This is a genomic window from Rhodoflexus caldus (assembly GCF_021206925.1).
GTDB classification, from domain to species: domain Bacteria; phylum Bacteroidota; class Bacteroidia; order Cytophagales; family Thermoflexibacteraceae; genus Rhodoflexus; species Rhodoflexus caldus.
On sequence record NZ_JAJPRF010000005.1, the window covers coordinates 115343 to 173013 of the forward strand.

General features: G+C 47.8%; 54 protein-coding genes (2 of these 54 running past the window's edge). 20 read left to right on the forward strand and 34 right to left on the reverse strand.

All coding sequences use genetic code 11. From position 1 onward, the window contains the following. From NDK19_RS08060 to NDK19_RS08085, 7 genes are all read right to left on the reverse strand, one after another. Positions 1 to 1139 carry the 5' portion of a saccharopine dehydrogenase C-terminal domain-containing protein gene (locus NDK19_RS08060; protein WP_250631360.1) on the reverse strand. Its footprint begins 211 nt before the window's first position, so 1139 of the gene's 1350 nt are visible here — the first part of the coding sequence; its start codon is at positions 1137 to 1139; its stop codon lies beyond the left edge, outside the window. 71 nt (positions 1140 to 1210) lie between these two features. Continuing rightward, entirely contained in the window at positions 1211 to 2461 is a 1251-nt protein-coding gene (locus NDK19_RS08065; RefSeq protein ID WP_250631361.1) for an ABC transporter permease, read from the reverse strand. Positions 2462 to 2696: 235 nt separating this feature from the next. Continuing rightward, on the reverse strand, positions 2697 to 3146 hold the full coding sequence (locus tag NDK19_RS08070; protein WP_250631362.1) for a VOC family protein: 450 nt from the start codon (positions 3144 to 3146) through the stop codon (positions 2697 to 2699). 98 nt (positions 3147 to 3244) lie between these two features. Beyond that, complete coding sequence (locus NDK19_RS08075; protein WP_250631363.1) at positions 3245 to 4492, reverse strand: ABC transporter permease; 1248 nt, start codon at positions 4490 to 4492, stop codon at positions 3245 to 3247. Positions 4493 to 4516: 24 nt separating this feature from the next. Then, on the reverse strand, positions 4517 to 4648 hold the full coding sequence (locus tag NDK19_RS17010; protein WP_394801678.1) for a DUF3368 domain-containing protein: 132 nt from the start codon (positions 4646 to 4648) through the stop codon (positions 4517 to 4519). Positions 4649 to 4663: 15 nt separating this feature from the next. Continuing rightward, complete coding sequence (locus NDK19_RS08080; RefSeq protein ID WP_250631364.1) at positions 4664 to 4891, reverse strand: UPF0175 family protein; 228 nt, start codon at positions 4889 to 4891, stop codon at positions 4664 to 4666. A 61-nt stretch (positions 4892 to 4952) separates the two neighbouring features. Then, on the reverse strand, positions 4953 to 5672 hold the full coding sequence (locus NDK19_RS08085; protein WP_250631365.1) for an ABC transporter ATP-binding protein: 720 nt from the start codon (positions 5670 to 5672) through the stop codon (positions 4953 to 4955). A gap of 295 nt (positions 5673 to 5967) precedes the next feature. Between NDK19_RS08085 and NDK19_RS08090 the strand changes: the two genes are divergently transcribed. Further along, positions 5968 to 6495, forward strand: coding sequence for a hypothetical protein (locus tag NDK19_RS08090; protein ID WP_250631366.1), 528 nt, complete (start codon positions 5968 to 5970; stop codon positions 6493 to 6495). A 189-nt stretch (positions 6496 to 6684) separates the two neighbouring features. Here NDK19_RS08090 and NDK19_RS08095 read toward each other — a convergent pair whose 3' ends face one another. From NDK19_RS08095 to NDK19_RS08110, 4 genes are all read right to left on the reverse strand, one after another. After that, positions 6685 to 7929, reverse strand: coding sequence for a pyridoxal phosphate-dependent aminotransferase (locus tag NDK19_RS08095; protein WP_250631367.1), 1245 nt, complete (start codon positions 7927 to 7929; stop codon positions 6685 to 6687). 121 nt (positions 7930 to 8050) lie between these two features. Further along, complete coding sequence (locus tag NDK19_RS08100) at positions 8051 to 9418, reverse strand: lactate utilization protein B (RefSeq protein WP_250631368.1); 1368 nt, start codon at positions 9416 to 9418, stop codon at positions 8051 to 8053. Between the two features lie 133 nt (positions 9419 to 9551). Then, on the reverse strand, positions 9552 to 10010 hold the full coding sequence (locus NDK19_RS08105; protein ID WP_250631369.1) for a hypothetical protein: 459 nt from the start codon (positions 10008 to 10010) through the stop codon (positions 9552 to 9554). Between the two features lie 67 nt (positions 10011 to 10077). Further along, on the reverse strand, positions 10078 to 10815 hold the full coding sequence (locus NDK19_RS08110; protein ID WP_250631370.1) for a shikimate dehydrogenase family protein: 738 nt from the start codon (positions 10813 to 10815) through the stop codon (positions 10078 to 10080). A gap of 156 nt (positions 10816 to 10971) precedes the next feature. Between NDK19_RS08110 and NDK19_RS08115 the strand changes: the two genes are divergently transcribed. Beyond that, a complete protein-coding gene (locus tag NDK19_RS08115; protein ID WP_250631371.1) occupies positions 10972 to 12066 on the forward strand; it encodes a DUF4837 family protein in 1095 nt (364 codons plus the stop codon). Between the two features lie 159 nt (positions 12067 to 12225). On the opposite strand, the gene NDK19_RS08120 is transcribed toward NDK19_RS08115, so the two are convergent. Together NDK19_RS08120 and NDK19_RS08125 are read right to left on the reverse strand one after the other, a co-directional pair. Continuing rightward, on the reverse strand, positions 12226 to 15102 hold the full coding sequence (locus NDK19_RS08120; RefSeq protein WP_250631372.1) for a TonB-dependent receptor: 2877 nt from the start codon (positions 15100 to 15102) through the stop codon (positions 12226 to 12228). Between the two features lie 103 nt (positions 15103 to 15205). Beyond that, positions 15206 to 15883: a TetR/AcrR family transcriptional regulator gene (locus tag NDK19_RS08125; protein WP_250631373.1), complete on the reverse strand. Its 678-nt coding sequence runs from the start codon at positions 15881 to 15883 to the stop codon at positions 15206 to 15208. A 160-nt stretch (positions 15884 to 16043) separates the two neighbouring features. Here NDK19_RS08125 and NDK19_RS08130 point away from each other — a divergent pair, with 160 nt between their 5' ends. The 4 genes from NDK19_RS08130 (at position 16044) to NDK19_RS08145 (ending at position 20088) form a co-directional block, all read left to right on the forward strand. Further along, the gene (locus NDK19_RS08130; RefSeq protein ID WP_250631374.1) at positions 16044 to 16925 is read left to right on the forward strand and encodes a nuclear transport factor 2 family protein; all 882 of its coding nucleotides are present in this window, start codon (positions 16044 to 16046) and stop codon (positions 16923 to 16925) included. A 7-nt stretch (positions 16926 to 16932) separates the two neighbouring features. Beyond that, positions 16933 to 17730, forward strand: a complete 798-nt coding sequence (locus NDK19_RS08135; protein ID WP_250631375.1) for a hypothetical protein — start codon at positions 16933 to 16935, stop codon at positions 17728 to 17730. Positions 17731 to 17801: 71 nt separating this feature from the next. Next, on the forward strand, positions 17802 to 19427 hold the full coding sequence (locus NDK19_RS08140; protein WP_250631376.1) for a sensor histidine kinase: 1626 nt from the start codon (positions 17802 to 17804) through the stop codon (positions 19425 to 19427). Beyond that, positions 19399 to 20088 (forward strand): response regulator transcription factor, encoded by a 690-nt coding sequence (locus NDK19_RS08145; RefSeq protein ID WP_250631377.1) that lies wholly within the window; start codon positions 19399 to 19401, stop codon positions 20086 to 20088. The genes NDK19_RS08140 and NDK19_RS08145 overlap by 29 nt, the downstream gene beginning before the upstream one ends. 3 nt (positions 20089 to 20091) lie before the next feature. On the opposite strand, the gene NDK19_RS08150 is transcribed toward NDK19_RS08145, so the two are convergent. Next, positions 20092 to 21048, reverse strand: a complete 957-nt coding sequence (locus tag NDK19_RS08150) for a VOC family protein (RefSeq protein ID WP_250631378.1) — start codon at positions 21046 to 21048, stop codon at positions 20092 to 20094. Positions 21049 to 21233: 185 nt separating this feature from the next. Here NDK19_RS08150 and NDK19_RS08155 point away from each other — a divergent pair, with 185 nt between their 5' ends. The 3 genes from NDK19_RS08155 to NDK19_RS08165 all read left to right on the forward strand — a co-directional run bounded on the left by NDK19_RS08155 (position 21234) and on the right by NDK19_RS08165 (position 23733). Next, a complete protein-coding gene (locus NDK19_RS08155) occupies positions 21234 to 21617 on the forward strand; it encodes a TraR/DksA family transcriptional regulator (RefSeq protein ID WP_250631379.1) in 384 nt (127 codons plus the stop codon). A gap of 68 nt (positions 21618 to 21685) precedes the next feature. Beyond that, the gene (scpB, locus tag NDK19_RS08160; RefSeq protein WP_250631380.1) at positions 21686 to 22264 is read left to right on the forward strand and encodes an SMC-Scp complex subunit ScpB; all 579 of its coding nucleotides are present in this window, start codon (positions 21686 to 21688) and stop codon (positions 22262 to 22264) included. Between the two features lie 122 nt (positions 22265 to 22386). After that, positions 22387 to 23733, forward strand: coding sequence for a pseudouridine synthase (locus tag NDK19_RS08165; RefSeq protein ID WP_250631381.1), 1347 nt, complete (start codon positions 22387 to 22389; stop codon positions 23731 to 23733). Positions 23734 to 23779: 46 nt separating this feature from the next. Here the strand turns inward: NDK19_RS08165 and NDK19_RS08170 are convergent, their stop codons facing one another. After that, positions 23780 to 25258, reverse strand: coding sequence for a PP2C family protein-serine/threonine phosphatase (locus NDK19_RS08170; RefSeq protein WP_250631382.1), 1479 nt, complete (start codon positions 25256 to 25258; stop codon positions 23780 to 23782). Positions 25259 to 25284: 26 nt separating this feature from the next. Continuing rightward, positions 25285 to 25905, reverse strand: coding sequence for a DUF6436 domain-containing protein (locus tag NDK19_RS08175; RefSeq protein ID WP_250631383.1), 621 nt, complete (start codon positions 25903 to 25905; stop codon positions 25285 to 25287). Between the two features lie 266 nt (positions 25906 to 26171). On the opposite strand from NDK19_RS08175, the gene NDK19_RS08180 reads away from it, so the two are divergent. After that, a complete protein-coding gene (locus NDK19_RS08180; protein WP_250631384.1) occupies positions 26172 to 26387 on the forward strand; it encodes a hypothetical protein in 216 nt (71 codons plus the stop codon). A 151-nt stretch (positions 26388 to 26538) separates the two neighbouring features. After that, positions 26539 to 26841: a hypothetical protein gene (locus tag NDK19_RS08185; RefSeq protein ID WP_250631385.1), complete on the forward strand. Its 303-nt coding sequence runs from the start codon at positions 26539 to 26541 to the stop codon at positions 26839 to 26841. A gap of 112 nt (positions 26842 to 26953) precedes the next feature. Here NDK19_RS08185 and NDK19_RS08190 read toward each other — a convergent pair whose 3' ends face one another. The 5 genes from NDK19_RS08190 to NDK19_RS08210 all read right to left on the reverse strand — a co-directional run bounded on the left by NDK19_RS08190 (position 26954) and on the right by NDK19_RS08210 (position 34249). Beyond that, positions 26954 to 28231 carry a porin family protein gene (locus NDK19_RS08190; protein WP_250631386.1) on the reverse strand — a complete coding sequence of 426 codons (1278 nt, stop codon included), beginning with the start codon at positions 28229 to 28231 and terminating at the stop codon, positions 26954 to 26956. Further along, positions 28221 to 28805 carry an RNA polymerase sigma factor gene (locus tag NDK19_RS08195; RefSeq protein ID WP_250631387.1) on the reverse strand — a complete coding sequence of 195 codons (585 nt, stop codon included), beginning with the start codon at positions 28803 to 28805 and terminating at the stop codon, positions 28221 to 28223. Before NDK19_RS08195 ends, NDK19_RS08190 begins: the two co-directional genes overlap by 11 nt. 204 nt (positions 28806 to 29009) lie before the next feature. Next, positions 29010 to 29660: a hypothetical protein gene (locus NDK19_RS08200; protein ID WP_250631388.1), complete on the reverse strand. Its 651-nt coding sequence runs from the start codon at positions 29658 to 29660 to the stop codon at positions 29010 to 29012. A gap of 138 nt (positions 29661 to 29798) precedes the next feature. Next, entirely contained in the window at positions 29799 to 33266 is a 3468-nt protein-coding gene (locus tag NDK19_RS08205; protein WP_250631389.1) for a T9SS type A sorting domain-containing protein, read from the reverse strand. Between the two features lie 443 nt (positions 33267 to 33709). Next, positions 33710 to 34249: a DUF4199 domain-containing protein gene (locus NDK19_RS08210; RefSeq protein ID WP_250631390.1), complete on the reverse strand. Its 540-nt coding sequence runs from the start codon at positions 34247 to 34249 to the stop codon at positions 33710 to 33712. Between the two features lie 49 nt (positions 34250 to 34298). Here NDK19_RS08210 and lgt point away from each other — a divergent pair, with 49 nt between their 5' ends. The 4 genes from lgt to NDK19_RS08230 are packed head-to-tail and all read left to right on the forward strand — an operon-like array spanning position 34299 to position 37506. After that, a complete protein-coding gene (gene lgt / locus NDK19_RS08215) occupies positions 34299 to 35108 on the forward strand; it encodes a prolipoprotein diacylglyceryl transferase (protein ID WP_250631391.1) in 810 nt (269 codons plus the stop codon). Positions 35109 to 35161: 53 nt separating this feature from the next. Next, positions 35162 to 35746: a hypothetical protein gene (locus NDK19_RS08220; protein WP_250631392.1), complete on the forward strand. Its 585-nt coding sequence runs from the start codon at positions 35162 to 35164 to the stop codon at positions 35744 to 35746. Beyond that, the gene (locus NDK19_RS08225) at positions 35746 to 36585 is read left to right on the forward strand and encodes a hypothetical protein (protein ID WP_250631393.1); all 840 of its coding nucleotides are present in this window, start codon (positions 35746 to 35748) and stop codon (positions 36583 to 36585) included. Before NDK19_RS08220 ends, NDK19_RS08225 begins: the two co-directional genes overlap by 1 nt. A gap of 9 nt (positions 36586 to 36594) precedes the next feature. Then, entirely contained in the window at positions 36595 to 37506 is a 912-nt protein-coding gene (locus tag NDK19_RS08230; RefSeq protein ID WP_250631394.1) for a 1,4-dihydroxy-2-naphthoate polyprenyltransferase, read from the forward strand. A 12-nt stretch (positions 37507 to 37518) separates the two neighbouring features. On the opposite strand, the gene NDK19_RS08235 is transcribed toward NDK19_RS08230, so the two are convergent. Further along, on the reverse strand, positions 37519 to 38751 hold the full coding sequence (locus NDK19_RS08235; protein WP_250631395.1) for a C69 family dipeptidase: 1233 nt from the start codon (positions 38749 to 38751) through the stop codon (positions 37519 to 37521). Between the two features lie 299 nt (positions 38752 to 39050). Here NDK19_RS08235 and NDK19_RS08240 point away from each other — a divergent pair, with 299 nt between their 5' ends. Then, positions 39051 to 39698: a YggS family pyridoxal phosphate-dependent enzyme gene (locus tag NDK19_RS08240; RefSeq protein ID WP_250631396.1), complete on the forward strand. Its 648-nt coding sequence runs from the start codon at positions 39051 to 39053 to the stop codon at positions 39696 to 39698. Between the two features lie 207 nt (positions 39699 to 39905). Here NDK19_RS08240 and NDK19_RS08245 read toward each other — a convergent pair whose 3' ends face one another. The 5 genes from NDK19_RS08245 to NDK19_RS08265 form a co-directional block, all read right to left on the reverse strand. Continuing rightward, positions 39906 to 40322: an organic hydroperoxide resistance protein gene (locus NDK19_RS08245; protein WP_250631397.1), complete on the reverse strand. Its 417-nt coding sequence runs from the start codon at positions 40320 to 40322 to the stop codon at positions 39906 to 39908. A gap of 51 nt (positions 40323 to 40373) precedes the next feature. Then, positions 40374 to 41180 carry a lysophospholipid acyltransferase family protein gene (locus NDK19_RS08250; protein WP_250631398.1) on the reverse strand — a complete coding sequence of 269 codons (807 nt, stop codon included), beginning with the start codon at positions 41178 to 41180 and terminating at the stop codon, positions 40374 to 40376. A gap of 100 nt (positions 41181 to 41280) precedes the next feature. Next, the gene (locus NDK19_RS08255; protein WP_250631399.1) at positions 41281 to 41937 is read right to left on the reverse strand and encodes an alpha/beta hydrolase; all 657 of its coding nucleotides are present in this window, start codon (positions 41935 to 41937) and stop codon (positions 41281 to 41283) included. A 4-nt stretch (positions 41938 to 41941) separates the two neighbouring features. After that, entirely contained in the window at positions 41942 to 43291 is a 1350-nt protein-coding gene (locus NDK19_RS08260) for a glucose-6-phosphate isomerase (RefSeq protein WP_250631400.1), read from the reverse strand. Positions 43292 to 43353: 62 nt separating this feature from the next. Next, positions 43354 to 44094 carry a DUF1707 SHOCT-like domain-containing protein gene (locus NDK19_RS08265; protein WP_250631401.1) on the reverse strand — a complete coding sequence of 247 codons (741 nt, stop codon included), beginning with the start codon at positions 44092 to 44094 and terminating at the stop codon, positions 43354 to 43356. A 393-nt stretch (positions 44095 to 44487) separates the two neighbouring features. On the opposite strand from NDK19_RS08265, the gene NDK19_RS08270 reads away from it, so the two are divergent. The 4 genes from NDK19_RS08270 (at position 44488) to NDK19_RS08285 (ending at position 49677) form a co-directional block, all read left to right on the forward strand. Beyond that, positions 44488 to 45606 carry a phospholipase D-like domain-containing protein gene (locus NDK19_RS08270; protein ID WP_250631402.1) on the forward strand — a complete coding sequence of 373 codons (1119 nt, stop codon included), beginning with the start codon at positions 44488 to 44490 and terminating at the stop codon, positions 45604 to 45606. Between the two features lie 35 nt (positions 45607 to 45641). Further along, positions 45642 to 46799 carry a DUF4407 domain-containing protein gene (locus tag NDK19_RS08275; protein WP_250631403.1) on the forward strand — a complete coding sequence of 386 codons (1158 nt, stop codon included), beginning with the start codon at positions 45642 to 45644 and terminating at the stop codon, positions 46797 to 46799. A gap of 136 nt (positions 46800 to 46935) precedes the next feature. Continuing rightward, a complete protein-coding gene (locus tag NDK19_RS08280) occupies positions 46936 to 47445 on the forward strand; it encodes a hypothetical protein (RefSeq protein ID WP_250631404.1) in 510 nt (169 codons plus the stop codon). Positions 47446 to 47466: 21 nt separating this feature from the next. Further along, the gene (locus NDK19_RS08285) at positions 47467 to 49677 is read left to right on the forward strand and encodes a caspase family protein (protein WP_250631405.1); all 2211 of its coding nucleotides are present in this window, start codon (positions 47467 to 47469) and stop codon (positions 49675 to 49677) included. 60 nt (positions 49678 to 49737) lie between these two features. On the opposite strand, the gene NDK19_RS08290 is transcribed toward NDK19_RS08285, so the two are convergent. From NDK19_RS08290 to ftsA, 7 genes are all read right to left on the reverse strand, one after another. Then, positions 49738 to 49962, reverse strand: coding sequence for a hypothetical protein (locus NDK19_RS08290; protein ID WP_250631406.1), 225 nt, complete (start codon positions 49960 to 49962; stop codon positions 49738 to 49740). Between the two features lie 598 nt (positions 49963 to 50560). Then, positions 50561 to 52684 (reverse strand): ComEC/Rec2 family competence protein, encoded by a 2124-nt coding sequence (locus tag NDK19_RS08295; RefSeq protein ID WP_250631407.1) that lies wholly within the window; start codon positions 52682 to 52684, stop codon positions 50561 to 50563. Between the two features lie 48 nt (positions 52685 to 52732). After that, the gene (locus NDK19_RS08300) at positions 52733 to 53422 is read right to left on the reverse strand and encodes a DUF6882 domain-containing protein (RefSeq protein WP_250631408.1); all 690 of its coding nucleotides are present in this window, start codon (positions 53420 to 53422) and stop codon (positions 52733 to 52735) included. A 168-nt stretch (positions 53423 to 53590) separates the two neighbouring features. Beyond that, positions 53591 to 54295 (reverse strand): DUF4276 family protein, encoded by a 705-nt coding sequence (locus NDK19_RS08305; RefSeq protein WP_250631478.1) that lies wholly within the window; start codon positions 54293 to 54295, stop codon positions 53591 to 53593. After that, entirely contained in the window at positions 54295 to 55437 is a 1143-nt protein-coding gene (locus tag NDK19_RS08310; protein WP_250631409.1) for an AAA family ATPase, read from the reverse strand. The genes NDK19_RS08305 and NDK19_RS08310 overlap by 1 nt, the downstream gene beginning before the upstream one ends. 117 nt (positions 55438 to 55554) lie before the next feature. Further along, on the reverse strand, positions 55555 to 57027 hold the full coding sequence (gene ftsZ, locus NDK19_RS08315) for a cell division protein FtsZ (RefSeq protein WP_250631410.1): 1473 nt from the start codon (positions 57025 to 57027) through the stop codon (positions 55555 to 55557). Positions 57028 to 57059: 32 nt separating this feature from the next. Then, on the reverse strand, positions 57060 to 57671 hold the end of the coding sequence (gene ftsA / locus NDK19_RS08320) for a cell division protein FtsA (protein WP_262910300.1). Its footprint extends 702 nt past the window's final position; 612 of the gene's 1314 nt are visible here — the last part of the coding sequence; the start codon falls outside the window, past its right edge — the gene reads right to left on this strand; the stop codon is at positions 57060 to 57062.

A 57671-nucleotide genomic window follows, 5' to 3' on the forward strand; every position in this document is an offset into this window, starting at 1 on the left:
TCGGACACTATTTCAAATTTGCCTTCCGCTTTGTGGTACTCGAAGCGATGTTGCAAAATGACCATGTCGCGGTCGCCTTCTTCCAATTTCCACTTTTTTTCCAACAGGTTTTGCAGAATTTGCGCAGGTGTTGCTCTCTCCAATCCGATTTTGTCATGGCTGAACAAGCCCAACCATTTGATTTTTTCAATCAAATCCGACTTGGGCGTTACGTTCATCATTTTGGCAAGTTTTTCTTCTACCAGATACATGCGGCTGTACTGCAAAAACATATTGACAAACTCTCGATAGGTCATATCGGCAGAGTTTTCAATAATGATTTCGTCATCGGTAAGCCCTAATTGAACGAACGTATCCCATGCGGCACAGTATCCTTTCCGACGCAGCGTGCCACGCAGAATGGTTGGTATTTGCCGCAAACCGTACAGTTCCCTGTAAATGATGGAGTCGCGGTTGGGATAGCCTTCGTAGTCTCCCAAGCCTTCTATAAAAACGTCTTCGGTATGGCTGAACAAACGATGGTAAGGTACATATTTTGCCTGTCCGTTAATCATGTATTTGGCCGTGCCTTTGCCTGCCAGCACCACGTTGCGCGGATTCCATGTAAACTTGTAGTGCCATGGGTTGTTATCGTATTCGGGTGCGACCAAGCCACCAGCATAGGAGCGAAAAGCCGTAATGACGGCATCTTCTCGGTGCAGCCTGTCTATGATTTGCATAGCAGACATGTGGTCTATACCCGGGTCAAAGCCCAATTCATTGAGTAGCAGTACGCCCTTTTCCTCCGCCTCTTTGTGCAGTGCACGCATTTCAGGCGATACGTAGGAGGCGGTCAGCAGGGGTTTGCCAAATTCCACGCAGGCTTTGGCAACAGTCAGATGGGCAGCCGGGGGCAGCAGCGAAATCACCACATCGGCATCTTGCACAATATTGCGACATTGCTCGCGATTGTTGCCATCCAACATAACAGCTTTTGCCGACGCATGATTTCCGCCATTGGCAGCTATTTTGGCCTGTGCGGTCTCCTGAACGGCATCAGCCACCGTAAGGCGGTGCCCTTCTTTCCGACAAAGTTCCAATAAATAATGAATCAAAACATCAGAAGAACGGCCTGCGCCCAGCAAAAGAATGTGTTTCATAATGGATAAAAAAGGGAAAATCTATCTTCGGGCAAAGATAGATTTTCCCGATGAGAGTTTTTTCGGTTTTCTTATTCGTCCTTCAAAGCAACCACCGGATTGACGGCAGCGGCTTTGGCGGCAGGAATAATACCGGCAAGAGCCCCCGAAATAATCAGCATAACCAATGCAGAAAAGGCAACCGTCATATTCACTTCCGGATTGGCAAAAAATTCACCTTCGGCATTGAATTTTTTTAACAGGTAGTTAATCAGTTCAATTAAACCGATGCCGCACATCAGTCCGATATAGCCTGCTACGGCAGTAATTACGATAGATTCCTGCACAATCAGGCTGATGATACTCCACGGAGTTGCGCCCAGTGCCTTGCGAATGCCTATTTCTTTGGTGCGCTCCCGCACAACGATGAGCATAATGTTGCTGACACCGATAATGCCCGCGATGATAGTTCCCAAACTCACCAACCAGCTAAAACCCGCGATGCCGATAAACAGACCATTGATGCGCTGAAATTCTTCTTCTACATTGGCAGAACCGAATGCTTTGAGGTCGTTGGGGGCTACTTTGTGGCGTTGTGCCAGCAACTTTTTGGCTTCCTGTTCAATCTCGGCGGCAGGTACGCCCGGCTTGGGCAGCATCGCCAGCCAGAAAACGCGATTGCCTTGATTAAATGCCTGTTGCATAGCGGTTTGCGGCAAGTAAATCGTATTGCGGTCTTCGCGCATGTCCTCACCGCGTGTGCCCAGCCCGCGCTGAATGCCTACAACTTTGAAGAAAATGCCTTTGATGTCAATATATTGACCAATCGGGTCTTCGTCTTGCGCAAAAAGTACATTTACAACCTCTTCTCCAATGACGCAGACTTTGCGGCGTTCGTCAATATCGGTCTGATTAATGAACCTGCCTTTGACCATTTCCATTTTTTTCAGGTAGAAAAAGTCGGGATAATCGCCAAAAATGCGAAAAGCAGTAGAGTTTTTCAGCCCGCGAGTTACGATTCCATCTAAACTGTTGCGCGGGGCAAGTACCTCTATGCCTTTCACCTGTTCGCGCAGGGCTTGCATATCCTCTGTGTTGAGTTGGATGAATCTGCCCGGTTTCAGCCCCATATAAGGCTCGCTGGTGCGCTGTGTCCACATAAATACCGAGCGCGGCGAAATATCAATGCTCTGCATGATGCCGTTTTCAAAGCCTTTGCCCGAACCCAGCAGTACAATCAGCATAAAAATGCCCCAGAAAACGCCAAAGGCGGTCAGTGCCGTCCGCAGCTTGTGTTTGCTTACGGTGGCATATATTTCTTTCCATTTGTCTATGTCAAACATGGCGGTAAGGTTTTAAGTGTTGGTTGAGCAAGTCTTTGACTGCTTCCTCATCTGAAAACAAGTGCAGCTTAATCTGTCGTTGTGTCCGGGCACAATACCGTAAGCCGAACAAATCAGATACCACGCAGCCGCCAATCGCTCGCGATAAGTTTTAGATAACCAATACTCTCGCTGATGCGACGCTTGTTCAAAACTTTGAATTTTAAATGCTGTTCTATCTAACTTTTCCATGCACTTACTTTCGTTGGTTGAGTTCAATCAAATACCCGTCGGGGTCTGCCAGATATATCTGACGCACGCCGTCAAATCGCGTCTGCGCATGATAGGGTATTTTTTGCGATTGGAGAAAGCGCTCCGCCGCCGCAATATCGGCAACGAACAGGGCAAAATGGCTGCCGTCTTTGTCGTTTACTACGGGCTGTGTGCGCCCTGCCAGCAGGTGAATCTGGTGCTGTTCGCTCACCTGAAACCATGCGCGAATCGCCTTTAAGTCGTCGGGCACAGGTACGGATTTCAACCCGAGTACATTGCCGTAAAACTGCTTAGAAGCCTCAATATCAGCTACTTGTAAGGCAATGTGATTGTGTGCTGTAATGCCTATCCCTTGCGCCTGTGCCGATAGCCCCGAAAAGAGCAGCAGCCATACGATAGCGAAGCCGTAAAGTATGCTAAAACAATTTTTCATTTTCAAAAACAGTAGTGTTTTAAATTGTCGGCTACAAAACGCTGTTGCACACGCCGTTGATTAAAAATCCGAAATTCCCAATCCGCCATCCGAATCGTTTAATCTGCCCGCAATGCTTCAATCGGCTTGACGCGGGCGGCTTGCACGGCAGGAATCAGCCCTGCCAGCACACCTGCTACCACCAACACCAGCGTTGCGGATATTGCTACGCCCAAATCAACCTCGGGGCGCGTAAAGTAGGGCAGTTGCGCGCCGCTGGCATCTATCAGGAATCTGAGCGCATCCAGCAGCCCGATGCCAATCAGCATACCGATATAACCGGCAATTCCGGTAATAAAAACCGACTCTTGGATAATCAGGCTGACAATGCTTGCAGGGGTAGCCCCCAAAGCCTTGCGAACGCCGATTTCGCGGGTGCGTTCTTTGACGATAATCATCATGATATTGCTCACACCAACCACACCTGCAATGAGCGTACCGATGCCTACCACCCAAATAAACATGCGAATGCCTTTAAACAAGCCCTGAAAGCGTTTGTAGTTTTCTTCGTTGTTCCAAATTTCTACTGCCTGTTTGTCTTCGGGTGAAAAATTGTGCCGACGAGCCAACGTAGCGCGGATTTCGTTTTCCAACTCAATGGCGGGCTTATTGTCGCGAGGCGTTACCACGAAAGTTTGCACCTGATTAGGCTGATTAAACACGTTTTGCAGCGTACTGAACGGAATATAGGCGCGTTCTTCGTTGCGTCCGTTGTTGCCGTTGCTGGTGAAAATGCCTACTACTTTAAAGGGGATACCTTTCACGTTGATGTATTCGCCGATGCCGATATTTTCGTCTTCACCGAAAAGCACTTTGCGAACTTTTTCGCCTAAAATGATGACTTTGCGTTGTTCCGCAATATCGGACTTGTTGAGCAAGCGTCCGGCTTTCAACTTCTCACCGTTGATGCGGAAGAAGTCGCCTTGTGCACCAAACACCTGATAAGACCCGTTTTTGCGCTGATAGTTAAGCGTAAATTCACCCATGAGGCGGTTGCGCGGCGAAATTTTTTCCACATCGTCAAGCCCTGTTTCCAGCGTGCGGAGGTCGTCGTTGGTAAATTTAATATACCGACCGGGCTTTGTGCCGTTGTGCGGGACAGTGGTTTTACCTGCCCATATCCAAATGCTGTTTTTGGCTTCTTCGGCAAATTCGGCTTCTACGCCGTTCTGCATCCCGTTGCCCGCGCCCAGCAGCAGCATGAGCATAAAAATCCCCCAAAAAACGCCGAAAGCTGTTAAAAAAGTCCGCAGTTTATTCTTGCGAATCGTGCCGAATATTTCCTGCCATTTATCAAAATCAAACATGGTTGCAGTGGGGTTAGCGTTAATCTATAACTCATTTGCCTGTCTCAATACATGTCCTATCAATTCCGGCGACAGGCGAAAATTGGTAGCTTGGAGCTTGTTAATCAGAGGCTTAACACTGTCAATGATTCCTAACTGCTTAGCTTTGATAAGGATATTGAAATAATCACTCTATGCATTGGCTACGTCGCTTGCAATATCACTTGCCGGATAGTTAAAAATAGATACATCATAGTTACCGAGAAGTTCTGCAAAGGCTCTTTTGCTGAGTCCTGCCAAGGCAGCAGCCTGTCCGAGAGACAACTTGCCGCGCTCATAAAGTGAACTTGCTACAAGCATTGCCAACTGTTTTTCATCCAAATCCAAATCGTCGGGTATATTGAGTGTCAGCGTTTTCATGGTTGCCGTTGTAATTGTTGAAAATCAAATTTACGTGTTAAGTTAGGCAATTTTGAGCACTTTAATAATGCACTGCCGTATGCTTCACCACGTCTTCCTGTCCGAAGTGTGTATCTGCATGTGAAATAATTTGACCGTCGCGCAGGCGGATGATGCGGTTGGTTTGGTTGGCTACGTCGTTTTCGTGGGTTACAATAACGACCGTCATGCCTTGTGCGTTCACTTGCTTGAAAATATCCATCACTTCCTGTGAAGTTTTGGAGTCCAGCGCACCTGTCGGCTCATCGGCGAGGATGATTTTGGGCTGACTAATCAAGGCACGGGCAATGGCAACGCGCTGCCGCTGACCACCCGACATTTCGTTGGGGCTGTGCTCTGCCCAGTCGCGCAGACCAACCATTTCTAAGTATTCCAAAGCCTTTTTGTTGCGCTCTTTGCGGCTTACCTGCTGGTAATACAACGGCAAAGCCACATTTTCCATCGCATTTTTAAAATTCAACAAATTGAAGGACTGAAACACAAAACCGATGAAGCGATTGCGGTAGTACGCGGCTTTGGTAGCTGACAAGTTTTTCATCAGCGTATTGTTCAAGTAATATTCGCCGGTGTCGTAATCATCCAGAATACCCAGAATATTGAGCAGTGTGGACTTCCCCGAACCCGAAGAACCCATGATAGATACGAGTTCGCCCTCTTCAATGGTGGCTTCCAGCCCTTTCAGCACGTGCAGGCGGCTGTTGCCTACCGAGTAGTATTTGTGGATGTTGTTGAGTTGAATCATAATACCGGCGCTTTTAATTTGACTTGCCTACTCATTGCCAAATGCAGTACCAAAAGATACAATCATCTGATAATCAATATTTTAAACGAAAATAGCATAAGAAAGTTGTTCACATATGAACACCTGTGCGTACAGAATGGAACAAATGCACAGGTAGCAGGCAGCCAAGGAACTTGGCATCGGATTTTATGAAGCCAAAGTTTCACACAATTTAACTTTTTATTACATGTTTCTTACTTCAAAGATTCGGTACAAGGCTTGATATAAACACATCAACATAAAAACATAAAAACATATGAAAACATTTCTGTTTGCTTTCTTGCTCAACCTATTGCCTGTTTGGGGCTTTTGTCAAGCTATTTTGGGTACTTACGAACAAAGTACCATTGTTGCGCCGCCTAAGTATCGCCAAAGCGAGGAAGATGTGAAGATTACCAAAGACTCGCAATCAACCAAGAAAATCTGGGTATCCGGGCTGATTCCCAAGCAGAAGTTCTATGCACTTTTGGATACCAAAACCGAAGATGGTGCAGTTTACACCATTCCCAAACAAACTGTCGGCGATTATACCATCAACGTAGGCTGCATCGTTTACGACAATGAAGATGAGCGAGTACTTATTTCTCTCAATAATCCCAAAGACTGTAACAGTAACGTCTCCGCATCTGTGGGCAAAGGTGGCGTAAGTGCAGGCGATGTGAAGGTTGGTTCTAACGGTACTATCAGCGCACCGGGCGTAAAAATGGATAAGGAAGGAATTAAAGTGAATACCAAGGATATGTACGGAAGCGGTATCACCTACATAGGTGAGAAAGCACAATAAAATTCGGGCTTTGTTAAAGGCCATTTATTGTTCAGGGACAGGAGATATTTCCTGTCCCTGAATTTTTTAGCCGTCAAGCGATTGATTATTTCGGCATTCGGATTTGTGATTGCAAATTTAATCGTCCGATAAATCTGTATGCTTGTGCCATGCGTTTTTTGCTCACGGAACTATCGCTGCGTACCGCTTTCAGCTCAATTTAGCCAGTGCTTCGCCGATGCGACGCACAGCCTCTTTGATTTGCTCATCGGCGGCGGCGGTGGAGATGCGCACGCAAGGCGGTGCACCGAAACTGTCGCCGTCCACGATGGAAACGTGGGCTTCGTTGAGCAGATAAATGCACAAATCGTATGAATTTTTGATGTGATAATCGCCGTAAGACTTGCCGAAATACGCGCTCACATCAGGGAAAATGTAGAATGCGCCTTCAGGGTTATTGGTTTTGATGCCCGGAATTTGGTCTAACAACTGTTTGGCAAGGTCGCGGCGACGCAGGTAGGCTGCTGCCATTTCGCGGGTAGGGGTCATATCGCCCGTGATGGCAGCTACGGAAGCCTTTTGTGCGATGGAGCAAGTGCCCGAAGTTACTTGTCCTTGCATTTTATCGCAGGCATCGGCAATCCATTTGGCAGCCGCAATGTAGCCCACGCGCCAGCCGGTCATGGCAAAACCTTTGGAAAAGCCATTGACGGTAATCACGTTGTCTTTGATGAAATCCAGCGAACCAATGCTGAAATGTTCGCCGGTGAAATTGATGTATTCGTAAATTTCGTCGGCAATAATGTAAATCGGATTGCCACCATTGTCTTCGTGTGCTTTTACCACTTTGGCAATTTCGGTCAATTCTTCGCGGGAAAACACTGCACCGGTTGGGTTGCAGGGCGAAGAGAACATAATCGCCTTGGTTTTTGGGGTGATGGCCGCACGTACTTGCTCGGCTGTTACTTTGTATTCGTTTTCCAATGAACCGCTGATGATAACGGGCGTTCCTTCGGCCAGTTTGACCATTTCCATATAGGAGACCCAAAAAGGTGCAAAAATGATAACCTCATCGCCCGGATTAACCAAACAAAGCAATACGTTGGCAAGCGATTGCTTGGCGCCTGTGGAAACCACAATATTTTCAGGTTTCACATCCAAGCCGTTTTCGCGGTTGAGTTTGTCGGCAATTCCCTTGCGCAAGTCAGGAATACCGGCTACGGGTGTGTAGAAGGTAAAGCCCTCGTCAATGGCCTTTTTGGCTGCATCTTTGATGTGCTGCGGTGTCTGAAAATCAGGCTCGCCAAGATTCAGGCTGATTACATCAATGCCCTTGGCTTTCAGCTCGCGGGCTTTCTTTGCCATTTCAAGGGTTTGAGATTCGGCCAATGAGTTGATGCGGTCTGAAAGGCTCTGCGGGCCTGCATGTACTTGGTGTGTAGCAAGGGAACTCATAGAATAGAACAAAAGAATTTTTAAGTTGCCAAATTTACGCGGTTTTTTTGCGAAAATCGCATGAAAACGCATGTTTATTTGAATAAATAACGTTTTGCGACACTGTTTTTTTTAAACTCTGTTACTGCTGCCGCCTGTTGCGAAGATACCACTCGCGGAAACTTTCCTTAGGCGGTTCGGGCATTTGGCGGTTTTTTGCCCAAACATTCAGCGGATGATTCACCAAAAATTCGGGGGCAAATCGCAGCGCACTTCTGCCGACTTTTCCCGCCATCCGATACAGCCCGGGATTGGCAAAAATTTTACCCAATACTTTCATTCCCTGCCGCTTAGAGGCAGGCAACAACCCTTCGCGGGCAATCACTTGCCGCCATTTGTAGAGTTGTTGGTGGATGTCAATTTTTACGGGGCAAACGTCGGTGCAAGAACCGCAGAGGGTAGAGGCAAAGGGTAGCGAGGCATATTCCCGCATATCTACGTTGGGCGAAAGGATAGAACCAATCGGGCCGGGGACGGTGTAGCCGTAGCTGTGCCCGCCGCTGCGTCGGTAAACGGGGCAGGTGTTCATACAAGCCCCGCAGCGAATGCAGTAGAGCGACTTGCGAAAATCGGCTCTGCCCAACTGTTCGGTGCGCCCATTGTCCACCAGAATCACATGAATTTCTCCGCCTTTTTTGGGTTTGAAAAAGTGAGAAGAATAGGTTGTAATGGCCTGTCCCGTGGCGCTGCGTGCCAAAAGTCGCAGAAAAACGCCCAGATGTTCTTGCTTGGGAATTATTTTTTCAATGCCCATGCTGGCAATGTGTACATCGGCAATGTGTGCGCCCATATCGGCATTGCCCTCGTTGGTGCAAACCACAAAACCGCCTGTTTCGGCAATGGCAAAATTTACGCCCGTTAGTGCTACTTTATTTTGCAGAAATATCTCCCGCAGATGCTGTCGGGCGGCTTCGGTGAGGTATTTGGGGTCGCTTGCACCTTTTTCAGTGCCTAATTTTTCATGGAACAACTCCCCTATTTCCTCTTTTTTCATGTGGATGGCAGGCAGTACAATGTGGCTCGGCGGCTGATTGGCAAACTGCACCACGCGCTCGCCAAGGTCTGTATCAACCACCTCAATGCCGTTTTCTACCAAAAATTGATTCAGGTGGCACTCTTCGGTGAGCATGGACTTGCTTTTTGCCATGCGCCTGACGCCTTTTGCCTGCAAAATGCCAAGCACAATGCGGTTGTGTTCGGCGGCATCTTTCGCCCAATGTACGCGTATACCGTTGCGTGTGGCGTTCTCCTCAAAAGCAATCAAATATTCATCTAAGTTGGCCAACACATTCGCTTTGATTTGCGAAGCCCATTCGCGGAGTTGCTCCCACTCGGGTACTGCCTTAACGGCCAAGTCTCGTTTGTTGCGGACAAACCAGAGCGTTTCATCGTGCCAGTTAGTCCGTGGCACATCCTGATTGAATTTGGCTGCTTCAAGGGCATGGTTCATATCGGCAGAAGAATTAAACCAACTGCAAATTAACCCGAAAACAGGAATTCTAAAGGAAATAAAAGCACAATCCCGACAGGCGTTTGTAAACCTACCGGGATTGTTCATTCAAATGGCCAAAAATCCGGACTGCTTATCTGAAATCTTCCAAGTCGTCCATCTCCTCATCGGCTGCCCCACCCTGATTGCGACCTCTGCCGCCGTGTTTGCCGCCGCGCTTGTGCATCCTGTCTTTCATCTGCTCTTTGCGCTTGGCCTGAAATTGTTCAAACTTCGCATGTTGCTCGGCGTTCAGGATTCCTTTCATAGATGCATTGAAGTTCTGTTGAATAGCACGGGCTTTGTTCATGCGCTCCTGACGGTCGGCGGCTGCTTGTGCACGCAGTTCGTCTGCAGCCCTCACACGCTCTTGCAGGGCTGCTCTTACCTGTTCCTGTTGCTTATTATCTAACTGTAATTCGGCCGTAAGTTTCTTCACTTGTGCTTCTACGCGCTGTTCCGGTGTCATTTTTTTTCCCTGACCGCGGCGACCTTGCGCCTGTACTTGCAGCCCCATCAATAAAAGCAGGGCAATCAATCCAAAAATTCTCATAATCGTGTTATTGTTTAAAAGTTTGTCAGTAAGACAAGATAGCAAACACAGGGTTTAATGTCAATTCCTATTCCTGCCAAATTTCCCACGCTTTTTCAGCTTGACGGTAGAGCATTTCCAAGCCGTTTTTGACTTGTGCCCCCTGTTGGCTGCCCCGCTTCATAAATTCGGTTTCTTCGGGGTTGTAAACCAAATCGTGCAGATAATGTGAAGCGGTCAGTTGCTCGTAGGGCAGCGGCGGGAACTCATGCACGTTCGGATACATGCCCAGCGGCGTTGTATTGACAATCAGCCGATAAGCATCCAACCCCAGCAGCGGCAACTCGTCGTAGCTGATGCAGTTATGGCCTACAGGAGTCCGCGAAACAAAGGTGTATTCCATGCCCATGTCTTCCATTACGGCCTGCACCGCTTTGGAAGCGCCGCCCGTTCCCAGAATCAATGCATCAAACATGTGCCCTTCGGGAACGAAACGCTGCAAAGAATATCTAAAACCCTCATAGTCAGAATTATAACCCGCCAAACTACCATCTGTACAAACTTTAATCACATTCACCGCACCTATTTGAGCCGCCTTAGGGTCTATGTAATCCAACAATGGCATCACATCCAATTTGTAGGGAATCGTTACGTTCAATCCTTTGATATGCGGATTATTTTTAATCAGCATCCGCAAGCCATCGGCAGAAGGCAGTTCATACAACTCATAAACAGCATCAATTTGCTCACGCTCAAATTTTTCGGTAAAAAATTTTTTAGAAAACGAATGAGAAAGTTTCCTTCCGATAAGTCCGTAGCCTTGCATCTCTAACAATTGGTTTAATGGCAATCCATACCAAAGGTAGCTAAAAAAATTTCGCCGATGCTGTAACTTGTCGCTGCCGTGGGGAGTTATGGGGCAAAGTGAATGTGTGAGTGAATAAATTTGTTTTACGATTGGAATTTTTGAACAATAAATAACATGATGACATTGCGACAACTCATAGGAGTGGCAGTAGTAAGTATGCTCGGATGGGCATGTGGCAGCAGCGAAGGAGGCAGCCCGAATACATCTAACCTGCCGGCAGCACGCGGCAAAACGGGTGAAATTATTGTGGTAATGGATACCGCTCAGTGGAGCGGCGAAGTAGGAGAAGCCCTTCGCAGCGTCTATTCTGCCGAGCTTCCGGGTACGCTCCGCGGCGAACGCATGTTTTCGCTTCGCAAGGCACACGCCACCCAACTCAATAACGTATTGAAACAACACAAAAACTTGGTTTTTGTAGTTTCACTTGAACGCAACTCTCCTGCCTCGCAACGGGTGAAGTCCTTCTTCCCGCCCGAGGGTTTGCAACAAATCGCACAAGACAGCAGCCTGTTCTATCAGGTAGTACCCAATCAGTTTGCAGTCGGCCAAATGGTGGTGTTTTTATTTGGTCAAACCGATAAACAATTGGCCAACCATTTGCGCGTCAATCGGCGCAAATTGCAGGATATTTTTGCAGAAACTGAACGCAAACGCATTACGCAAGGGCTTTCCAAAGTACGCGCCAAAGACAATTTGGAAGAAAAAATTGCTAAAACCCACAACATACAACTCCTGTTGCCACGGGGCTTTGAGTTTGTCAAAGAAGAAATCAGCCCCGACAAGAAAAGCGGCTTCCTCTGGGTGCGAATGCCCGATGCAGAAGTGGACAAAAGCCTGATATTGGCATACAAACCGTATGAATCGGAAAAGCAGTTCTCTAACGACAGCCTGATTGCATGGCGCAACAGTTTAGGCAAAGCCCATCTGTACGGCGACCCCGAAAAGCCCGAAACTTACATGATTACTGAACCGCTGGAACCTCCTACCCTACGGGAAAGCACCGTAAACAACAACTACGCCAAGGAAATGCGCGGCCTGTGGCGCACCAATAATGCCGTTATGGGCGGCTCGTTTCTGAGCTACAGTTTCGCCGATGCCAAAACAGGCAGGATATACTACTACGAGGGTTTCGCCTATGCTCCATCGCGCAACAGTAAACGCGAAATCATCCGCGAACTGGAAGCTATTTTGCGAGCAGCCAAGTATTAAAATGCGGATTTCGGATTTCGGATTGCGGATTGCGAATTTTTTTTAAAAACACATCGTCCGCAGAGGTTGCTCGATAGTATGGCGGCTTATCACGGCAAAAAATAGAGAGTCATTCCGGCTTCCGGAATGACTCTCTTAGCATTAATAACCAATTGCTAATCAAAAGTTGTAGGTAACTGATAACGTAATCTGACGACCCAGAATCGGACGTGCCCACACAGGGAAATTAGCAGCATTCAATGCCGTAATATCGGAGTTAGAAAGCACCGTTCCGGCAGGGGTGCGGATACCGCCAACAGCAAGGTCTTCGGCAGTAGAACCGAACGCACCATAGCCGCTGAAGTTCAGGATACCCGTGCTGTTCAGCAGGTTGCTGCCTTGCAAGGCAAAGTTGAAGCGGTTGATGTCTGCCATGATACCCGCACTCAATACGCCGTAGGCAGGCAGTTCAATCGTATTGCGGCGGTTGCCGTAGCGCTTGCCGAAATAGCGGTAGTTCAAATAAGGGGTAAATTTGCCGACTTTGTACGAAGGCGTAACGTCAAACATTACGGAAGGAAGAAAGTCCACACGCTTACCTGAAAAATCTTCATTAAAGAAGTTGGCCGGGTTGGTACTGCGTGCCGTGTTCTGATAAGTCAGGCGGGCAAAGCGCGGGTCTTGCAGCGTAGAAGACAGGCGCACGTTAAACTTCTGTACGGGCTGCCAAATGGTTTCTATTTCTACACCCATTGTGCGGGTAGCGTTGAAGGTCGGGTCGGTGAAGAAACTGTTAGCTCCCTGCGTAATGAATAATTGCAGCAATACGTTGTCCTGATAGCTGTAAAAGCCCGTAATGGTAGCCGAAACTTTCTGCGAGGTGATTTTGTAACCGACTTCCGCCTGCGTGATGGTTTCAATCACGCCACGCTGAATAGGTACATTTACGAAGTTGTTGGCGTAGTAGTCCAGTTCAGGGGCTTTGTTGCCGCGTGAGAAGCGCACATAAGTCGCCGATTTATCGCTGATTTTGTAGTTGATACCCAGCGAGCCTGAAAAATAGTTGTAGGTTTCGTTCCAATTGTAAGTAACACCGTTGTAGAGGCGTGTGCCCAAATCGTAAGAAGTGAGCGGGTTACGGTCTAATCCGCCGAGTGCTGCCAAACCGGGCAGACCTGCCGTTACGGTGCTGCCGCCGCGCCAGCCTTCCTTCGTGCCGCTGTGATTTACCGACTCAAAACGCAAGCCCAAATCAATGTTCAACTTGTCATTCACTTTCCATAAATCGTTGGCAAAGAAGGCGTTGATATTAGACTTCATATCGGTAACGGTGTATGCCAAACCGCTCCAAAGCAAAAAGCCGTTGGGGTCGGTTGCCTGTACGGTCTGCCCTGCAAACGGGAAAGTGATGCGCACGGGGCGTCCATCAAACGAAGCAGCGATACCGTCCACAAACCAGCGGGTTTGCATCGATGTGCGCCCTGTGTACCAACCCAAGGTCAGGTTGTGTTTGCCTGCCTGCTTGTTGAGCCTTACGATGCCCTGCACATCGCCGATTTGGTTATTCATGTTCAGCGGCGCGGTGGCAAACAGGTAGCGCCCGAGCCTGTTAGGCGTGTTGGGGTCTAACTGTCCGTTGATAACGCGGGCAAGCACTTCGCCCGTACGGGCATCAAAGTAGGTCGGCGATAAAAATCCCGGAATCGGTGAGCCGATAGCAGGATAAGCACCTGCGCCAAACTGCCCGTAGCCCGGGTCGGCGGCGCTTGGCACAACCGACATGGTTACGTTACCCTGATATTGCAGGTAGTTTTGGTCAAAGTCGCTAACTTTGGCGGCAAGGCTAAGCCCCCAATTGTTGCCCAAATCGTAGTCAAAGTTAGCACCGAAGGCAAACGACTTGTTAGCAATGCCTTTGGACGCATCAAAAGTACGGGTAGGCAATTGGTCAAACGGAATTTCGGGACGAAAACGCGAAGCATCGGGGATGGTCGTCCGCAGATTCAGGAACGTAGTAGAGTTGATAATGTCAAAGCCGCCGTAGCCACTCTTCATATCGGCGGTGAGCGGAATTTCTTTGAAGAAAGTATTGCGGTCGTTCAAGTACTTGCCGTAGAGGCGGAACTGCCCGCGGGCAAAGTTCTTGCTGATGTTGGCTTTGAACTGTCCGCCTTGATTGGCGTTGAAATCCATCGTGCGTGCACCTTCGTCAATGCGGTAGAAACCGCCTACGTGGTATGACCAGCCGTTGGCAATGGGTCCGCCTACTTCCAAGTCGGCGCGATAGAGCATCTTGCCGTTGTTGTGGATGCCTGTTTGCAAGCGCGCCGAGCCTGCGGTTTTCAATCCGCCCGTTTTGGAAATAAAGTTGAAAATACCGCCGGGGGCGTTAGCTACGGCAATAGACGCGCTGCCGCCGCGGATGCCTTCCATACGGGCAACGGTCAAATCGTTGCGGTGGAACATGTCAATCACGGCAAAGCCGAGCTGCGAAGCCATCACAGGCAAGCCTTCTTCCTGTAAAGAAACATACTGAAAACCAATGTTTTGGTTACCCACAGGGGTAACGCCGCGGGTAATGACGCGGTTGCCGACTTCGCCCGCCGAGTTATCTACCCATACGCCCGGAACGGCTTGCAACAGGTCGCCCGTACCGCGCGGGGCGCGCATGTCCATCAGTTTGGGGCTGAGCGTCGTAATGGCAACGCTGGATTCCAATTTGGTGCGTTCGTCAAAAGCACCCGTTACTACTACTTCGTCCAGCGAAAGCAAGTCTTCTTCGGTGCTGATGCTAACCGTTACGGGCGAGCTGCCTACTTCTACCTCTTGGCGAACGGTTTTGTAACCGATAAACGACATAACAAGGATGTATTTGCCCGGTGCAACGCCCACAATGGTAAATTTGCCCGAAGCATCGGTAAGTGCGCCTTTGGTAGTGCCTTGCAGCGACACGTTAGCACCAATCACCGCATTACCCGATTTGTCTTTGACTTCGCCCGAAATATTCTGCTGAGCGTAGGCCATAGTTGCCGTTACCAGAAGCAGTATGAGCAACATTAAAATTCTGCGTAGTGTATGGTTGTTTTTCATTTTCATCTTTAAAGCATTTGATTAAGTGATTGTTGAATAAGTTGTATTGCTTGCAATAAAAGGGTAGTGTTTACGGCGTAGAGAGAATATGGTCGGCAATGTGGAACAGGTATGCCTGCCAGCTGTCAGGATTCACATGGTAAATGGTCGTGTCTTGGTCGCCCATGCTGATATTGAGTTTTACATAACCGATGATGATTGCCCAAAGCGTTACATAAATCATTTGCGGCTTTTGCGTATTTCGGATGCTGCCATCCTGTATGCCTTCTTTGATAATGCTAATCACCATGGATACAGGTTGATTATGAATGGCTTTGATTTTTCGGTAATAATGACTTTCGCGGATTGTTTCTGTATTGAGCACCCCCTGCTCGCCCTCTTTTTGCTGGCGAATGGAAAGCCGTATGCCGGACATGTAATTCAGAATAGCCTCATGGTAATAGAAATGCTTTTTGCTAAACTCGGTATAAGCCTGCATAACAGCCAGTACTTTTTCCTTACCCGTTTTGTCTTGCATGGAAGAGAGTATTTTCTGATAGGTGCTGATAATCAGCTCAAAAGCCTTGTAAGTAATTGCCATTAACAAATCTTCTTTGCTGCTGAAATAAAAGTACAACAAGCCTTTGCTCAGTCCTGCTTTGGCAGCTACTTCCTCCATCTTGGCATTATGGAAGCCTTTACTGAAAAACACTTCCTCCGCCGCACGGATGATAGCTTGCTCTTTTTCCTGTCGTTCCAATACGCCCATGCCTGTATAACTTGACCAAGAGTTAAGTTGTTTGACTTTCGGTCAAATTATATCTTTTTCAAATGAACACCAAATCATTAGGGAAATTTCATTTTGCGGTTTTTCCTGTAAGTAAACGGCTTTTTTTTATATTACAGGACTACCAACCTGTTCAATGACTATGATAGCGTATGTACGTTGTTTACTTTTTACTGTTTTTTGCTTGGGTTTGTACTGTTCCAACCTTGCAAATGCGCAGGTAAAAAAAGGAACACCTGCCAAATCCAACACCCAAAAACCGGCCAATGACGATACCGAAGCATGTATTCAGGTACTGAAAGATTTTGCCCAAGCCTATTCCGGCATTTCAGAGCATCGCAACCGCGATAAAGTGCTTGCTTTTTTCACCCCCAATCTTGCTACGGAAATAACTACCATCAATATTAAAGGCAACGTGCAAAATCGTTCCAGCGACTATCGGCAGTTTGCACAATATCTCGACGGGTTAATTAACACCCGCACATTAAAAATTCGTTATTCGGTTGATAAAATATTGCACACTGTCGTCAAAGGAAATTTCGGCGTAGTAGTTTATGAAACCTCTTATGAAATCCTGCGCGACGGCGAATCGCTCATTAAAGGTACGGAAGTAAACACCGCTAACCTGATTAAGGCCAACAACCGCTGGTTGATTAGCTACTACAACATCTACGATATTGCCGCCAATGTGCAGCGGGGCAGTTGTCAATGCGAAATATTCAAAGGAGATGACAACAAGTATGTAACCCGCACCAGCTATCCGAGCGGCACGCGCTACGAAGTAACCATGGATAACTTCACCATCGGATTTAACGATAAAGTCGGTGGTCGGCTGATTTGTGTCAGGGACTTGTTTTTTGTTTGGAAGCGCACCGGCAATATTGTCCAACTCTCTATGGAAGGCAAACAACTGAAAGAAACAGGTGAGGAATTGGGCGTTACCGATGACGACCAAGAGATGCTGCTCACCATACTTCGCACCGTATTATTTGCCGATAATTGTTTGTCTGTAAGAAAACGCTAAGCACAACATGAAAAATATCCGCACCTACATCTACTGGCTGGCAGGCATGGTTGTATTGCTGACAGGCCGCTCGGGATATGCTCAGGAAGCCCCCCTGAGCCTGAAAGACTTCTTTATACGCTATGCACAGGTGCGAAGCCAAATGCACCAGATTGGCGCTGAGGCAATGCTCTCCGAGTTCTTTGACCCACGCATGACAGGCGCACGGGCTGACTACGACATCAATAACCAGTTGAAAATCACAAAGCTGGACTATAAAAGCACACAGGAACGCTATTTGAGCGAGTTGGAAAGCGGCATTATCACGCAGATAAAGCCTGTTAAAATTCTCCATGAATCCGTGAAGGACAATAAAGGGCTGCTAACAGCCATTAACGAACAAAGTAAGATTAAAGACGGGCAGGTATTGGAAAAACACACCGTCATTTACACCATGCTGCTGCTGCCTGATGAACAACGCAAGTGGAAAATTTACAACTATACGGCCACTTATCTGATTGATGAAAAAAACAAAGGCCTTTGCACCTGCGAGCTGTACAACAGTTCCAATGGCAACATTGCCAGCCGCCTAATATACCCCGAGGGCGAGTCCATGACAACGGCGTTGGACTATTTCAGTTTTAACAGCGCTACCAAAACCATTACCGCCAGCAATGGCCAGAGCTATTATTGGGACGGAAGCACGGTAAGCACACCCGACAAAAAGCACCAGTTAGGGGCTGCCAAAACGGCCAAAGATGCCATCACGCTCATTATTTTAAAAGACCTTTACAGCAAGTTCTGCACCGAAATCAGGTTAAAATAATCGGCTTGTTAAACTATGTTAAGCAGTGAAGCCGCAACACCGGTTTCACGTTAATATTGTATTCCCAAGCCATGAGTAAAAAACAACTTCGCTATATCATCGCCTTTATGTCCGGGGCAACGCTCGGGCTTATCATGCTCCAATTTTATTGGATGAAAGAAGATTTTGAATTGAATGCCGTTCAGTTCAAAAGCAAAGTCATAACTGCGATGGAAAACGTAGTGCGCACGTTAGAGCGCCGCGAGGTATTGGCGGCAATGGCCAAGCATAAAGAACTGATGGCGCAGCGCGATGCACTGGTGGCGCAGATTCTTGACCAAATTAACACACAAACGCCCAAAAACAACCAGTCCTCTTCGTGGGAACAATCAAACATACAGTTGTATGACTCACATTCGCAAACATGGTTAAATTATTCACAGGAGCAATATTCCATCGGCAATCATTTGCGGAACGGCAGCGCCATAGGGCATGAGTGGAACAGAACTTCCATGCGCATTGGCGATTCGGCCGTGTACCTGCGGCAGTTGCAGCAGCAACGCGTGCTGGAAAACTTGGAAGCGCTTGAAATGGTTTGGAGCATTATCAACAACCGCCAAAACTTCAACCGCCCCCTTTCCGAGCGCCTCAACGTTAAACTGCTCGACTCGCTGCTGTCGCACGAAATACGCGACAAAAACATTGAGTTACCCTATCAGTTTGGCGTGTTGGTAAAAGATACGGCCAATGCCTATCAGTTTGTGTACACCAACGTTAAGGATGAAAAGGCAAATCTGGAATTGTTGCGCAACGGATTGGTTATCAGGCTTTTTCCTAATGACGACATCTCACCTGCCAGTTTTCTGTACGTCTATTTCCCCGATAAATACAAGGCTATTTTCATGGAGATGATTGCCGTGCTGTTGTCTTCCGCTGTTTTTAATACCATCATTATTGCCTGTTTTGCATTTGCCATTTCTACCATCATCCGACAGAAAAAACTCTCGGAGGTAACTCGTGATTTCATCAACAATATGACGCACGAGTTCAAAACCCCTATTTCTACCATTTCGCTGGCCTGTCAGGCTTTGCAAGAACCTGCCATGCGCGCCAATACCCGCATTTTAGACCGCTATCTGGGGATTATCAAAGATGAAAACAATCGGTTAGGGCATCAGGTAGAAAAAGTGCTGCAAATAGCCTCCTTGGAAAAAGGCGATTTTAAGTTAAAAATAGAGCCTGTGGATGTGCATCGGTTGCTCCAAAAAGCAGGCGAAAACATGAAGTTGAGCATAGAGTCCCAAGGCGGGCAACTTTCTCAACAATTGGAAGCCACCAAAACCATTGTGCAGGCAGACAAAGTGCATCTGACTAATATTTTTTACAATCTGTTAGACAATGCCATCAAATATTCACCCGAGCGTCCGGAAATTGCCATCACTACCGAAGACGGACGCAGCGGAATCATTATTTCCATTGCCGACAAAGGTGTAGGGATTTCCAAAGATGTTATCAATCGGATTTTTGATAAGTTTTACCGCGTGCCTACCGGCAACATACACAACGTGAAAGGCTTCGGGCTTGGCCTGAGCTACGTAAAAACGATGATAGATGCTCATCACGGGCAAATTACCGTACAAAGCGAACCCGGACAAGGCAGCATATTTACCATATTCTTACCATATCAGCATGAACCTCAACAAAATCTTATTGGTTGAAGATGACCCCAATCTCGGCCAGATTCTGAAAGACTATTTGGAAGTAAAGGGCTTTGAACCGACGCTATACCGCGATGGCAGAAGCGCCCTGCGTGCATTCAAAAGCGAAGTGTTTCAACTTTGCATTTTTGATGTCATGATGCCGATTATGGATGGCTTCACACTGGCCGAAGAGGTGCGAAAAATAGAAAAAGATGTACCCATCATATTCCTGACGGCCAAATCCATGAAGGAAGACACCATCAGAGGGTTTCAGATAGGTGCTGACGACTATATCACCAAGCCGTTCAGCATGGAAGAACTGTTGCTGCGTATCAATGCCGTCATGCGTCGTTCGGTTAAAGCAGCTCCGCCCGCGGCAGGCACTTACCAAATCGGAAATTTTACCTACGACACCAAGTTGCATACCCTCACGGGCATGGGCGAAGAGATAAAACTGACTTCCAAAGAAGCGGAATTGCTGGAAATGCTCTGCCAATATAAAAATCAGGTATTGGAGCGGTCTAAAGCACTGCGCCAAATTTGGGGCGACGATAATTATTTCAACTCCCGCAGCATGGACGTTTACATCACCAAACTGCGCAAATACCTGAAAGCCGACGAGCGCATCCAGATTATGAACATCCACGGCACAGGCTACAAACTGTTAGTGCCGGAGTAGGCGCTACAACGCCACTAATTCAATAATTTCGCCGAGAGGCGCTGTGAACACTACTGCTTCGGGGGCTTCTTTGTTGCGGATAGGCAAGCCCACTCGGCTGATGATTTCATAGCCCGCTGCCGCGATTTTTTGTGCTGCTTGTTCCAAATCGGGTGATTGCCAGCAGGCAGAAGCTACACCCGTTTTTTCAAACGAACAGGGGAAAGTTTGGTAGTCATAGGTAGGATTGTGAGGTGCGTAAACGTGTTGTTCCATGCCTATGCGATGCGTGCCGTGCCCCATCAGGAGCATATCAAAGCCCATATCGGGAGGCCCTGCCATAATTTTGGCTGCAAGCGGCTGTTTCAGCGGCAGGTCGTTCACGGGCGAAATGCCCAGTACAGGCTGCCAAAATTGCTCTATCGGGCTGCGGTCTTTCATGGAAATCACCACGTTGGCAGGCGAATTAATGCCCTCCACGGCAGACTCTTTCAACAGCGACACACCTCCTTTGCGGCGGACAATCTGTGTAACAAAGATTTGTTCGCCCGAAGGGCCGATAAACGCCGCACTCTTCATCACCACCATACCCAGCGGTTCGGGGCCTTCGGCATCAAACTCTGCCGGTTCGGAAACCGCACCAAATCGGTGGCGCAATACGCGGTAGTAGGCGCTGTCTATATCCGGTGTGCCTGCTTCAATTACAGCCATGCCTAAGTCCCATGGGCGGGCACCCAAGCGATTGGGCGACGCTTCGGTAAGTGAGGTCTCCAACAGGCGCACAAGCGAGCCTTCCGCGTGCCCCAATAGCGCATAGCGTCCCAAGTGTTGGCCAAAAATTTGCCGTTGCACGGCATTGAGCACACCTTCCTGCCGTATTTGATAGCCAAGTGCCTGCACATAGAATCGCATACTTTGCGCCCAGCAATTGGTAACAACACTGACAGCCTGCAATGAACCCGTTAAAAGAGCCTGTTCCATAATCGCATTTTTTTTGATATGCCCAAATGTAAATAGTTTTTACCTTGCTGCAAGGGGGGTAACTTTTAACGGTTTTTTTGCGTAAAAATACTTGCAATAATCCGAATGCAGTCGCTTTACTCTCTATTGCTTCTTTCGGAAAGATTCATTTAATTTTGCGTCAAAAAAATATCGGGCTAAACCATATGAAATCGGAAGAAAAACTTCGTTACTCTGAGTCGGAACTGAAAGAGTTTGAGGAGTTGATAATGAGCAAGTTGCAGAAATCGCGCGAGGAACTGCAACACTTAAAAGACTCCATCACACGCAAAAACACAGGAAGCGACGATAACATAAGCAGCCTGAAGTCTTTGGAAGACGGAGCCGATGCCCTTGAAAAAGAACAATTGAACCAATTAGCTGCCCGTACACAAAAATACATTACCCAGCTTGAAAATGCGCTGGTTCGTATCAAAAACGGCACTTATGGCATTTGTATTGACACGGGCAAGTTAATTCCCAAAGAACGTCTCAGAGCCGTTCCACACACGCAGCAAACCATTGAGGCAAAACTGAATAAATCGCGGTAATCATTTCATCTGATACTATCACAAAACCCTAAAGGTATGCACCGCCTTTAGGGTTTTCCGTTGCAGCCATGTCCGCACCCTCCGTATTTTTAATGAACCACATTGAGGCCATGATTTTCTGTGCGCCTGCCCCTGTTCGTGCCGATGAACTACGGCAGTGCCTCAACGAAATGCTGGCAACCGAAATACCCGCAGAAGACGTACAGGCAGCATTAGATGCGCTCCAAAACCGATATGACCGCGATGACACCGCCCTCCAACTGGTACGCGCGGCAGGCGGGTATCAATTGCTCACCAAACCTGCCTATAAGCAAAGCGTGGGGCTTTTGCTGAAAAACACGTCCAAAAAGCGATTGTCGCAGGCTGCTCTGGAAACGCTTGCCATCATTGCCTACAAACAGCCCGTTACCAAAGCGCAGATTGAACAAATCAGAGGCGTGGCGTGCGATTATGCCCTGCAAAAATTATTAGAAAAAGAATTGATAGAAATCAGGGGAAAATCTGACGGCCCCGGGCGGCCTTTGCTGTACGGCACAAGCCCTGCCTTCATGCAGTATTTTAACTTGAACGACTTAAAAGACCTGCCGCAACCCAAAGACTTGCCGCAGGAAGAGAATCAAAATTTATTGCCTCCCGAAACCGAATAAAGGGGGAAATCCGATAGAATAGCTGTATCTTTGCAACCAAATTGATTTATTTTTTCGGCCTGTCGTGAGATAGACCGTAAAGTTACCAATCACATTTCTCTTATTTGCAATCAGTCATTTTTATGAACAAGAAACCAGCGAAGCCCGGAAAGTCAGGCTTCAAGCAGGACAAAGGTCGTGCGCAAAGCGGTAAGAAGCCTTTCCGAAATGCATCATCGGGCGATAAAAACAAAGGCACTTTCAATGCGAAGCCATCTCTTCGCAAACAATTTGAAAGCAACAACAGCGGCGGCAACTTCCGCAGAGAAGGCGGCAACAGCGAGCGCCCTGTATTCCGCAAACGCTTTGACAACGACAGCAACAACGGCGGCGGTAACTTCCGCAGAGAAGGCGGCAACAGCGAGCGCCCTGTATTCCGCAAACGCTTTGACAACGACAGCAACAACGGCGGCGGTAACTTCCGCAGAGAAGGCGGCAACAGCGAGCGCCCCGCATTCCGCAAACGCTTTGACAACGACAGCAACAACGGCGGCGGTAACTTCCGCAGAGAAGGCGGCAACCAAAACAAGGGTGGTTACTACTGGTGGAAAGATATTCCCGAGGGCTACGAGCGCAACTCAAAAAGCACCTCACCGCGCCGCAAAACCCAAAAAAACCCGCGTACACCCGACTACGACATGTCTAAAATCAAGGGCATAGGAGAGTCCAAAGGCATCAAATTAAATCCGGGTGAAGGTATTCGCCTGAACCGATTCATTGCCAATGCCGGTATTTCTTCACGCAGAGAGGCCGACAAGATTATTGAAAGCGGGCGAGTGTCGGTCAATGGCAAAGTCATTACCGAAATGGGGTATCGCGTAAAGCCTTCCGACCGTGTAGAATTGGACGGCGAAATACTGAAACGCGAGCGCTTGGTCTATGTACTGTTGAATAAACCCAAAGACTACATCACAACAACAGATGACCCTCAGGAGCGCAAAACCGTTATGGAATTGGTAGAAGATGCCTGTGAGGAGCGCATCTATCCGGTAGGGCGTTTAGACCGCAATACAACCGGCTTGCTATTGCTGACTAACGATGGCGCACTGGCTGAAAAATTGTCGCATCCATCTAATCAGGTAAAGAAAAACTACCAGTTGGAGCTAAATAAGCCATTGGAAGAAAGCCATTTTGACCAAATCATGAATGGGATTGAGTTAGAAGACGGCTTTATCAAACCGGATAAACTGTCCTACATGACCGACGACCGCATGATTCTTTCCATTGACATTCACAGCGGCAAAAACCGCATCGTAAGACGCATTTTTGAACATTTCGGGTATGAAGTTGTGCGTTTGGATAGAGCAACCTACGCAGGACTAACCAAAAAAGGACTGCCGCGCGGCCAATGGCGTTATTTGACTCAACAGGAAGTCATTCGTCTGAAATTTTTTACAGGCAAGAGCAAGAAAACAACTTCGGAAGACTAAAACCAAGCATCAAAAAAACCGCTTCGCAAGAGCGGTTTTTTTGATTTTAAAGTTTAACGCCAACTACGAGCATATCGTCCAATTGCTTTTCGTGGCTTTGCTTTTGCCACTCTTCAATGAAGGTATGGAGTTGCTGCTTTTGCATATCAACAGGCAACCGATGAATAATGCCAAGCAACTCCGTAAAGTTTTTAGAACCGAGTTTGCGCTTATGTTCACCGCCAATCTGGTCGCGGTAGCCATCGGTAAAAGCATAGGCAAATACTTTGTCGGTCAGCGGCTCCGTATATTCATGGAATGTTTCCCGCGAGTTGCTCCCGCCGATGCTCATTTTATCGCCTTTCAGGGTTTTGCATTTGCCGTTGCTGTCAAATAACACAAGATTTTGTTTGGCACCCGCAAACGAAAGCGTATTGGCAGTCGGGTCAATTACTACTACGCTGATGTCCATGCCATCCCGATTGCCTGTGGTTTCCTGTTTCAGCGCATTATAAATTTTGACTCTCAAACTGTTCAAAATTTGGGCAGGCGCAGTCGTCTGATTCATTTTGATAATCTCATAGACAAAGTTGATGCCTATCAGACTCATAAATGCGCCCGGCACACCATGCCCTGTACAGTCGCCAACTATCAGGATTTTCTTTTCACCTATTTGCGTTGCCCAGAAAAAATCGCCGCTGACAACATCGCGGGGTTTGTAGAAAACAAAATATTCGGGAAAAATCTCCCGCAGTCGCTCCTCATCGGGTAAAAGTGCTTCCTGTATGCGCTGGGCATACTGTATGCTTGATTTGATATTGAAGTTTTGCTTTTGCAGCAGTTGATTGACTTTGGAAAGTTGTTCGTTGCTGGCGTGCAGTTCTTCGGCTGTTTGTTTAATTTCTTCCGTATAGGCATCATTGCGCTCAATCGTAACCAAAAGTTCCTGCTGCTGCTCATCCAGAATTTTGGCATAAAGCGCATCTTTAACGGTTTGCTTGTACAGCATGTACGCCCATGTTCCCGAAATACCCGATACAGCTGCCGCTAAAATACCGTGAAAGATAAAAGCGGTCAAACTCATGTAGTCAAGTTGCGTGAAATAGATTTGTTTGAACCCCGTATATTGCAAATAGGCAAAAGTGGCGTGGTGAATCACAACTATGGTAATCAACGGAATCTGTAAGCGCCAGTTCCGATAAATAATCAGCACGGTAGCACTGATAAAAACCCAGAAGTGCATCTCAAACAGGCCGTGCATCTGGTAAATAAACTGGGCTGCAAAAATGGCAGATATGGCACTCAGTACGTACTGATATAACGAAGACTGCGGCAGCAACCATTTTGCCGCGTAGTACAAGCCCAAACAACTCCCTCCTACTACTACGGCAATCAGCCACGTGTCGTAAAAAGGTGCTATGGCAAGCCCAAACAGAAACTTGACTGCCAACAGGTAATTGACAATCGTGTCCGATTTTTTGTTGAGATTGCTGAAAACAGCCTTTATTTCCTGCTTGGAAAGTTTAGTAGGGTCAATGGTATTCATTCAGTGTAGTATAACAGGGTTATGAGTTATTGTGCTGCTTCATCCCATTCAATGGCACAACCATAGGAAATGGTAGCTAATGAATCAAACGCAGGAAGCGGTTTTCCGGTTATGAGGCTGTATAAAGCCTGCTCTACATAGTTAGTTGCTTGGTCGGTACAGTAGCGGGAACGGTTGTAATTTCCCCTGAAATAGAGTGTATTATCTGCCCGAATAATAGCAGCCTGAGGCGTGGAATAGACCCCGCAGGCTCGTGCTAAGGCTTCATTTTTATCATGAATAACGGTGATGCCATCGGGCAAATAGCCTTTGGCCTTTTCAAGGTCTTGCGCATCGGGCGTTACGGCAAAGAAATCTACCTGCTGCCCAAATGCGCGATACAAGGTGTTGAAATGCTGCAAATTAAACCTTGAACAAGGACAGGAAGGGCTGAAAAAGTGCAAGAGTATGGGCTTGCGATGCCGTTGCGGTTGCAAACTGCTGTTGTTAAAGGCAATCAACTGCCCCGGAGATACAACTTTGTAGTTGCTTGGAACAGGCGTAGGAAGCAAATACTGCACCTCTTGCTGCCAGAAAGTCCAAGCTATGAGCAACAGCAAGGATACACTGACAGCTACCCATGCTAAAAATCGTAAAACTTGTTTCATTGTAGATTATACATTCAAAGCCGGTTGTATCGGTACTCTCTAAGGAAAACACTTACAGTAGTTTTTGACTGTTTGATGTGTGATGTGCATAGTTTAGAAGAGAGAGGGAGATAAGCCAACTGTTGAAGTTGTCATGCTTTTTAAACTTATTCAGCCTGCTAATTGTTCTGCCATAAGTACGTCAATTAGGAAGCAAAAATAACACCAAAGCAACTTAGTTGGCAGTCGGTTTTTTATCAAATACTTTCAGCGATTATCTAACTACTATGCAACAACCACCTCGCTGGAAAATGGCAGTGCTCATTTGGATAGCCATTTATCCCACGCTTACTTTTTTATTGTTTCTGATAGGCGATTACATCAATCAAATTTCTTTTTTACCCTTTCGCACGCTGGTACTGACACTGATTATTGTGCCGCTGATGGTTTTTGTACTTTTACCTACGTTAAGCAAGCTGCTGCGCCGATGGCTGCACGGTTAATTTGACTACCGTATCATTTTTTTATATTTTCACCCAAAAAATGATACGGTTCTTATTTATTTTTCTACTGCTGTCCATATAAGATACATGGGCGGCTACTCATACGCCTGCCTGCATCACCGCTTCATCCGAAAATTTGTATGGCAGCCACGTGCAACCTGTCAAGCCGATTGCAGTAAAAAAACGTGAAAAGAGGAAAATGCACCGGGCAAATACAGGCAGCCTAATAGCGACTGCTGCATTTATCGAAATCGCTGTCATTGGCATTGCGGATAAGCCTGTGTTGGCTGCGGCTGCCGGAATTTTTTTGGTAACTGCCTTTGTGCTTGGCATTGTCGGCGTGATGAATTCCGGTCGCAAAAAGGATAAATCGGGACGAGGGTGGGAGCTCGCAGGCATCATCCTTGGCGCATTGGTTATTCTTTTTGAACTTGCCGAACTCATTCTTGATTGAATGGGGCAATCAAGCAAACTGAAACGCACAGTGCGCAGATATGTCGGAATTCGGATGAGGGATTTCAGATGTAAATACAAGGGTAAATCCATGCCATGCGCCAACCTCTCGGTCAATTAGCGTTCCCGTAATAAATCCCGACATTGAGGCCTATCCATTGCAGCGATGTATTATTCACATCTTGCAATAAATCGCCTAATGGCAGGTTCAAATGAGGCTCTACCTGTAAAGTAGCCCCTTTCAGCGGCATGCGCACACCTCCTCCCAAGTAGATGGTTCGGAAAGGCTGCACAGAATTTTCTACCGATTGTCTGGGGTTTTGTACCCTACCCAAAAAAGTATTTTGGGCTACTGTTTCAACGTGCGTTCCATTAACAGCCAAATAGCTGACGCCGCCGGCATTGAAAAATATTTTTTTACCTATGAAATATTTGATTGTCAGAGGCACTTGCACAAGATTGAGCCTAATGCGCGAATATTCGGTTTCATCGGCATAAACGGGTACTAATTGCTGCGTACCAATGGGGTCGCGTTGCAAACTGTTGAATACGCGAAAGCGCTTTTCGGGCGTTTTGTAGGTAGTTTGCACAAATTGAATGCTTGTTGAAACGGCTACCTTCTTTTGGAGAAACCACTCCACACCCGCACCTACACCATAAAATGCTGCATGATTGTTCACGGTTTTGCCGTCAGTAATGCCCGAAAGAATCTGAATGCCCGGCTGAACTTTTATCACCGTTCCCGTTTGCGGAGTTGCTAAATCATTTACGGGCAGATGAGCAACAGCAAGTATGGGAAATTGCCAAGAGAAACTATCGGCTAAGGTCAGTGGCAGCAAATCAACTTGGGCAAGCATCACAGGTTCAGCCGTTGAAGGCAGCAATTGCCGTTGTTCCGACTGCAAATTTTTCTGCGGGATTGATTTTGAGGCAGTTATGATTGGTGTTGATTCCACAGACAGCGTTCTACCCGATGCTCCGTTTTTTTGCCGAGCTACGGATGGTGTATGTTTGGCCAAAGGCATTGTTTTTTGAGCTACCTCAGCATTCGGTTGCAAAGTGTTATCGGGAACGGCGGCAGAGGCGGTATTTTCCTCCGCACTTTGCGGCCGATTATCTTGCGGAACTGTTTGTGCAGAAACAATTTCCGTGGAAGCCGTTGGCGGCAACATGCGCCAGTAGTACACAGCAGACAGCCCTACGGCTGCAATCAGTACGGCTGCCGCAATACGCAAGGCAGGGTGCTGCCACAGCGTTGCCATGCGTGCAGGCGATTTGTGCAGGTGATTCCTGTTAAACTGTTCCCATGCCCCCTGCTCGTAGGCAACGGGATAATTTTCCAGACTTTCGCGGAATTTTTGGGCTAATTTATCGTCAAAATTATTTTCCATGCTGCTTGTCGGAAATCATTTGCCTTAACTTCATTTTTGCACGTGCCAAATGCGATTTGGAAGTTCCAACAGGAATTTCCAGCATTGCTCCGATTTCTTCGTGTGAGAACCCTTCAATTTCAAAAAGGTTGAAAACTGCCCGTTGTGCAGCGGAAAGGCTTTGTACCATTCGCATAATATCTTCTGCCGAAAGTTGCTGTAATACCCCTTCGTCAGGCGCTTCTATGTTGGTTTGCTGAATATCGGTCTGTCGCAGCTCGCGCTTGTTCTTGCGCAGCCTGTCCAATGCCGTATTAACTACGATGCGGCGAATCCATGCCTTCAGCGAACGTTGCTGGTCGTGACGGTTCAGGTGTTGAAATACTTTAACAAAACTGTCGTTGGTAATTTCTTTGGCTTCTTCCGAATGGTTGGAATAGCGCAGGGCAATACTCATCACATACCCGTAAAACCGCTTGTAAAACAACTCATGCGCGCCTCGTTTATCGGCTAAACAGTCGCGAATGAGTTGTATCTCGGCATTATCGGGTTGGTTGGTGTCTTTTATTTCCGCTGTCTGAACCGGATAAGTCATGTTAAGTTTGTATGCTGAAAACTAAACTTGTTTTTCATACGGTTTTGCTGCAATTAAGTTTGACGATAAAATAATTTGAAACTGCGCCTGCGCTCCAATGACATAAAATCACAATCGGTTTGCAAAGAAAATTCCGAGCAAGTCATTGAAAATCAAAAGACTCCACTTGACAGGTTATAGAAAACCCGTCAAGTTGGCACATCATTAGTTAGCTGATGCTTTTTCAATGCATATAATTTTGGCAACCTTGCCGATTGTCGGAATGCGTGTGCCACAAGGAATAATACCGTCTTCTATGGTATAAGCAAACCGTATGCGCTCGCCATCTTCCAGTGTAACATTAAGGTGTGAAATATCGGCAAGCAGCCGTTCGCCATTATTCAAAACAAATTCTAAGCAGCCATCTACCGGGCGCTTGTCGCTAACAGTGGCTTCTGTGTTGGCACATGCCGTCTCCGTCAGGCAAGTCAGTTTGACAGGGGTTGCTTTTTCTACTTTTTCATCGTAAAGCATACAGCGAAACAGGTCGTTGTAGCGGTTGTCGCGTCTGACTTTTTTGTAACCGATTACATAGCGTTTGCCGGGCGTTACCTGTACAGGGGCAAAAGTCGGGAACATCTCCCATGGTTGCAGGTATTCTCCTGCGTCGGTGAGGAAATAGACATTGCCAAAAGCGCCATAGCCCGCACAGGACATCCGCACGGCCGTAACAGTAATGCCGCAAGGGACTTCTTTGTCCTTCTGATTGTCGCAATCTTGCAGTACATCTTCTTGGAGCGGATAGTTACAACCTGCCATAGTAAGGCTCAGCATTGCTATAACGGCAAGGCTGAAAAGTTTAAGTGTTTGATACATGACGATTAAAAATTTGTTGGTTTCGTTCCCGATACGCAACCTGTTTGGCAGGCGTTGCAACTGTCAATAAAAAATCCGAGCAGAAACTGCCCGGATTTTCTTGCTTAGAATTGATGAGGCTCAATTATTATCTTGCGGCTATTGAATGACTACCTTTTCAAGGTATTCATCAGTGCCTACTTTTATCTTGAACAGATACATACCCTGAGGCAGTTGCTGGCGGAATTGGATGCGGTATTCGTTGGCATTGCTTTTTTCCATGGCAGCATCCATCGGGCGACCTGCCAAATCGAAGCATACGACGGACACAGGCGCATCGGCTCTTTCTACGCGCAAATACAGGTGGTTTTGCGAAGTAGGATTAGGGAACAGGGTTGCACCGTTGGCCATGTTGATGTCTTTGAAGTAAACCACGACTATTTTAGAGAACGTAACCGTACCGTCTTTGTCAATTTGTTTCAGGCGATAATAGTTAGCGCCGTAGTGTGGTTCTTGGTCAAATACTTCATAGTTGCGGGTGGTGAAACTGTCGCCGCTTTCGCCAAAAATAGCTGAAAATGTGGTAAAGTTGATACCGTCGCGGCTTTTCTGTACTTCAAAACCGGCATTGTTTCTTTCGGACAATGTAGTCCAGAAGATACGGGTTTCTTTTTCGCCGCTGCGTTCTGCACCAAATCGGCTGATTTCTACGGGAAGCAGGTTGAGGTTGTCAAAAATAGCACCACCCAAACCTGATGCTTCGGCACAGAAATAGGCATTGCCTTGCAAAGCACAGTCGGAATTGTTGCTGTTGCGGCTGCTGACACCGCCGTTGTTGTAAATGGTCATCACGGGGGGCAATGGTCTTGTCAGGCGCACCAAGCCACCGCCGCCGCCGCCGCCATTGCCGTGGCAACTGGCAAATTCTACGTCGCCGCCTTTACCGCCCGAAGCATATACGCGAATATTGGTGTTGTAGGTAGGGCCGCTCATGAACACGCTGCCGCCTGCGCCGCCGCCACCGCTGGAGTCGCCACCCGCACCTGCCAGTACAGACTGACCATTTGCCATGATGGAATAGCCATTGCCGACAAATGTATTGCCCATAATCAGTACGATGCCGCCGCCGTTGCCACCGGGCGTAGCGGTATCGTTGTTTTGCTGACCGCCACCGCCGCCGCCGCCTAAGAACAGGCGATAGGCAGAATAATCAAGGGCCTGACCGCCTTTGCCGCCATTGTTGGAGGTAGTGGCGTTATTAGGATTATCGGCACATCCGTTGTCTGTTGCATTACCGGTACAGTTCCACTGCCTGCCACCATCGGCACCTGCACCAAAGTTGCTACCGCCGCCACCGCCGGAGTTGTGTGGATTACCGCCGCCGCCGCCATTGGTCAGTTTGGAACGCCCGCGGTTAAAAGTAGTTTCTGCAATACCTTCTCCTTTTCCGCCCCACTGTGCATTATTGGTAGCCCATGTGCCATCGCGGCAATCGCCATTGGAGGTGCTGACTGCTCCACCACGGAAGCCCATTCCTGAAACATCTATATCGGAGTTTAGCGTAAGCGTACCTGTTACCCACAGCGCCAGTACTCCACCTGTATCACCATCCCACGGCTGTGCAGTAAGAGGAGCAACAACCGTTACATCGGTATAACTGGGTACACGTATTATCTGCACCCTACCTGCGGGGTCAAAAATATTGGTAGTAGCTGCCAATATATTAATAGTGGTAGCATTAGGCACGGTGCTAATCGTAGCAAATTCGTACCTGCCTGCACTATTGTAAGCCGTAATCGTTCCAAAGTTAGGATTGGTAGCCGGTGCAGTGGCATCTATGGTTGCACCCTTCATCTGCATAATCAGTACGCGGTCGCCGGGGTTGAATCCTGCACTGCTATTAACCGTAAAACTTGTACGGGCTCCATTGATGGCTGTTACCCGAGCATAACGATTCACGATGCCGCCAATTTGCCCGGCAGGTAAACTACCGGTAAATATGCGCAGGTTACGCAGGGTAATATAGCTCTGGTTGGGGTTATTGATGCCGTGAACGTTATTATTGCTGTTGCTGGCGTCAAATACAAATTTGATATTATTGATAGCTTGCCCGCTGTTTGCCATGGCTAAGTCGTTGACAAATTGCGTATTACCTATCCATACGTCCACCAGATTGTTACCAACGGTTTGCGAACTGCCATCAGGGGCAGTGTAGGTTTGCGCTGTACCGGAGCGGTTTACTACCCACGTCAGGGTTTGTGTACCGGACTGGTTGGCGCTGGTAGTAGATGTACCATCCGGATGGGTAATAGAAAACTGGTTTCCGTTTACCAGATTGAATCGCAGGCGCGCCGTAGGTGCATGACGGGTCAGGTTTGCACCAAAACCATTACCTATCATCAACTCGGCTGCGTTAGTCGTATTTCCAATGGTGCGCGTACTGATTTCCGCTTGAATAATCACAAATGTTGGGGCAGTGGTAAAGTTGGTAGACTTAACGGCAAACACTCCGGAAGGAGGAGATGAACCTGTCGGGCCGCGCATAAAAGTAAATTCGCGGGAGGAACTGCTGAAAGTAAAGGTGTTGTTGTTATTGGAAAGAACAGGGTCGCCGGTGGCCTGTACCACATCAAATTGTCCGGTATAGTAATCCATGGTATTAAACCCTGCTACTGCATCATTTCTGGCCGTAGAAGTATAATCATATCGTGCATTGCGTCCGATAGATGAGCGGGTTACTTTGAGCGTACCTGTACCCGCTACTACAAAACGAGCATCATAAATTGTCAATACACCATCTACACGCAACTCGCCGGCAGGTGTCGTCATCGTCTTTGCATTTACCGCACCATTGGTACCATTAAAGAGGCCTAAATTGTAATAGTTTACGGCTCTTACATTTTGAGGCCCCGCGGCACGTATGTAATTAACTGCACTCAAGAAGTAATTCACATCAAACACGCCCGTGTTCATGGGCTGGGTCGCATTGGCGTACTCTAATGTGCCGCCTGCCTCTTTAGTATCGGGCGTTCCAAAGGGGCCGAAAGCGGGATGATGCCTGTACCATCGGTCTTGCCGCCAAGTAGAAGCCGCATTGACACCATCCAGCGTACCTGTAATGCGTACCAATGCCTGACTATTGACTATTGCACCTGCCCCGATGACTACATTGTTACCAAAATTCATGAACGTGCGGCTAAACAGGTTTTGGCTCGTAGCAAAAGTAGCTGCACCGGCATTGAAAGCCGTGGCGGTGGGGCCTGCGATTGAGATAATCCCCCCTTCAAATACCATGTTAGCAGCAGTCGTTACGGCTGTGCTTGTCCATGAGGCCAAAGAGTCCACACGAACCATGCCTTTAAAGTTGGTAATACCGCCGTCGTTATTGTCCACAAAACTTGCAGAACTTGAAATGCGCGTATTGCCATTAACGGTGAAGTTGTTGCCTTGTACTGTTAAGGTACGACCGGCATTGACCGTCAGATTGTTACAGGCAGCCGCAACATTGACCGTACAGTTGGCATTGATAATGACATTATCCGTTGCAGTTGGTACTCCCGCAGGAGTCCAGTTGGCTGCCACGCTCCAATTACCTGCCGTAGTGAAGGTTTTTTGCGCCCATAACATCGGCGCAAACAAGCATCCAAGGGTTAAAAATAAGATGTGAAGTAAAAGTGGCCTCATAATCAAGCAAGATTTATATGCGATATAACGCAAATCATGTTCTATTGTATCATTCCAAGAGGCCACGCGTGCATAAAATCATGTAACATTCATAGGCATTAATAAAAAAATAAGACACACTGAAAACGTATTGCGCATCCTTTCACCAAGGCGCAATTGATTAAAAACCTTATTTGTAAATGATTGGAGAAAATTGAATGCTGTAATAGGCAAGTTTATGAAATATGCGCTTATAAATTGCTTGCGTAATTTTTACAGGCACATTTTAATAAAAACATACAAACAATTGTCCATCTGACACATGTTAATTATGAGCAGCGATTAAAGCGCAGCACCCTGTTTACTGATATTTAACAGAGTAAAAATTGTACTTTATCAAGACAAGTTCATTGGGTCGGTGGCTGTTTCACCGGCGGCGTTTTCTTAAAAAACACCCCTAAAGCCATACCAATGACCAAGCCGATAGCAGCCGTTTTAATCCACTCGTCTAAGGCAATATCGGAGGCTGTGATATTATTTACCGCTTGCAGATTGCTTTCATATACTGCTTTGCCAAACTGCTCTACCATAACAGCCTGATTGCTTGTCATCCATTGGGTTAGATTGGCCTTATGCGCGGTCAGCATATCGGGCATGATGTAGGCCAGCAATGTATATACAAGTACGGCATAAAAAGCGGCGGCAAATACGGCGGTTAATGCCCCCAGAAACACCCCTTGCCAACCGTGCAACCAGCCTTCCATGTGTTTCATGCGGAAATACCACAGACCGCCCATCAGTACCATGGCATACAGCGGCATAAACATGAGTTTATACTGCCCGAAAGGATTTAACCCAAAAGCGTATAACAGTATCAAAAACAGGCAGATAACCAAGGCAGCAACAATACCTGTCAGCAATGCCGTTTGAAGAAGTTTTTGTTTCATGTGCAAAACTACATATTCTTTTGGGTTTGGTTTTTCTATCTTTGCCCGTATGGAATTACTTGCATCGCTTGCATTTATTGACTGGAATGCAGACCCTGAGATTTTTTCACTGGGGCCGTTTACTGTCCGTTGGTACGGACTTTTGTTTGCGCTGGGCTTTTTTGTAGGCCAATTTATCATGGCGCGCATCTATAAACTGGAAGGTAAACCCGAAGCCGACCTTGAAATGCTCATGCTCTACATGATTGTTTCTACGGTGGTAGGCGCACGACTGGGGCACTGTCTGTTTTACCAGCCCGACTACTACCTTGCCCACCCGATAGATATCCTCAAAGTATGGGAAGGCGGGCTTGCCAGCCACGGAGCAACCATCGGCATATTGCTTGGCCTGTGGCTCTATACCCGCAAGCGCCCCGACCAACCGTATATGTGGCTGCTCGACCGCATCGTGATTGTAGTAGCCCTCGGCGGCGGATTCATTCGCTTAGGCAACCTGATGAACTCAGAAATTATCGGCAGCCCGACCGATGTGCCTTGGGCTTTTATCTTCCACAAAGTAGATGAAGTACCGCGCCATCCGGCACAACTTTATGAGGCTATTTCCTGCTTCTTACTGTTTGCTGCACTCTATTACAGTTATAATCAAACCAAAGAAAAAACACCAACGGGCAGGCTGTTCGGACTGTTCGTATGGGTACTTTTCAGCCTGCGCATTGTGTACGAATTTTTCAAAGAGAACCAAGTACCGTTTGAAGATACACTGCCACTGAATATGGGGCAAATACTCAGCATCCCGCTTGTACTGATTGGATTGTGGATTTACATCCGTTCTTTCCAGTCCAAGCCTACTACTGCCTGAAATTGGCAAAACATTTGAACCTTAATTTTCACCAAACTTACTCTATCGTGAACATGAATCGTCTGATTAAAACCTTTTCAATCCTGACTTTCCTATTGGTCGCTGCCTTGTATGCACAGGCTCAATCCGTCAATATTACGCCGGAGCGCAAACGTGCCATAGACTCGCTGGCATTGGAAAAAGTACGCGACCTGAGCAAATACATCAGCATTATTGGCGATAAAGCCACATCAATGACAGAATCGCAGCGCGTAATTGAGCGCACAATGGAACTGTTTATGGAAGGTGCGCAAATGGGCGTGTCTTCGTTAAACCGCAAAGGGGTGCGGTATTATCCCGTACAAAAATACTTGGAACGCTTGCGTGCACTGAACTATCAACGCGTAAATATTGAGTGGTATAACATTCAGTATATCAGCGACTTGGTACAACAACCCGATGGCAGATTCGTAGGCGTTATCACCATCTATCAACGATTTGAAGGTGTAATGGAAGACGGTATGCGCTATGTGGACGTAACCAAAAAAGATATTACCGTTTACGTGGAGCGCAAGCAACAGCAAATCGGTGGCCGCCTGATAGGCTTCTGGGATGTTCTTCTGGGCGACATCAAGGTTACTGAAACCAAGCGCGGTTAATGATTACCCGTTTTGCGTTAATTTGCCTTATCGGGCTGATATTTGCCGGCAGCAATAGCCTCTATGCACAGAAAATTGCTGTCGGCGATATTACGGACTTGTACGCCGCCACCAAGCAGTTGTCGCAGTTTATCAAGCGTTTTAACAACGAAGAAGACCGCCAAGGGGTGGCCTACGACCCCAAAAGCAAGCTGTACCGCGAGCCTGAACAGCGCAAACAATACCTGAAATTGCTGTTTGATGAGCAAAGTATAGCCATTCCGCAAAGCCTCCGCACAAGTTTTATTGCCGATGTTACCCGAAACGAACACCCCGTATTCCTTGATTTTTTTGCAGGCGAATGGTTTGCAGAAGTGAAAGTAGCGGTCAGCTACAACGGAAAAGAGGAAGAGGCCGTTTTGTTCATGGAATTGGAAAAAGCCGGACAAGGCTACAAATGGGTGATAGACCGGGTGTACTTTCGCCCCTATGCTCCGTACATCAGGCACACAACCAAAAACCCTAACAACTTTCTCCATCCACAAAGCCATGAGTTGGGTTTTATGAACCTGAACAGAGTTTTTGAGTCGCCCGCAACAGCCGAGGATTACACGTCCAAAGACTACCATCCGCCCGAACATCTGGATATTTTCATGTACGATTTGCGGCGCGGAGTCATCAAGTTCATTACCGTTAATGACACCCGCTTCCATTTTTTCCAAATCAAAGGCTGGTATTTTGAGGTGGCCAATTTCAACCGTCCGGGGCTAAACAGCGGCTGGCTGATTAACAATCTGGTACAATTGCCGCCCGAACAAAAAAATGTGATGCTGAATTACATTTACCGCGAAAACCGATAGTTTCGCATCATGAGTACATCGGTTAAGGCATGGATTAGTGCATTTCGCCTGCGCACGTTGCCACTGGCACTGGCAAGCATTTTTTTGGGCAGTTGGCTTGCGGCAGCAGACAATGGCTTTCGCTGGGAAATATTAGGCTTGTGCGCACTCACGACTATTTTGTTGCAAATCCTTTCCAATTTGGCCAACGACTATGGCGACTCCATCCACGGTGCGGATTTGGTAAAAGAGCGCCAAGGCCCCTCGCGCGCGGTGCAGTCGGGCAAAATCAGCCTCGCCGACATGAAACTCGGCATGATAATTTGCGGTGTGCTGGCTTTTATTTCGGGTTTAACATTGCTTTACGTAGCCTTTGGCGACTTGCAACAGGCTTTCTGGATTTTTCTGCTGTTGGGGCTTGCCGCCATTGCAGCGGCTGTAACCTATACTGCCGGAGCAAAACCCTACGGCTATGCCGGCTTGGGTGATATTTCCGTACTGATTTTCTTCGGCTGGGTGGGCGTAATAGGCACTTACTACCTACACACCCTGCAATTCAATGCAATTTTGTTGCTGCCGGCTACGGCCTGCGGTCTGCTGGCAACAGCTGTGCTGAACATCAATAACATCCGCGACATAGCATCTGATACCAAAGCGGGCAAACGCTCCATTCCTGTGCGGCTGGGTGCAGACCGTGCCGTACTCTACCACTGGTTGCTGCTCTTCGGCGCAGTAGGCTGTGCGCTCATCTATGCCATCCTGCTCGGCAAAGGCTTCTATCCGTTGCTGTTTCTTGGGGCTGTGCCTGCGCTTGTGCGCAATGGTTTGGCAGTCAGTCAGTTGCGCAGAAACCCTGCTATTGATGCGTACCTGAAACAGATGGCACTCAGCACGCTGCTGTTTGTAACGATGCTGGGCATTGGGGTTTATCTGGCGGGGTAGCTTCGCTTTACGCTAAATCTTTTTCAAACAATCCTGTATCCATTGCTGCACCATTTGCAGCGCTTCGCCGGTGAGGTTAGGCAGTTTTTCAGGCGGATATTGTCGGTATTTTTCTAGAATGACCGATTGGACATGTTGTCTTTCCGGCTCAATCAGTGCACGCCGTTTGCGGTAATCAACGTTAATGTGTCTTTGCAACTCTTCTGCCTGCCACCACAGCGACCCATCGGGTGCGGCAGCGGGTGTCAGCAAATGTTCGGGCACTTGTGCGCCAAAGAAAAAAGGAATAAAAACAGATACACAAGGATTAGAAGTGCCTGTCAGCCATACAGTTGGCGACTTATCTGTACTGATTTCCGCAACCATGCTGCCAGTAGTGCGGCTGGGATTGAGCAAACCTGTGGCGTGCATACAAATATCTGCCGTTGTTGCTTTGGAAGGTTTAAACTGTGGATGCGGCAGATGATGCGTGGCCAAAAAATCAAAGCAGTGCGCTGCCGTAATCTGCCCTTGATGCGTTGCAAGTAATCCTGTTGTACACGCCTGACGCACTTTGCCCCTGCCAACCGTTGTATAAAGCCAATCACTGAAAGCGCGGCTGAAATCAAACGGCTGCCTGCCGTTCCACCAACCTTTGGCACGCGCAAAAGAGGCTGCCTGTTCACTTACCACATCAGCATCAGCCCCTATGCTCAGGCGGTTGGAAATGGTATGATACGCGCGAACTTGACCATACGCCCAGTGCCTGTCAGCGGTTTCCAGCACATAGGCTTCGCGGGCATCGGCAATCAGGAAGCTGTTGTGGTAATAAAACGACCGATTGCGATAGCCTCCGCAGGCATCCTGCCCGTATGTTTCCAACAGGTTAATGATGCAATGCAATGCTTCCCGCGCTGTTTTGGTTCGCTCCAATGCCAGCCGCAACATATCCATCCCCGTTAATCCCGTATTTTGTTTTTTGATTTTGACCCGTGTAAATACCGCCTCGTTGCCAATGGCTACTCCCCATTCATTCACGCCCATTTCTGCACCCCACATCTGAAACGGTCGGGAAAGAATACAGGCATAGGTTTCCGCTGCCTGCGGAATACCAATAAAGGTTGTTTGGCAGGTTTTACTCTGCCATGTTTGGCGTGGCAATAGGGTAATTGCCTGTGCCTCATCGGGTTCACGGTCGGAGTTTTTGGCCAAAACAGTGCTGCCGTTGGCAGTAACCGCAGGCAGCGCAACAAGGGTATCGCACATAATGAGGCATAATAAGAAAAATCAGCGAATTATCCGATGATATCTGCAATCATCAGCATTCTCAAACATTCAGATATAAATCCTCATTGTCGGGAATGCAGCACAAAAACTTGGCATAAGCAGTTAAGCAGATTAGAGCGCATAATTTCCAATCATTACCACAAGGGCACAGACCACAAGGGCACAGAACACAACAATTTTGTGTATTTGTTTTTTGTGGTGAAATAAAGACCAAAGATGTCGTTCGCTTTAAATTGCACAACTACATAACTAACCTTAAAACGATATAAATTCGCTGTATGATTCGCACAGAAGTTATTCATCAGGTTTTAGAAGATTTAAAACCCTATCATGCCACGCTGGTAGCCGTTACCAAAACGCGCCCACAGGAAGATTTGCAAGCCCTCTACGATTTCGGGTTGCGTATTTTTGGTGAAAACCGAGTGCAAGAAATGGTGCCTAAACACGAGGCACTGCCTGCCGATATTCAGTGGCACCTCATCGGGCATTTGCAAAGCAACAAGGTGAAATACATTGCGCCGTTTGTGGAGTTGATTCATTCGGTGGACAGTTTCAAACTATTGCAGGAAATTAACAAACAAGCAGCCAAGCACAACCGCACCATCGCCTGCCTGTTGCAAATGCACATTGCACAGGAAGAAACCAAATTCGGGTTAGACGAACGTGAACTGTTTGCCATGCTGGAATCGCCCGAACTACTGGAACTGGAAAATATCCGTATTGCAGGGCTGATGGGTATGGCTTCCAACACCGACGATATGGCACAAGTACGCCGCGAGTTTGCAGGTCTACGCGAAACTTTTGAAAAATTGCGTTCTTGGCTGCCCGATATACAGGTGCTGTCTATGGGCATGAGCAATGACTACCGCATTGCACTGGAAGAGGGCAGCAATATGGTGCGCATCGGCAGCAAATTGTTTGCATAAAGCAGTCGGCTAAGTAAGTGAACAGTTTAAAATGACCTTTCAAATTTACCACAAAGCCCGCTGAGTATTACGCCAATAGCACCGAGTGTTTTTATGATGAATCTGTTCTTTGTGTACACTGCAATTAAAACTTTGCGCACTCCGCGGTAAAAAAAACGCGTTAATCTGCTCACCTGCTTAAATGAGGGTTTTGCACATAACAACCCATCAGAGCACCACCAGTTTCACATCTATGTTGCCGCGGGTAGCTTTGGAATACGGACAGGTTGCATGGGCTTTATCTACAATTTCCTCGGCTTCTGCTTTACTCAAATGAGGCAAGGAAACATGAATCTCAGCCCCTAAGCCAAAGCCTCCTTCAATCTCATTACCAATGTGGACTTTAACGGTAACAGTAGCGTCTGCCATGTTTTTACCCTTGCCGGCAGCTTGCAAAGCACCGCCAAAGCAAGCAGCATAAGCGGCGGCAAATAATTGCTCGGGGTTGGTATAATTTCCTTTGGGGCCGCCCAAAGCTACGGGTTGGCGTACTTCAAGGTCTAAAACGCCGTCGTCGGATTTTACGTTTCCGGTGCGTGCACCTACGTTGGTTACCGATGCTGTGTAGTGTATTTTGTTGAGCATATTTGTTGCGGTTGAGCTTATCGTAAATGTAACAATTATCTCTCAATTTCACTACGCTTCGGGCACCGGAGGAATACCTGTTCCTTCCGGCACTTGTTCTATCAGTCGCGCGATTTCTTCTCTGATTTGCTCAACGGTATAACTGTCATCAAATACGATGGGCGGCTTAAACCGAACGGAAAGGGTTGTGCCACGTTTTTTGAGCTTCAATCCCTTTTTATCAAATGCCCGACGGAATCCGTTCAGCACTACCGGTACTACTATGGGTTTAAAGTCTTTGATAATGTGTGCCGTTCCTTTGCGCACAGGTGCATAGGGTTTTGTAGTGCCCTGCGGGAAGTTAATTACCCAGCCGTATTCCAATGCTTTTTTGATTTTTTCGGGCGCTTGCCTATCCGGGGCACGCTGTATGTCTTCGCCTTTGCTGCGCCATGAGCGGCGAACGGTTACGGCTCCGGCATAGGTGAAAACCTTTGGCAAAAATCCGCTTTCAAGCATGGTTTCTTCGGCAGCCACGTAAAAACTTTTTACTCTTGGCAGAAAAAAGTATATAGGAAAGCGAATAGAATCTTTCATCCGCCATTTGACGCTGCAAAAAATGTGGTACAACGCAATCACATCGGCATAGTATGTCTGGTGATTGGATATGAAAAGGACGTTCTTGTCGGGCAAATCCATCAGATATTCCGTTCCTTCTATCTTCAATTTGTTGATAATGTTCATGCGTGCATACGTACCTACTGCGAAAACGCTCAGCAGCGCACGTTTCAAAATCAGCCAGTTGCCGAAGGGGTCGCGCCGAAGAAACTTCAGCCGCGGCAACTTTACTTTTTTAGGATTCAGTATGCGAAGAGCCATCACAAATGCAGTTTAATTTTGTTGCGTTAAGGTTATGCCGTCATGAAAGATTTAACCTAATCTTCATCTACGCATAATTACAAAAAAAGCAGCTAATTCGCTATTCGCTGATAAAGGAAATGATGTCGGCAGGCATTTCATGTCCGCCTTCAAAATTAACTACCTGCGGACGCAAGCCAATACTTTCCAAAGCATGAAAATGTTTTTCGGCTTCACCTTCGGGAATCAGCTCATCGCGGTTGCCGTACACAAAAAACAATTCACGCGAGGGAATAGGTGTTTCGTGTACGTTTGACAGCACATCGGCGGGCATTTCTCCTGCCCACATAATCAGGCGATTATAGGGCACTTTGCTGTGTGCCAGCCAACGGCAAAGCGTGGCGCACCCTTGCGAAAAGCCCAACATGTACACCTTCGGTACATGTTGGAAATGCGGTTTGGCCGATTCCAGCGCATATACTGCCTGCAAATAGTGCATATTGTTGGCTATATCGTTCAGGCGGTCTTCACGGGTCATCCAAACTGCCCCTACCCTGCCCTCAAAGCCTTTCAGGTAGTGCTTGGAAAGCCCCTGCGGTGCTATGATGTAGTTGGTGGCAGAGTCTAAATGAGCAAATTTTCGGACAAAATAGGCGGCCAATTGCCCGTAGCCGTGCATAACCCACCAGATTTTCTCTGTCTGTGCCGAAAGTGTGCCCCACGTGTAGTAGCGGGCATTAAAATTGAAAACGGCATTGTGTTGTGCAATGTCTTCCATCGGCTTACAAACGCTCGCGCAGGGTTTTAGCCAACTCCTCGTAACCTGCTTTGCCTAACAAGGCAAACATATTGACCTTATAAGCCTCTACCCCGGGCTGGTCAAACGGATTGACACCCAGAATATAGCCGCTGATGGCACAGGCTTTTTCAAAGAAGTAGAACAACTGCCCGATATAGTACTCGCTGATGGTCGGAATTTCAATGACCAAATTAGGGACGTTGCCTTCTATGTGGGCAAGCAAGGTGCCTTTTTCAGCCATTTTATTAACGGTGTGCATGTCTTTCCCTGCCAAATAGTTGAGTTTATCCAAATCCTCGGCATCGGTCGGGATGATAACCTGACGGCGGGTTTTGGCAACGGAAATAACGGTTTCAAACAGGTTGCGCTCCCCGTCCTGAATCAGTTGCCCCATGGAGTGCAGGTCGGTTGTGAAGCCGACACCAACAGGCAATATTGCTTTCAGGTCTTTGCCTTCGCTTTCGCCGTAGAGTTGTTTCCACCACTCCACAAGGTATTGCAGGCGCGGGTGATAAGTTGCCAAAATTTCAATGTTTTTGCCGCGGCGATAGAGTGCATTGCGCACGGCCGCATACAGCGAAACGGGGTTTTGGTTCATATCGCTGTATTTTTGGGAATGTAATTCCATGTCGCGTGCGCCGGCCATCAGTTGGCGGATGTCAAAACCTGCCACGGCAATCGGCAGCAGCCCTACGGGGGTAAGCACCGAAAAGCGCCCCCCTACATCGGGCGGGATGGAGAAGGTTTGGTAGCCTTCCTGTGTCGCCATTTTGCGCAGTGCCCCCGACTCAGGGTCAGTAACGGCAATGATGCGCTCGCGTGCGCCTTCCTTGCCGTAGCGTTTTTCCAAATCCTGTTTCAGTAGGCGGAAGGCAATGGCAGGCTCGGTAGTTGTTCCCGACTTAGAAATTACGGCTACTGCATAGCTTTTATCTGCCAAAATATCCATCAGGTCGGCGTGGTAGTCGGCGCAAATATTCTGCCCGGCAAAAATTACCAGCGGGGCTTTGCGCTGCTCCTTGCTCAATAACGGGCTGAAATGGTGTGAAAGGGCATCAATCACTGCTTTGGCACCCAGATAAGAACCGCCTATGCCTACTACAACAAAAATATCGGCGATTTCCTGCATACGGCGGGCGGCAGCCTCTATTTCGCTAAGCAAATCCTCGCTTGTGCTGCTCGGCAGATTGACCCATCCCAAAAAATCGCTGCCTTTACCTGTTCGGTTGCGCAAGGCTTCGTGGTGTTGGTCTATTTCTGCCTGATAGCGGGAAATATCTTTATAGAGCAAAAACTCTAAGGTTTTGCTGATGTCAATTTTCAGTGGTTCCATTTCTTTGCGTTCAGTGTGCGCGGCAAAGATAAAATTTTCGTCCTAACTAAATCGGACGCGCATCAATACTGCACCTGAATTTCGCCTAAAAAGAAATTGCCGCGTACCTGTACAATACAAGGCGATTCGTTAGAAAGAGGCGCAGGTTTTCCCGTGAGCCTGTCTAACCAACTGCGGCGTTTATCCTTCACCTGAAACTCGCTCAACACAAGTTGAACAGCCCTTTGGATGGTGGGGACAGGCGGTAATAATATTTTCACGGCACTCAGCCCGCCCGTAATGACAATATCTAAGTGTTTACCTGCTATTGCTTCGTTGCGAAGGTCTATTGTCGTTTCGCTGAAATAGCTTTCAATGTGTATTCTGAATTGATTGCCAACGACTTGTGCAGTACGGAAATCAATTTTCTGCGTACCGAAAAGGGCGGTGCATTTCACGGGGCGCTCGTCCAGCACCGCTATTTCCTGCTTGTCATTGTTGAAAATGGTTTGCAGCATGCCGTTAGGCATCTGTGAGGAATTGGCAGGATAATCATAGGGCGTTTCCTGCACAAACTGCGGTTGCTGCTGTGCGGGCGGAAAAATTTTATGCCGAATAGCCTTCGGAAAATCGGAAAGCACAGGCTCTAAATCCTCAATACATTCGGCTTTCATGGCCTCCTGTAAACGCCTTTCGTATTCTCGCTCATCCAGATTTTGTTCGGCAAAGGCAGTTTGCAGTGCCTGAATGACTTCTTCCATTTTTTTGGGAAGCCCGTAAATGGTTTTAGTGGCTGTCGGCGTGTGTGAAGCAGGTCGGCTCATTTGACATGATGGTAACGGATTAAACAATCATACGCCAAAGCTGCCTTTTGGGTTTTGCTGCGCAAGATGCAAAAAAAGTAAGGGCGAATTTTTCCGCCCTTACTATCTGTACCAAGCAAGAACGACATACAAAAGCGCAAGAGGTTTGCAAAATGCTCGTGTAAATTACTGAAAAACAAGCATTTAAACCTGACTTTTTTTAGACCTGTCAGGGTTATGTATAACAGCATTGCCCGATAACAATACAGATTTTACATAGCACTAACATTTTCCCACAAAAATGTTAGTGCTGCTTTTTAATCTCCGTCAGCATTTTACAACAACTGAAAGAGTGTTTTAGAAAAAAATTGCAGCAAAAGCGGAACGTTTTGTCCTGCGGCGGTATTAAACCATATGAGAACGGAAAAAAACGCATCTTATTTCAATCAGGAAATCGCACAGGCGATTATTGAACAGATTCGCAGCACACGGTACAGCATTCGGGCGGCTGTTGCATGGATAACCGACCAGCAATTGGTTGCCGCACTATGTGCAAAAGCAGCGGAAGGAGTTGCCGTAGAAGTCATTCTTGCCAACGACCGGGAAAAAAATCAGTACGCTGCCGTTTCGCTCAAAAGCCTGATGCAACAAGGTGCAGAGGTGCACATGGTTGGAACGGATTATGAGGGTGGCAGATTGATGCACCACAAGTTTTGCGTGATAGACCGCCGCAAAGTGCTGACAGGTTCTTACAATTGGACAAACGGGGCACGCAGCAGTTTCATGGAAAATCTGGTCGTTATCAACGACGCAGATACGGCAATTGCCTACGAGCAGGAGTTTCTGCGTATCAAAAAGGGCGCAACGGAAAGCTATGCCGCCACTGACAGACCTTTTGCATGGCTGTACAGCGCTACACCACAAGTTGGGCAAGGGCAGGAAGTTAAAGTAGAGTGGTTGGTAAAAAATGCCGCCCAAGTGCGTTTGAACGGCAAGGCGGTAAATCCTGAAGATAGCTGCACATTCACCGCCGAATACCGTCGGGAGTTTGTGCTGGAAGCCGTCGGTAACGGTTACACGGTGCGCAAAACCTTGTCCGTAGAGTTGTTGCCGCCGCCATCGGTCAGCTTTCAGATTGATAAGCAGGCTATTCTGCAAGGCGAGGTTGTGCGCCTCAAATGGGAAACCACAGGTGCGGAAAAGGTATGGCTAACGGGCGAATTAGGGCAGGTAATCGCCCTCAATAGCCACGGCGAGATGGAACTTTCCCCTGTCCACGAAACACAGTTCACCCTGACAGCCGTCAACAAGGGCGGACAAACGCAAAGCAACCGCATGGTGCGGGTTTTTAAGCGCGTGGAAATCAGCCATATTCAAGTACCGATGCCGCAGGTGCATATTCGCACTGATGTGGGATACGATGTCATTCCGCTGCCTTCGCGCTTCAGCCTTGGTGCCAAAGAATTAGCACACATGTGGCGCGTGCCTTCCATTCGCCGCCTGTCTGCCATGCTCAAATCATTGACAAAATAATCAGAACATAACCCAAATCTAATATCCCCAAAGCCATGAAAAAGTTTCTTTTATTTGCCTCAGGTGCTAACCTTGAAATATTAAACCGTCCCGAATGCCGCAGCGATGAAGCGCGTTTTGTAGGTATTGGCGGTGCGGTAGTAGCCACTGCCTTCTTAGGTTGGCTATCGTCTGCCTATGCGCTGTACAGCATTTTTGAGTCTTACCCCATAGCCATTGCCGTAGGATTTGTGTGGGGTTGTGTGGTTTTCAACTTAGACCGCTTTATTGTTTCGGTCATGCGCAAGCGGACGTTTCGTCCTGCCAATGACAGCAGCGCGGCATTAGTTCGGATAGTGCTTGCACTTTTTTTGGGTTATGTGATTTCTTATCCGTTGAAACTCAAAGTGTTTGAGTCGGAAGTGGCTGCCGAAATGCAGGTAATGGCACAGGAGAAACAGGAAGGCTTCAAAGGTGCCATCACGGCAAAATACAGAGAGGAACTCAACAGACTGCAAGCCGAAAACGAAAAACAACAGGCTGAAATTGAGCAAGCCGAAGCCAACTACAAAGAACTGACCCGTATTTATCTGGCAGAAGCCGACGGCAGCGGGGGAACGGGGCGCTACGGTTGCGGACCGGTCTGCCGCGCCAAAAGAGCTGCCGCCGATGCGGCAGGTGCAGCGTTGCAAAAACTGCGTGCCCAAAATGACCCGAACATTGCTCGGAATCGCGCCCGTATCAATGAAATTATGGCACAGATAGAAAGAGAGGCAGAAACTTGGGGCAACGGCAACGGCATGGGATACAACGGACTGCTGGCACGCATAGAGGCAATGGAACGTCTTAAACAAAAGGAATCGGCTATCTGGTGGGCTTCGTGGCTGCTCGTAGCTCTGCTGATGACCATTGAAATCGCCCCCATTCTGATTAAAATGTTTTCGGCAGCCTGTTCTTACGATTTCCTGCTGGAAATGCACGAAAATCGCCTGTACGACCGTGTTAAATTAGCTATTGACCGTATGTACAACAACTGCCAACGTGAATACCAAATTTTGGTAACAGCCAATCAGAATATGGTAGAAACCGAACGTAAAGCAAATGAACAATTGAGCAGGATGATTGCGCAAACACAGTTGGAACTTGCACAGGAGCAGTTGCAGGAGTTTAAGCAAAGCGCTGCTGCTAAGATGATTAGTAACGTAAGGACGTAATTTTTTTCAATCAAACAGGGAACGTTTGCCGAACGGCGGTATTAAACCACAGGACACCAACGCCGAAAGTCCCTCAAAACAGGCAGCGGAAGCCGAAAAGCTGATAGAGTAGGCAGTTTTACAAAAGCCAATCAAAATGTATCAAACACTGAAAATCAAGTTTTTAATTATAGTCTTGCTATTTGCCGTACAGTCGGTTGCAACCGCGCAGCAAAGTATTACAGTAGTCAAATTGAGTAACGGCGGCAGATATTTGGAAACGAAAAAAGGATGGAGCATTACAGAGGCGTATTATGTCGGACCTTCGGGCACAAATGTACTGATACAAAGCATCAAAAAAGCTATTGAGTGGCATGATTTGAATCGTTCGCACCGGATGTCGTTTACCAAAGAAGTGAACCGTTTCAAAGTGCAAGATAAGTTCTCTTATGAGTTTCACGGGTATATAAGTCAGTTTGCCAATACGGCAAAGGTTATTTTTAAAGGTTATGCCGACGGCAGCAGCGATTGTATGATTGTGATTGACCAACACGGACATGAAGAAAATTTTATTACAATGTCCGGACGCAGCAATATGGAAGATTTTCTTAACATCCTGCAAGGCAAATCCGCCCGCCCCGAGATTGACAATATTTTCAGAAATTAGCGTTTAGAATGTAACCTGCTCATGATGACGGTTCGTATCCTTTGCCTGCTTGCCCTTTTCGGGATTGTTTTTGTCGGCGCGGCGCAAAAACCTCGCCGCCATGCGCTCATCATCGGCATTGACAAGTACAGACCCGAAGACAAGCAATTAGCCGCAAGCGGGCGGGGCTTCGGCGATTTGGACGGGGCGGTAAACGATGCCTTAGCGTTTCAGATGTTGCTCAAAGCCCGCTACGGTTTCCGCACCGCCGATATGCAAATCTTGCTCAACGGCGAGGCAACCGCCGAACGCATCCTCAAAGAGTTGCAGGCAGTTTTGCAGCGCGCCAAAGCGGGCGACCAAGTTATCATTTACTATGCGGGGCACGGTTCGCAGGTGAGCAATCCGCTTTCGCCCGAGCCTGACAAAATGGACGAAACCATTGTGCCTGCCGATGCTTGGCGCGGCAACTTAGACGGCAAACTCTACGACATCCGCGACAAGGAAATTGCCCGCATGGTGTATCCCGCCGCACAAGCGGGCGTACAGGTTACCGTTATTTTTGACAGTTGCCACAGCGGTTCGGTAACACGCGCCGCAGGGGGCAGCGTGGGCAAAATTCGCAAAGCAGCACCTTCGGGCGTGGTGTTGGAAGATGCCTCAGAGTCGCCGCCATTGGAAGCTGCGGGCGTGTTGGTACTCACCGCCGCACAGGATTTTCAGCCTGCACAAGAGTACTACGATGCCAAAGGCAACCCGCACGGGGCATTCACTTACGCGCTCATGCAAGCCATGCGCGAATCGGGCAGGCGCGAATCGGTACGGGAACTTTTCCTGCGCACCCGTGCCCGCCTGAAAGCCCTTGGTCTGAAACAAGAACCCGTGCTGCTGGGCAACGAACAGCGCCGCCGACAGCCGCTCATCGCCCCGCAGGCGACCGAAGGTACGGATGAAGAATCGCCGATTCTGGTAACCGTTGCCGCCAAAACCGATAAGGGCATTGTCATTGAGGGCGGTCCGGTGCTGGGTATTTACGAAAACACATTGCTCAAACCCTTTGGCAAACAGCCGTTGAGCCTGTCGGCAGAGCCGCGTTTGCGCGTCAAACAGTTGTTGGGGGGCAATCGCGCGCTTTGCGAGTTGGAACAAGGCGATGCGCGCCGCATTCAAATCGGCGATGCGTGGGAGGCGGTCAGCCGCACAGTGCCCGAGCGCAGCCGTTTGCGCCTCTGCTTACCCCTGATTGCCCGAGATGCCGAGCAATTGGCAAAAGAGGCAGCCGACTTTTCCCGACGGGCTGCCCTGTACAACATCCAATTTTCGGAAAGCAGCCAAGCGCCTTTTGCCGTGCTGTATCGCAACCAAACGTGGCAGTTGCAGGATGCGGCGGGCAACGTGCTTGCGCAAGAGGCAGCCTTAGACCGCCTTACTTTGGAAGGGGCAGCAGGCAGTGCTGTTTATTGGCTCTTGCCCCTGCCGCAAACCGCAGCGGAAAAGCTGCAAAAAGATGTCAATCAACACGTCATACGATTTGCCGATGAGCAAACGGCTGACTATGTGTTGGGGGGATTCTATCACAACGGCGAACTTCGCTACGGTTGGTTGCGCCAAGCCGCAGGGGCAGACACAAGCCCCATGCCGAAGACCTCCGCCCTGATAGGATTGCAAGAAGCCAATTTCAACAAAACGCTGGGCGATTATTTGGTTCAGTTGGCGCGCATCAAAAACCTGTTGACCATAGAAAACCCGCCGGAAGATCATCCGTTCCCTTATCGGTTGGTATTGGTTAATGCCCAAACGGGGCAAATCCACCGAAGCGATACGTTGCGTACAGGGCAAACCTTTGGGCTGCGGCTGCAATTGGATACGGTTGCGGCTGCTTCGTGGAGCGGCAGGCGGTCGTGGGTGTATGTGTTTGTCTTGGACAGCGAAGGCAACACATCGCTGCTGTATCCGCGCAGCGGCAATGTGGAAAACTTTCTGCCTGCTGCGGACGAACACCCCGAAAGCATTGCTTTGGGTTCGGAGCGGCTGTTGCGCATCACGCCGCCCTTCGGTGCGGATACTTACATCACCCTGCTGACGCACGAACCGCTGCCCGACCCGTTTTTGCTACAACAAAAAGGCGTACAGACACGCGCCGCCGAGCATCCGCTGTCAGATTTGCTGCTGGGCAGTTCCGAAACGCGGTCAGCATCTCTGACTGGCAGTTGGCAAATCCGGCGGCAGGTGTTTGTAAGTATGGGGCAGTAGTGTGTGTAAAATGAATTACGTCAGGGTTAAAGGACGCAGCGCACTGCATCCTCGATGTTTCTATCCCTTCCGCTGCCTTGCCTTGGCGATGGTCATTTTCAGGTAGCGTTCCGCATCGCGGCGGGCGGTGGCTTTTTCCGATTTGCGTTGCAGGACGGCAAGAATCTGCTCATCGGTTCTGCCCTGTTCAATCAGAAAACAAGCCAAAGCAAAGTCATATGTGCTGCGGTCGCGACTTTGCCGCTTGCCACCGTCAGTAAATTTCCAATATACCCAATTCCTCATCTGCCATGAAAGCCGCAATGACTGCTTGTTTTTCTATCAGCATTCGGCAGAGGAAGGCTGTACTTTGATTGCCGGTGCGCAGCAGCAATACCTTACCTTGGGCGGATAGCCGTATAGAACGACAAAGTCCTGAAAATCCGCATCATTGGTATACAAAAGCGTAAGTGGTTTGCAAAAATGCTTTTTGTAAGTTATTGAAAAACAACTACTTAAACCTGACAGGTTTTGAAAACCTTTCAGGTTTGAGTATAACAATTGTGAATGCGCCTTTCTTTGCCCATTGCCAAATAGCCAAGTCTGCGGCACTGTTGCCTAATCCGATGCCGCTCACATGCTTCACCTCTGCATAATGCGCAACTGTCCTCTGGGCCAGAATGTTTTTCAAAGCCAAAGCTTGCCCGCTCCGGCTTGTTGGGAAAGGCATCAGGCAATAGTAAAAAGCGTATAAAGGCGTGTATAATTATTTGAGGTTTGCTTGTAAATTACTGATTATCAAATATTTAATTGTTAATTTTGATCAATTGAGTTACTCAATAAAATATTTCGTAATTTTGATAAAAAAATCAGTAAAACTACATCATACAGAAAAGTTGCGTGATTAATATTGCCATAAAAAAGCGCCGTCCAGCGAAACCGCATGGCAGGGAACACCCAATTCTGCTGCCTCCCGTTTGAGTTGGCGCGCCGTGCGGATGCTGTTGCTGCCGTCTAACACCACGTGCCGAATCTTGTGCAATTGCTCCTTGGAAATCGTTTGCAAGCTGCGCAAGGCATTATTGGCTATCAGCAATACATCACACGGAGGCATAGGGAGCTTACGAACACGCTGCCGTAGGTAAAATACCGTAATGCCGTTTTTTCTGTAAAGAAATCCGCCCGACAATCTGCGCATAGCAACAAGCGTATCCGCATTGCCCAGCGTTGCAACAGGCATGTTTTCCCAATTGATGCCTCTTTTGAGCAAAAAATCGGCAAAAGCATAGCGGATTTGCTGCGGCTGTGCCAACAAACTGCTGTCTGCCTGTAACAGACTTTGCCCCTGCCCTATCCATAAAACAGACGAATGTCGGGCTGTATGAAAAACCGCCAGCAAACGCTCATTCTCCTGTCGCTGCATCAGCGTAGCAATGCTTATGACAAGTGCACATGTAAAAGCTGCTGCGAGCCAAAATTGCTTTCTGACAACAAAAAATACTGTGATGGAAATAATTGCACCATAAATAGCCATCAATTCTGCCTGATTGATGTACAATGTTTGGGTTGCCGAAAACGGCAGCGATTCTACCATGAAAGCCAAATAATTATTCAACCAAGCCAACCATTTGAGCATCCATCCCAACAATTCTGCTAAAAAATTATTCCAAGAAAAAGCCAATACTGCCAGCCCGCCACTCAAAATAAAAAAAGCTAACGGAATGGCAAACAGATTGGACAGCAGGAAGTAATTGGGAAACTGATGGAAATAGTATATCCCCAGAGGAAAGGTAGCCAATTGCGCCGCCACCGATACACACGTAATTTGCCAGATTCTATCCGTCAGCCAATAACGGGACTCCCAAAGGCGATAAAAGCGCGGGTAAAAGTACATGATACCGGCCACAGCGGCATAAGACAACTGAAAACCGACCTGAAACAACATCAGCGGGTCATATGCCAGCAAAATAACGGCAGAGAGCGCCAGCGTATTGAACGAGGAATTGCGCCGCCCGAACAGCAACTGCCCTACATTGAGCAGCGAAAACATCAGCGCCGCCCGCATGACCGAAGGAGAAAGCCCTGTAATGAGCGCATAGCTCCACAGCACAAGCAATACAATACCCGCAAAAGCATATTTACCTTGCGGATGGTTTTGCAATGGCTTCAATACAAAGCTAAGAATGGTGAACAGAATACCCACGTGCAGTCCGGAAACTGCCAGCACGTGCATAATACCCGTAGCCGCATAGGCTCGCAGCAATGTCTCATCCAACTCATCTTTCAGGCCGATAATGAGTGCCGATGCCAGCCCTGCTTCCATAGGGCTGTTCATGGCCTGTTCCAGCGTGTGGTCTGCCCATTTTTGTATGCGCAGCGCTAAACCACGCAGACTGAATGGTGGCTCATAGGGCAGCAACTGCCATTGACCTGCTTTTACAAAGTGCTGATAAGCAATGCCTTTGTTGCGCATCAGTTGCCTGTAATCAAAACCGTCAGGATTTTTAGGCGGCTCAATCGGTTGCGGCGCACCTATAATGAGCAATCGGTTGCCGTAACCTGAAAGCACCGCGTTGGCGCTGTCGGCCTGTACAGAAAGTTGCACTTTGGCATTGGCAGGCAACCATCCACTGTCGGTTTTTACGCGCACCAACTGCACTGTCAAGTTGCTGTTGCCTTTGGTGTTTGGCTTCACGGGAGAAATAATATCTGCCTCATAGGCCTTCACAAGGCTGTCCGGCACGTGTAGGCTCATGCGCTCGCGTGGCTCAACTTGCCACATGCGCAGTGCACCGAAGCTAAAAAAGGCTATATAAACACTTACCGTCGCCCCTATATAAAACAGGTTGGCTGCACGCGCACGACGCATAACCAACCTGTAACACCATAAATATGCAATAACGGCTGTGGCAAAAGTACCGGCATACCATATACCCGCAGGCATATATCGGGCACATATGATGCCTGCAATCACAAGCAATGCCACCCGTAGAAAAGGCAGGCTTTCCCAGTTGCTTTTAAATACCATTCGCCGTGGAGAGTGAATGGCTAAAATTAAGCAATGGTAAAAATATTTTTATGCTGTGGCTTCTAAATTTGTCATTCGGCCGTTTTCGTCAAATTTGGCAACAATGCTCACATCGTTTTTAAGCGCTGTAACCGTATCGCCGTCTTCGCCGTATTCCAGTCCTTTGGCTACCAAATATTGCAGGAATGCACTGCGCTGATTCATCGGGAACAGGTTGCAAATAGCAGGAAAGATATCCGGTATAGCGCCAAGGTCTTCTTTGGTTCTGTTGGGCACTCTGGCGTTGTAAACGGTCAGCAACAGTGCAGTATCTCCCAAATCGGCAATGAAATAGCCCGTCGCTTTAAACATTCCCGAAGCTATCAAACCTAATTTATGCACATCGTTTTCGGTAGCTTGGAAGCCGTGATAACGCAGGAAATCGTTGTTATAACGCTCGCCGTATTCTTTCAACTGTCGAGCATGAGACAGCACCGCTTCGGGAAAATTGCCGGCAGGATTTGCCCATGCATACAGCCACGCCTGAGAATCAGGAATGTAGGTACCTATTACTTGGATAGGACATACCAGATTGCTGCCGAAAATAACATGCGAACCCTCTACGTTAATATGCCATGGCTGATTGCCAATGATTTGATAAAAAGCGGTTTGTTTTTCAAGTGCAATCGCGCCGTAGCGCTCTATCAGTTCCTGCTCGGTTTGGCAGGGTGCTGTATGCAACGATGTGTTTACTGTCATTTTTGTACAAAGTTAATCGCTGCTTTTGGGCAGCATCAGACCGCAAAGCTATTGGTTTCTTGCCGATTTCCGCGTTGTTGGCAGCTACATTCTGTCTGCAAGAATCCTCTTCCACCTATTCAGCAGCAAGCGTATTTTATCGGAGGTTTGCAGTGGGCAAAGAACTCCTCAAAGGCCGGCAGTCGCATGAAAACGGAGTTGTTCAATTTGTGATAGCCATTCCCGAAAATGCTGACAATATTTTTGGGCTGCTTCCAAATAATCAATACCGGGTAAAATTGCTCCAACCGACACCTTGTTTCCTTCATATTCAGGTATCAATCGGATAATGTGCTTTGACGGTGCCGTTTCCTTCCCTTCATTCACCAATTCAGGATTGCCCTCATACTGCGCTACAACTGCTTTCAACTGTTCAATTGCATCCCGTTTATCAGGGTATTCCAACAGCAGTGAATCAGGATTAGCCAGCAGCAGCGATTCAAATTCATGCAATTGGATATAGGGAATAAACTTGCGATAGCCAAGGTCTTGCTTTAAGGCATTCTCCAAAAAAGCGACTTTTTGGTATGGGTCTGTTATGTGCTGTGCTTGTTGAAATCCGGGAAAATCATCAGAAAGCGCATACAGGTCAAACATGGTAGAAAAGTATGGCTCTCCACTTTTTTCCTCTTTTATCCATCGCATTATATCGGCTTTGACGCGTTGATAATCCAACGATCCGCCTCTGAATATTTTATGCCGGTTACGGGATGTTTTTACACAACGACTCTCAATAAAAATACCCTTGGGGTTAAAATGTGGATTCAATACCTGCCGACAGAATTCCATTTCGGTTTGTCCTTCGGCAACGATATTTACGCGAATAACGTTCATCAAGGCTGCCCTCCTATCACGTTTTTCTCCCAAAGCTCGCTAAGGCTGTAATTTCCCAGCCATTCGGCTAATTCAACAGCATTTTTCCGATGAAACGTAGTTGCATGTGTTTGGCGATTTTGTTCTACAATAACAATATCGCTGAGTTCAAACTCATCTACCAATCGCGGAGATTGTGTGGCTATGATAATTTGCGCATGCACCGAAGCCGCTTTTATCATACCTGCCAAATAGCTGATAGCAGATGGGTGAAGCCCTAATTCCGGTTCATCTAAAATGATTACTTGGGGTAAAAGCCGGATGGGTTGCAGCAATAAAGCAGCCAGACACATAAATCGCAAGGAACCGTCTGATAACTGATGCGGGCCGAAAAGATGCTCCTGATAACTACTGTCGCGCCAATTGAGCGCTATGTACTTGTCATTTAAACTGCCGGGGCGCAGGTCAAAATCGCCAAACTGTGGCATAACTTTTTGCACATAACGTACAACTTTCCGATAGTACGGAAACATTTCAGCATCTTCTTTGAGACGGTAGAGGAAGGCGGCCAAATTGCCTGCGTCGCTGTACAGATACTGATTATCCTCAATATAGCCTCTTCCTCGCACGCGAGCAGAGGCCGAAGTATCATGAAAATGATACACTTTACAGTTTCTCAGCAACCGCAACACGGTTGCGGCTGTTTGCCTGTCAGCCTGTTTAGCATCTTTCCCCGTAGCGATTTGTAAAATATCGGATTCTCTAACGCCCGGATTAAGTGTCAGGACAAACGGCTTCTCGGAATTATGTTTTTGGTAGCGGATTTGCTCTTCTGCAAAAATCAGAATATCCCCGGCAGCATGGGTAAGTCTGAATAGGTACTCATCTTTCGCCTGTTCATCTTCAAAAGTAAGGCAAGCACTGATTTCGCGCGTATGTTTTGTGCCAAAGTAAAGAAATGATTCTGCATATCCTCGCTCGGCAATATAGGACTGCAAGGCTCCTGTCATCATGTAGTTCAACATGCTGAAAAAGGAAACTAAGTTGCTTTTGCCTACGCCATTCGCACCCAACAACACCGTTATATCGCCAAAATCTATGGTTGCTCCATGCCTGTTGTCAAAAGATTTGTAGCCTTTTAAACTGATAGATTTTAATTTCATCGCATACTTTCTTTGACTCAAAACAAACTTATACATTTTTATCCGCACAAAAAAGCCTGCACTCGGCAGAGGCAGGCTTCCGTAAATAAGGGTAAATACAACGCAAAAAACAGTCGCTTAGTCCACGTTATCGTGCAAAAATCGGTTATTGCCGAGCATGTGGTCGCCATCGGTGATGTTCATCCGTGAAACCGGATTGACCGAAGAATGGTCTACATCGTTGAGTTTAACATTGCGGCGCAGATAAGCCGGTATATCTTTTTTTTCGTTCAATTCCTGATTGCTCAGTTCGTGAATGGATTTGGCGCTTTCCACACGCTGCAAGCGCGATTTATATTGCTCTTCCAACAGGCGACGACGCAGTTCTTCGTCCGATTCCAACGCCATTGGCGGCGGCAACTCCTCCCCGTCTAAGCGATAAACTACTTTTTCGGGAGCTTTGGGCTGTACCGTTTTCATGGGTTTAGGCTGTGGAGCAATCACATCCTCGTCTTTATCAAAGAAATCGGCTTCGTTGTCAAAAATAAGCGGTACTTTTTTGTTCAATTCCTTGGCAGGATTCTGGATGCGCTTGCTTGTTGCCAAGTCATAAACGGCGCGTTGCTCAGGTTCGTGATGTTCTTGGAAACCGGTAGCAATAACCGTAACGCTGATGGCTTTGCCTAATGCCTCATCTACTGCCTGTCCGAAGATAATTTCGGCATTTTCGCCGGCCTGCTCCTGCACGTACTGCGTAATTTCTTCCAACTCCTCGAATTGGAAAGTATCCTCATCGCCCACCATGATGCTGAGCAGAATATATTTTGCCCCGAAAATATCCGTATCGTTCAGCAGTGGCGAGGTGATGGCTGCCTCTACGGCACGGCGGGCGCGGTTGTCGCCTTCGGCACTTGCAGAACCCATCACGGCAACGCCCGAGTCTTTCATTACCGTGCGCACGTCTTCAAAGTCCACGTTGATAATCCCCGGCACGGTGATAATTTCGGCAATGGACTTAGCCGCTTTGGTCAGTACGTTATCGGCCTGATTAAACGCATCGCGCATGGTGGTATTGCCGTAAATCTCGCGCAGTTTGTTGTTCAGAATCACAATAACCGTATCGCAATGCTTGCGCAGTTCGGCAATGCCTTGCTCAGCGCGGGCTTGCTTGGGCTTGCCCTCAAACTGGAAAGGCGCGGTAACAATGCCAACCGTAAGAATGCCCATTTCCTTGGCAATTTCAGCAATAACGGGGGCAGCACCCGTACCCGTTCCGCCGCCCATGCCGGCAGTGATAAACACCATTTTGGTGTTACCCGTCAGCATCTTGCGGATTTCTTCTTTGCTTTCAATGGCAGAATTGCGCCCTTTTTCGGGATTTGCTCCCGCACCCAGTCCAGCGGTCAAGTTAGCGCCCAACTGTACCTTATTGGGTACGGGGCTGAGTTGCAACGCCTGAATGTCTGTATTGCAAACGTAGAAATCTACGCCGCGAATACCCTGACGATACATGTGGTTTACCGCATTGCTGCCGCCACCGCCCACACCGATTACCTTAATAATGGAATCGTTATTGGTGAGCATATCAAATTCATATCTGAGTTCTTTCATAGTTGTATGTCGTTTGGTGTGAAAGGCTGGGATTAATATTTACCGTCATCAAAGTCATCAATCAGTAAGTCTTTGGTTTTCTGAAGGATGTCTCTGAAGAAACTGGAAGCGGAAGGGCGGCTGCTGCCACTGCCGTAAGAGTAGCCTTCCACACCGCTGATTTTCGGGCTCTTCAGATAGTTGTCTTCGCGCTCGTCTATGGTCATAAAGCCTGCCAGCACCAAACCGACGGAGGTGGCAAACATCGGGCTTTTTACATTTTCGTGTTTGCTCTTGCCGAGGTGTTCGTTCGGATAGCCGATGCGTGTGTCTAAGCCCGTTTTCAGCGAAAACAGTTCGCGGATGCCTTGCAACATGGCGCCGCCGCCTGTCAGCACGATGCCCCCTGCCAACTTGTTGGCATAGCCCGAACGGACAATTTCCAGATAAACCATTTCCACGATTTCCTCTACGCGGGCTTCAATAATCCGTGCCAGATTTTTCACCGAAATTTCTTTTGCCGGACGGTCGCGCAGCCCCGGGATAGACACCATCACGTTTTCAGGCGTAGCAGCAGGCAGCGAAGAACCAAAGAACACTTTGAGTTGCTCTGCCTGACTTTCCAAAACCGAACAGCCCTGCTTAATGTCGCTGGTGATAATTTC

What these genes read in the sequence shown, in the direction of transcription:
- NDK19_RS08305 (WP_250631478.1), bottom strand. Translation starts at nt 54,295, where the DNA reads ATGAACGTTATTCGCGTAAATATCGTTGCCGAAGGACAAACCGAAATG.
- NDK19_RS08120 (WP_250631372.1), bottom strand. Translation starts at nt 15,102, where the DNA reads ATGTTGCTCATACTGCTTCTGGTAACGGCAACTATGGCCTACGCTCAG.
- NDK19_RS08260 (WP_250631400.1), bottom strand. Translation starts at nt 43,291, where the DNA reads ATGGAACCACTGAAAATTGACATCAGCAAAACCTTAGAGTTTTTGCTC.
- NDK19_RS08295 (WP_250631407.1), bottom strand. Translation starts at nt 52,684, where the DNA reads ATGGTATTTAAAAGCAACTGGGAAAGCCTGCCTTTTCTACGGGTGGCA.
- NDK19_RS08135 (WP_250631375.1), top strand. Translation starts at nt 16,933, where the DNA reads ATGAAAAATATCCGCACCTACATCTACTGGCTGGCAGGCATGGTTGTA.
- NDK19_RS08080 (WP_250631364.1), bottom strand. Translation starts at nt 4,891, where the DNA reads ATGAAAACGCTGACACTCAATATACCCGACGATTTGGATTTGGATGAA.
- NDK19_RS08220 (WP_250631392.1), top strand. Translation starts at nt 35,162, where the DNA reads ATGAATCGTCTGATTAAAACCTTTTCAATCCTGACTTTCCTATTGGTC.
- NDK19_RS08170 (WP_250631382.1), bottom strand. Translation starts at nt 25,258, where the DNA reads ATGAATACCATTGACCCTACTAAACTTTCCAAGCAGGAAATAAAGGCT.
- NDK19_RS08270 (WP_250631402.1), top strand. Translation starts at nt 44,488, where the DNA reads ATGAGAACGGAAAAAAACGCATCTTATTTCAATCAGGAAATCGCACAG.
- NDK19_RS08150 (WP_250631378.1), bottom strand. Translation starts at nt 21,048, where the DNA reads ATGGAACAGGCTCTTTTAACGGGTTCATTGCAGGCTGTCAGTGTTGTT.
- scpB (WP_250631380.1), top strand. Translation starts at nt 21,686, where the DNA reads ATGTCCGCACCCTCCGTATTTTTAATGAACCACATTGAGGCCATGATT.
- NDK19_RS08195 (WP_250631387.1), bottom strand. Translation starts at nt 28,805, where the DNA reads ATGACTTATCCGGTTCAGACAGCGGAAATAAAAGACACCAACCAACCC.
- NDK19_RS08095 (WP_250631367.1), bottom strand. Translation starts at nt 7,929, where the DNA reads ATGAGTTCCCTTGCTACACACCAAGTACATGCAGGCCCGCAGAGCCTT.
- NDK19_RS08125 (WP_250631373.1), bottom strand. Translation starts at nt 15,883, where the DNA reads ATGGGCGTATTGGAACGACAGGAAAAAGAGCAAGCTATCATCCGTGCG.
- NDK19_RS08085 (WP_250631365.1), bottom strand. Translation starts at nt 5,672, where the DNA reads ATGATTCAACTCAACAACATCCACAAATACTACTCGGTAGGCAACAGC.
- NDK19_RS08275 (WP_250631403.1), top strand. Translation starts at nt 45,642, where the DNA reads ATGAAAAAGTTTCTTTTATTTGCCTCAGGTGCTAACCTTGAAATATTA.
- NDK19_RS08065 (WP_250631361.1), bottom strand. Translation starts at nt 2,461, where the DNA reads ATGTTTGACATAGACAAATGGAAAGAAATATATGCCACCGTAAGCAAA.
- NDK19_RS08105 (WP_250631369.1), bottom strand. Translation starts at nt 10,010, where the DNA reads ATGAGAATTTTTGGATTGATTGCCCTGCTTTTATTGATGGGGCTGCAA.
- NDK19_RS08100 (WP_250631368.1), bottom strand. Translation starts at nt 9,418, where the DNA reads ATGAACCATGCCCTTGAAGCAGCCAAATTCAATCAGGATGTGCCACGG.
- NDK19_RS08140 (WP_250631376.1), top strand. Translation starts at nt 17,802, where the DNA reads ATGAGTAAAAAACAACTTCGCTATATCATCGCCTTTATGTCCGGGGCA.
- NDK19_RS08180 (WP_250631384.1), top strand. Translation starts at nt 26,172, where the DNA reads ATGCAACAACCACCTCGCTGGAAAATGGCAGTGCTCATTTGGATAGCC.
- NDK19_RS08225 (WP_250631393.1), top strand. Translation starts at nt 35,746, where the DNA reads ATGATTACCCGTTTTGCGTTAATTTGCCTTATCGGGCTGATATTTGCC.
- NDK19_RS08165 (WP_250631381.1), top strand. Translation starts at nt 22,387, where the DNA reads ATGAACAAGAAACCAGCGAAGCCCGGAAAGTCAGGCTTCAAGCAGGAC.
- NDK19_RS08235 (WP_250631395.1), bottom strand. Translation starts at nt 38,751, where the DNA reads ATGTGCGATACCCTTGTTGCGCTGCCTGCGGTTACTGCCAACGGCAGC.
- lgt (WP_250631391.1), top strand. Translation starts at nt 34,299, where the DNA reads ATGGAATTACTTGCATCGCTTGCATTTATTGACTGGAATGCAGACCCT.
- NDK19_RS08290 (WP_250631406.1), bottom strand. Translation starts at nt 49,962, where the DNA reads ATGAGGAATTGGGTATATTGGAAATTTACTGACGGTGGCAAGCGGCAA.
- NDK19_RS08255 (WP_250631399.1), bottom strand. Translation starts at nt 41,937, where the DNA reads ATGGAAGACATTGCACAACACAATGCCGTTTTCAATTTTAATGCCCGC.
- NDK19_RS08130 (WP_250631374.1), top strand. Translation starts at nt 16,044, where the DNA reads ATGATAGCGTATGTACGTTGTTTACTTTTTACTGTTTTTTGCTTGGGT.
- NDK19_RS08090 (WP_250631366.1), top strand. Translation starts at nt 5,968, where the DNA reads ATGAAAACATTTCTGTTTGCTTTCTTGCTCAACCTATTGCCTGTTTGG.
- NDK19_RS08300 (WP_250631408.1), bottom strand. Translation starts at nt 53,422, where the DNA reads ATGACAGTAAACACATCGTTGCATACAGCACCCTGCCAAACCGAGCAG.
- NDK19_RS08265 (WP_250631401.1), bottom strand. Translation starts at nt 44,094, where the DNA reads ATGAGCCGACCTGCTTCACACACGCCGACAGCCACTAAAACCATTTAC.
- NDK19_RS08200 (WP_250631388.1), bottom strand. Translation starts at nt 29,660, where the DNA reads ATGTATCAAACACTTAAACTTTTCAGCCTTGCCGTTATAGCAATGCTG.
- NDK19_RS08190 (WP_250631386.1), bottom strand. Translation starts at nt 28,231, where the DNA reads ATGGAAAATAATTTTGACGATAAATTAGCCCAAAAATTCCGCGAAAGT.
- NDK19_RS08110 (WP_250631370.1), bottom strand. Translation starts at nt 10,815, where the DNA reads ATGCAAGGCTACGGACTTATCGGAAGGAAACTTTCTCATTCGTTTTCT.
- NDK19_RS08280 (WP_250631404.1), top strand. Translation starts at nt 46,936, where the DNA reads ATGTATCAAACACTGAAAATCAAGTTTTTAATTATAGTCTTGCTATTT.
- NDK19_RS08310 (WP_250631409.1), bottom strand. Translation starts at nt 55,437, where the DNA reads ATGAAATTAAAATCTATCAGTTTAAAAGGCTACAAATCTTTTGACAAC.
- NDK19_RS08230 (WP_250631394.1), top strand. Translation starts at nt 36,595, where the DNA reads ATGAGTACATCGGTTAAGGCATGGATTAGTGCATTTCGCCTGCGCACG.
- NDK19_RS08285 (WP_250631405.1), top strand. Translation starts at nt 47,467, where the DNA reads ATGATGACGGTTCGTATCCTTTGCCTGCTTGCCCTTTTCGGGATTGTT.
- ftsZ (WP_250631410.1), bottom strand. Translation starts at nt 57,027, where the DNA reads ATGAAAGAACTCAGATATGAATTTGATATGCTCACCAATAACGATTCC.
- NDK19_RS08250 (WP_250631398.1), bottom strand. Translation starts at nt 41,180, where the DNA reads ATGGCTCTTCGCATACTGAATCCTAAAAAAGTAAAGTTGCCGCGGCTG.
- NDK19_RS08075 (WP_250631363.1), bottom strand. Translation starts at nt 4,492, where the DNA reads ATGTTTGATTTTGATAAATGGCAGGAAATATTCGGCACGATTCGCAAG.
- NDK19_RS08245 (WP_250631397.1), bottom strand. Translation starts at nt 40,322, where the DNA reads ATGCTCAACAAAATACACTACACAGCATCGGTAACCAACGTAGGTGCA.
- NDK19_RS08210 (WP_250631390.1), bottom strand. Translation starts at nt 34,249, where the DNA reads ATGAAACAAAAACTTCTTCAAACGGCATTGCTGACAGGTATTGTTGCT.
- NDK19_RS08155 (WP_250631379.1), top strand. Translation starts at nt 21,234, where the DNA reads ATGAAATCGGAAGAAAAACTTCGTTACTCTGAGTCGGAACTGAAAGAG.
- NDK19_RS08240 (WP_250631396.1), top strand. Translation starts at nt 39,051, where the DNA reads ATGATTCGCACAGAAGTTATTCATCAGGTTTTAGAAGATTTAAAACCC.
- NDK19_RS08175 (WP_250631383.1), bottom strand. Translation starts at nt 25,905, where the DNA reads ATGAAACAAGTTTTACGATTTTTAGCATGGGTAGCTGTCAGTGTATCC.
- NDK19_RS08070 (WP_250631362.1), bottom strand. Translation starts at nt 3,146, where the DNA reads ATGAAAAATTGTTTTAGCATACTTTACGGCTTCGCTATCGTATGGCTG.
- NDK19_RS08205 (WP_250631389.1), bottom strand. Translation starts at nt 33,266, where the DNA reads ATGTTATGGGCGCAAAAAACCTTCACTACGGCAGGTAATTGGAGCGTG.
- NDK19_RS08145 (WP_250631377.1), top strand. Translation starts at nt 19,399, where the DNA reads ATGAACCTCAACAAAATCTTATTGGTTGAAGATGACCCCAATCTCGGC.
- NDK19_RS08115 (WP_250631371.1), top strand. Translation starts at nt 10,972, where the DNA reads ATGATGACATTGCGACAACTCATAGGAGTGGCAGTAGTAAGTATGCTC.